61 protein-coding genes and 1 riboswitch (1 of these 62 running past the window's edge) are annotated in these 57,671 nt (G+C 42.7%); of the genes, 43 read left to right on the forward strand and 18 right to left on the reverse strand.

What is annotated here, in order from left to right; all coding sequences use genetic code 11:
- Positions 1-111: 111 nt before the first annotated feature.
- A complete protein-coding gene (locus tag ASU00_RS25370; protein ID WP_161809712.1) occupies positions 112-258 on the reverse strand; it encodes a hypothetical protein in 147 nt (48 codons plus the stop codon).
- 268 nt (positions 259-526) lie between these two features.
- Between ASU00_RS25370 and ASU00_RS08455 the strand changes: the two genes are divergently transcribed.
- Positions 527-793: a S8 family serine peptidase gene (locus ASU00_RS08455; RefSeq protein ID WP_057913030.1), complete on the forward strand. Its 267-nt coding sequence runs from the start codon at positions 527-529 to the stop codon at positions 791-793.
- A 598-nt stretch (positions 794-1,391) separates the two neighbouring features.
- Here ASU00_RS08455 and ASU00_RS08465 read toward each other — a convergent pair.
- Positions 1,392-1,886, reverse strand: a complete 495-nt coding sequence (locus ASU00_RS08465) for a L,D-transpeptidase family protein (protein WP_057913032.1) — start codon at positions 1,884-1,886, stop codon at positions 1,392-1,394.
- A 237-nt stretch (positions 1,887-2,123) separates the two neighbouring features.
- Between ASU00_RS08465 and ASU00_RS08470 the strand changes: the two genes are divergently transcribed.
- The 3 genes from ASU00_RS08470 to ASU00_RS08480 all read left to right on the forward strand — a co-directional run bounded on the left by ASU00_RS08470 (position 2,124) and on the right by ASU00_RS08480 (position 3,836).
- On the forward strand, positions 2,124-2,462 hold the full coding sequence (locus tag ASU00_RS08470) for a hypothetical protein (protein WP_057913033.1): 339 nt from the start codon (positions 2,124-2,126) through the stop codon (positions 2,460-2,462).
- A 117-nt stretch (positions 2,463-2,579) separates the two neighbouring features.
- Positions 2,580-3,305: a ZIP family metal transporter gene (locus ASU00_RS08475; RefSeq protein ID WP_057913277.1), complete on the forward strand. Its 726-nt coding sequence runs from the start codon at positions 2,580-2,582 to the stop codon at positions 3,303-3,305.
- Positions 3,306-3,479: 174 nt separating this feature from the next.
- Positions 3,480-3,836: a hypothetical protein gene (locus tag ASU00_RS08480; protein WP_057913034.1), complete on the forward strand. Its 357-nt coding sequence runs from the start codon at positions 3,480-3,482 to the stop codon at positions 3,834-3,836.
- A 48-nt stretch (positions 3,837-3,884) separates the two neighbouring features.
- Here the strand turns inward: ASU00_RS08480 and ASU00_RS08485 are convergent, their stop codons facing one another.
- A complete protein-coding gene (locus ASU00_RS08485) occupies positions 3,885-4,763 on the reverse strand; it encodes a 5'-methylthioadenosine/S-adenosylhomocysteine nucleosidase (RefSeq protein WP_057913035.1) in 879 nt (292 codons plus the stop codon).
- 165 nt (positions 4,764-4,928) lie between these two features.
- A riboswitch (purine riboswitch) is annotated at positions 4,929-5,033 on the reverse strand.
- A gap of 226 nt (positions 5,034-5,259) precedes the next feature.
- Here ASU00_RS08485 and ASU00_RS08490 point away from each other — a divergent pair.
- Positions 5,260-5,658 (forward strand): NUDIX hydrolase, encoded by a 399-nt coding sequence (locus ASU00_RS08490; protein ID WP_236712667.1) that lies wholly within the window; start codon positions 5,260-5,262, stop codon positions 5,656-5,658.
- Positions 5,659-5,818: 160 nt separating this feature from the next.
- Here the strand turns inward: ASU00_RS08490 and ASU00_RS08495 are convergent, their stop codons facing one another.
- The 3 genes from ASU00_RS08495 to ASU00_RS08505 all read right to left on the reverse strand — a co-directional run bounded on the left by ASU00_RS08495 (position 5,819) and on the right by ASU00_RS08505 (position 8,107).
- Complete coding sequence (locus tag ASU00_RS08495; RefSeq protein WP_057913036.1) at positions 5,819-6,046, reverse strand: hypothetical protein; 228 nt, start codon at positions 6,044-6,046, stop codon at positions 5,819-5,821.
- Between the two features lie 127 nt (positions 6,047-6,173).
- Positions 6,174-7,097 (reverse strand): NAD(P)-dependent alcohol dehydrogenase, encoded by a 924-nt coding sequence (locus ASU00_RS08500; RefSeq protein ID WP_057913037.1) that lies wholly within the window; start codon positions 7,095-7,097, stop codon positions 6,174-6,176.
- A gap of 101 nt (positions 7,098-7,198) precedes the next feature.
- On the reverse strand, positions 7,199-8,107 hold the full coding sequence (locus ASU00_RS08505; protein ID WP_057913038.1) for a LysR family transcriptional regulator: 909 nt from the start codon (positions 8,105-8,107) through the stop codon (positions 7,199-7,201).
- A 358-nt stretch (positions 8,108-8,465) separates the two neighbouring features.
- Between ASU00_RS08505 and ASU00_RS08510 the strand changes: the two genes are divergently transcribed.
- The 3 genes from ASU00_RS08510 to ASU00_RS08520 all read left to right on the forward strand — a co-directional run bounded on the left by ASU00_RS08510 (position 8,466) and on the right by ASU00_RS08520 (position 12,118).
- Positions 8,466-9,749: a GntP family permease gene (locus ASU00_RS08510; protein ID WP_057913039.1), complete on the forward strand. Its 1,284-nt coding sequence runs from the start codon at positions 8,466-8,468 to the stop codon at positions 9,747-9,749.
- A 30-nt stretch (positions 9,750-9,779) separates the two neighbouring features.
- Entirely contained in the window at positions 9,780-10,556 is a 777-nt protein-coding gene (locus ASU00_RS08515; RefSeq protein WP_057913040.1) for a 3-hydroxybutyrate dehydrogenase, read from the forward strand.
- 134 nt (positions 10,557-10,690) lie between these two features.
- Positions 10,691-12,118, forward strand: a complete 1,428-nt coding sequence (locus ASU00_RS08520) for a GntP family permease (protein ID WP_057913041.1) — start codon at positions 10,691-10,693, stop codon at positions 12,116-12,118.
- Positions 12,119-12,370: 252 nt separating this feature from the next.
- On the opposite strand, the gene ASU00_RS08525 is transcribed toward ASU00_RS08520, so the two are convergent.
- Positions 12,371-12,988, reverse strand: a complete 618-nt coding sequence (locus tag ASU00_RS08525; protein ID WP_057913042.1) for a hypothetical protein — start codon at positions 12,986-12,988, stop codon at positions 12,371-12,373.
- Positions 12,989-13,147: 159 nt separating this feature from the next.
- On the opposite strand from ASU00_RS08525, the gene ASU00_RS08530 reads away from it, so the two are divergent.
- The 4 genes from ASU00_RS08530 (at position 13,148) to ASU00_RS08545 (ending at position 15,387) form a co-directional block, all read left to right on the forward strand.
- Positions 13,148-13,366: a DUF1659 domain-containing protein gene (locus ASU00_RS08530; RefSeq protein WP_057913043.1), complete on the forward strand. Its 219-nt coding sequence runs from the start codon at positions 13,148-13,150 to the stop codon at positions 13,364-13,366.
- A gap of 36 nt (positions 13,367-13,402) precedes the next feature.
- Positions 13,403-13,621, forward strand: coding sequence for a DUF2922 domain-containing protein (locus ASU00_RS08535; protein ID WP_057913044.1), 219 nt, complete (start codon positions 13,403-13,405; stop codon positions 13,619-13,621).
- A gap of 46 nt (positions 13,622-13,667) precedes the next feature.
- Positions 13,668-13,832 (forward strand): YvrJ family protein, encoded by a 165-nt coding sequence (locus ASU00_RS08540; RefSeq protein ID WP_330219527.1) that lies wholly within the window; start codon positions 13,668-13,670, stop codon positions 13,830-13,832.
- 217 nt (positions 13,833-14,049) lie between these two features.
- Positions 14,050-15,387 (forward strand): DUF3238 domain-containing protein, encoded by a 1,338-nt coding sequence (locus ASU00_RS08545; protein ID WP_236712682.1) that lies wholly within the window; start codon positions 14,050-14,052, stop codon positions 15,385-15,387.
- Between the two features lie 43 nt (positions 15,388-15,430).
- On the opposite strand, the gene ASU00_RS08550 is transcribed toward ASU00_RS08545, so the two are convergent.
- Complete coding sequence (locus ASU00_RS08550; RefSeq protein WP_057913047.1) at positions 15,431-15,823, reverse strand: thiol-disulfide oxidoreductase DCC family protein; 393 nt, start codon at positions 15,821-15,823, stop codon at positions 15,431-15,433.
- A 351-nt stretch (positions 15,824-16,174) separates the two neighbouring features.
- On the opposite strand from ASU00_RS08550, the gene ASU00_RS08555 reads away from it, so the two are divergent.
- The 5 genes from ASU00_RS08555 to ASU00_RS08575 all read left to right on the forward strand — a co-directional run bounded on the left by ASU00_RS08555 (position 16,175) and on the right by ASU00_RS08575 (position 20,526).
- Positions 16,175-16,597, forward strand: coding sequence for a hypothetical protein (locus tag ASU00_RS08555; protein WP_057913048.1), 423 nt, complete (start codon positions 16,175-16,177; stop codon positions 16,595-16,597).
- A 58-nt stretch (positions 16,598-16,655) separates the two neighbouring features.
- Positions 16,656-17,603 carry a hypothetical protein gene (locus tag ASU00_RS08560; RefSeq protein ID WP_057913049.1) on the forward strand — a complete coding sequence of 316 codons (948 nt, stop codon included), beginning with the start codon at positions 16,656-16,658 and terminating at the stop codon, positions 17,601-17,603.
- Positions 17,600-18,889, forward strand: a complete 1,290-nt coding sequence (locus tag ASU00_RS08565; protein ID WP_057913050.1) for an ABC transporter permease family protein — start codon at positions 17,600-17,602, stop codon at positions 18,887-18,889. The genes ASU00_RS08560 and ASU00_RS08565 overlap by 4 nt, the downstream gene beginning before the upstream one ends.
- A gap of 4 nt (positions 18,890-18,893) precedes the next feature.
- Positions 18,894-19,562 (forward strand): ABC transporter ATP-binding protein, encoded by a 669-nt coding sequence (locus tag ASU00_RS08570; RefSeq protein ID WP_057913051.1) that lies wholly within the window; start codon positions 18,894-18,896, stop codon positions 19,560-19,562.
- A gap of 514 nt (positions 19,563-20,076) precedes the next feature.
- The gene (locus ASU00_RS08575) at positions 20,077-20,526 is read left to right on the forward strand and encodes a hypothetical protein (RefSeq protein ID WP_057913052.1); all 450 of its coding nucleotides are present in this window, start codon (positions 20,077-20,079) and stop codon (positions 20,524-20,526) included.
- A gap of 57 nt (positions 20,527-20,583) precedes the next feature.
- On the opposite strand, the gene ASU00_RS08580 is transcribed toward ASU00_RS08575, so the two are convergent.
- Entirely contained in the window at positions 20,584-21,096 is a 513-nt protein-coding gene (locus tag ASU00_RS08580; RefSeq protein ID WP_152983712.1) for a hypothetical protein, read from the reverse strand.
- Positions 21,097-21,315: 219 nt separating this feature from the next.
- Here ASU00_RS08580 and ASU00_RS26780 point away from each other — a divergent pair, with 219 nt between their 5' ends.
- Positions 21,316-21,504, forward strand: coding sequence for a YjcZ family sporulation protein (locus ASU00_RS26780; RefSeq protein WP_282435720.1), 189 nt, complete (start codon positions 21,316-21,318; stop codon positions 21,502-21,504).
- Between the two features lie 63 nt (positions 21,505-21,567).
- Here the strand turns inward: ASU00_RS26780 and mle are convergent, their stop codons facing one another.
- Both mle and ASU00_RS08595 read right to left on the reverse strand, forming a co-directional pair.
- A complete protein-coding gene (gene mle, locus ASU00_RS08590) occupies positions 21,568-22,410 on the reverse strand; it encodes an alpha/beta fold macrolide esterase (protein WP_057913055.1) in 843 nt (280 codons plus the stop codon).
- A 271-nt stretch (positions 22,411-22,681) separates the two neighbouring features.
- A complete protein-coding gene (locus ASU00_RS08595; protein WP_057913056.1) occupies positions 22,682-23,458 on the reverse strand; it encodes a 3-hydroxybutyrate dehydrogenase in 777 nt (258 codons plus the stop codon).
- A gap of 239 nt (positions 23,459-23,697) precedes the next feature.
- On the opposite strand from ASU00_RS08595, the gene ASU00_RS08600 reads away from it, so the two are divergent.
- The 8 genes from ASU00_RS08600 (at position 23,698) to ASU00_RS25375 (ending at position 33,292) form a co-directional block, all read left to right on the forward strand.
- Positions 23,698-24,642 (forward strand): 3-hydroxyacyl-CoA dehydrogenase family protein, encoded by a 945-nt coding sequence (locus ASU00_RS08600; protein WP_057913057.1) that lies wholly within the window; start codon positions 23,698-23,700, stop codon positions 24,640-24,642.
- Entirely contained in the window at positions 24,642-25,817 is a 1,176-nt protein-coding gene (locus tag ASU00_RS08605) for an acetyl-CoA C-acetyltransferase (protein ID WP_057913058.1), read from the forward strand. The genes ASU00_RS08600 and ASU00_RS08605 overlap by 1 nt, the downstream gene beginning before the upstream one ends.
- A gap of 64 nt (positions 25,818-25,881) precedes the next feature.
- Positions 25,882-27,552 carry a sigma-54 interaction domain-containing protein gene (locus ASU00_RS08610; protein WP_057913059.1) on the forward strand — a complete coding sequence of 557 codons (1,671 nt, stop codon included), beginning with the start codon at positions 25,882-25,884 and terminating at the stop codon, positions 27,550-27,552.
- 623 nt (positions 27,553-28,175) lie between these two features.
- Positions 28,176-29,561: a GntP family permease gene (locus tag ASU00_RS08615; RefSeq protein WP_057913060.1), complete on the forward strand. Its 1,386-nt coding sequence runs from the start codon at positions 28,176-28,178 to the stop codon at positions 29,559-29,561.
- Between the two features lie 32 nt (positions 29,562-29,593).
- Positions 29,594-30,289, forward strand: a complete 696-nt coding sequence (locus tag ASU00_RS08620) for a CoA transferase subunit A (protein WP_057913061.1) — start codon at positions 29,594-29,596, stop codon at positions 30,287-30,289.
- Between the two features lie 17 nt (positions 30,290-30,306).
- On the forward strand, positions 30,307-30,954 hold the full coding sequence (locus ASU00_RS08625; protein WP_057913062.1) for a 3-oxoacid CoA-transferase subunit B: 648 nt from the start codon (positions 30,307-30,309) through the stop codon (positions 30,952-30,954).
- Between the two features lie 178 nt (positions 30,955-31,132).
- Complete coding sequence (locus ASU00_RS08630; protein WP_057913278.1) at positions 31,133-32,335, forward strand: MFS transporter; 1,203 nt, start codon at positions 31,133-31,135, stop codon at positions 32,333-32,335.
- A 111-nt stretch (positions 32,336-32,446) separates the two neighbouring features.
- On the forward strand, positions 32,447-33,292 hold the full coding sequence (locus ASU00_RS25375) for a M15 family metallopeptidase (protein ID WP_236712683.1): 846 nt from the start codon (positions 32,447-32,449) through the stop codon (positions 33,290-33,292).
- A gap of 228 nt (positions 33,293-33,520) precedes the next feature.
- Here the strand turns inward: ASU00_RS25375 and ASU00_RS08640 are convergent, their stop codons facing one another.
- Positions 33,521-34,018, reverse strand: coding sequence for a GNAT family N-acetyltransferase (locus tag ASU00_RS08640; RefSeq protein ID WP_082630231.1), 498 nt, complete (start codon positions 34,016-34,018; stop codon positions 33,521-33,523).
- Positions 34,019-34,148: 130 nt separating this feature from the next.
- Here ASU00_RS08640 and ASU00_RS08645 point away from each other — a divergent pair, with 130 nt between their 5' ends.
- Positions 34,149-35,630: a sigma-54 interaction domain-containing protein gene (locus ASU00_RS08645; protein WP_236712669.1), complete on the forward strand. Its 1,482-nt coding sequence runs from the start codon at positions 34,149-34,151 to the stop codon at positions 35,628-35,630.
- A 36-nt stretch (positions 35,631-35,666) separates the two neighbouring features.
- Here the strand turns inward: ASU00_RS08645 and ASU00_RS08650 are convergent, their stop codons facing one another.
- A complete protein-coding gene (locus tag ASU00_RS08650) occupies positions 35,667-36,236 on the reverse strand; it encodes a GNAT family N-acetyltransferase (RefSeq protein ID WP_057913064.1) in 570 nt (189 codons plus the stop codon).
- Positions 36,237-36,507: 271 nt separating this feature from the next.
- On the opposite strand from ASU00_RS08650, the gene kamA reads away from it, so the two are divergent.
- The 8 genes from kamA to ASU00_RS08690 all read left to right on the forward strand — a co-directional run bounded on the left by kamA (position 36,508) and on the right by ASU00_RS08690 (position 44,062).
- On the forward strand, positions 36,508-37,944 hold the full coding sequence (gene kamA, locus ASU00_RS08655; protein WP_057913281.1) for a lysine 2,3-aminomutase: 1,437 nt from the start codon (positions 36,508-36,510) through the stop codon (positions 37,942-37,944).
- Between the two features lie 2 nt (positions 37,945-37,946).
- Positions 37,947-38,213: a YokU family protein gene (locus ASU00_RS08660; RefSeq protein ID WP_057913065.1), complete on the forward strand. Its 267-nt coding sequence runs from the start codon at positions 37,947-37,949 to the stop codon at positions 38,211-38,213.
- A gap of 65 nt (positions 38,214-38,278) precedes the next feature.
- A complete protein-coding gene (gene ablB / locus ASU00_RS08665; protein WP_082630214.1) occupies positions 38,279-39,157 on the forward strand; it encodes a putative beta-lysine N-acetyltransferase in 879 nt (292 codons plus the stop codon).
- Between the two features lie 31 nt (positions 39,158-39,188).
- A complete protein-coding gene (locus tag ASU00_RS08670; protein WP_057913066.1) occupies positions 39,189-40,556 on the forward strand; it encodes an aspartate aminotransferase family protein in 1,368 nt (455 codons plus the stop codon).
- A 10-nt stretch (positions 40,557-40,566) separates the two neighbouring features.
- Positions 40,567-41,265, forward strand: a complete 699-nt coding sequence (locus tag ASU00_RS08675; RefSeq protein ID WP_057913067.1) for a CoA transferase subunit A — start codon at positions 40,567-40,569, stop codon at positions 41,263-41,265.
- Positions 41,250-41,912: a 3-oxoacid CoA-transferase subunit B gene (locus ASU00_RS08680; protein WP_057913068.1), complete on the forward strand. Its 663-nt coding sequence runs from the start codon at positions 41,250-41,252 to the stop codon at positions 41,910-41,912. The genes ASU00_RS08675 and ASU00_RS08680 overlap by 16 nt, the downstream gene beginning before the upstream one ends.
- A 21-nt stretch (positions 41,913-41,933) precedes the next feature.
- Positions 41,934-43,244: a peptidase gene (locus tag ASU00_RS08685; RefSeq protein WP_057913069.1), complete on the forward strand. Its 1,311-nt coding sequence runs from the start codon at positions 41,934-41,936 to the stop codon at positions 43,242-43,244.
- Between the two features lie 218 nt (positions 43,245-43,462).
- Positions 43,463-44,062, forward strand: coding sequence for a DUF7010 family protein (locus ASU00_RS08690; RefSeq protein ID WP_057913070.1), 600 nt, complete (start codon positions 43,463-43,465; stop codon positions 44,060-44,062).
- A gap of 128 nt (positions 44,063-44,190) precedes the next feature.
- On the opposite strand, the gene ASU00_RS08695 is transcribed toward ASU00_RS08690, so the two are convergent.
- Positions 44,191-44,829, reverse strand: a complete 639-nt coding sequence (locus tag ASU00_RS08695; RefSeq protein ID WP_330219530.1) for a Type 1 glutamine amidotransferase-like domain-containing protein — start codon at positions 44,827-44,829, stop codon at positions 44,191-44,193.
- Between the two features lie 421 nt (positions 44,830-45,250).
- The gene (locus ASU00_RS08700; protein ID WP_057913072.1) at positions 45,251-45,877 is read right to left on the reverse strand and encodes a LysE family transporter; all 627 of its coding nucleotides are present in this window, start codon (positions 45,875-45,877) and stop codon (positions 45,251-45,253) included.
- A 418-nt stretch (positions 45,878-46,295) separates the two neighbouring features.
- Here ASU00_RS08700 and ASU00_RS08705 point away from each other — a divergent pair, with 418 nt between their 5' ends.
- From ASU00_RS08705 to ASU00_RS08715, 3 genes are all read left to right on the forward strand, one after another.
- Positions 46,296-47,522 carry an MFS transporter gene (locus ASU00_RS08705; protein WP_057913073.1) on the forward strand — a complete coding sequence of 409 codons (1,227 nt, stop codon included), beginning with the start codon at positions 46,296-46,298 and terminating at the stop codon, positions 47,520-47,522.
- Positions 47,523-47,667: 145 nt separating this feature from the next.
- Positions 47,668-48,300, forward strand: a complete 633-nt coding sequence (locus ASU00_RS08710) for a LysE family transporter (protein WP_057913074.1) — start codon at positions 47,668-47,670, stop codon at positions 48,298-48,300.
- A gap of 183 nt (positions 48,301-48,483) precedes the next feature.
- Positions 48,484-49,821 (forward strand): amino acid permease, encoded by a 1,338-nt coding sequence (locus ASU00_RS08715; RefSeq protein WP_236712689.1) that lies wholly within the window; start codon positions 48,484-48,486, stop codon positions 49,819-49,821.
- 53 nt (positions 49,822-49,874) lie between these two features.
- On the opposite strand, the gene ASU00_RS08720 is transcribed toward ASU00_RS08715, so the two are convergent.
- Positions 49,875-51,548 (reverse strand): ribonuclease J, encoded by a 1,674-nt coding sequence (locus ASU00_RS08720; RefSeq protein ID WP_057913076.1) that lies wholly within the window; start codon positions 51,546-51,548, stop codon positions 49,875-49,877.
- Positions 51,549-51,692: 144 nt separating this feature from the next.
- Positions 51,693-52,589 carry a TetR/AcrR family transcriptional regulator gene (locus tag ASU00_RS08725; protein WP_057913077.1) on the reverse strand — a complete coding sequence of 299 codons (897 nt, stop codon included), beginning with the start codon at positions 52,587-52,589 and terminating at the stop codon, positions 51,693-51,695.
- A gap of 200 nt (positions 52,590-52,789) precedes the next feature.
- On the opposite strand from ASU00_RS08725, the gene ASU00_RS08730 reads away from it, so the two are divergent.
- The 3 genes from ASU00_RS08730 to ASU00_RS26080 all read left to right on the forward strand — a co-directional run bounded on the left by ASU00_RS08730 (position 52,790) and on the right by ASU00_RS26080 (position 55,793).
- Positions 52,790-54,295: a DHA2 family efflux MFS transporter permease subunit gene (locus ASU00_RS08730; protein WP_413783513.1), complete on the forward strand. Its 1,506-nt coding sequence runs from the start codon at positions 52,790-52,792 to the stop codon at positions 54,293-54,295.
- Between the two features lie 403 nt (positions 54,296-54,698).
- The gene (locus tag ASU00_RS08735; protein WP_236712670.1) at positions 54,699-55,496 is read left to right on the forward strand and encodes a GNAT family N-acetyltransferase; all 798 of its coding nucleotides are present in this window, start codon (positions 54,699-54,701) and stop codon (positions 55,494-55,496) included.
- Positions 55,497-55,625: 129 nt separating this feature from the next.
- Positions 55,626-55,793 (forward strand): YesK family protein, encoded by a 168-nt coding sequence (locus ASU00_RS26080; RefSeq protein WP_236712671.1) that lies wholly within the window; start codon positions 55,626-55,628, stop codon positions 55,791-55,793.
- 47 nt (positions 55,794-55,840) lie between these two features.
- Here ASU00_RS26080 and ASU00_RS08745 read toward each other — a convergent pair whose 3' ends face one another.
- The gene (locus ASU00_RS08745; RefSeq protein ID WP_330219528.1) at positions 55,841-56,464 is read right to left on the reverse strand and encodes a TetR/AcrR family transcriptional regulator; all 624 of its coding nucleotides are present in this window, start codon (positions 56,462-56,464) and stop codon (positions 55,841-55,843) included.
- 185 nt (positions 56,465-56,649) lie between these two features.
- Between ASU00_RS08745 and ASU00_RS08750 the strand changes: the two genes are divergently transcribed.
- Positions 56,650-57,408: an SDR family oxidoreductase gene (locus ASU00_RS08750; RefSeq protein ID WP_057913079.1), complete on the forward strand. Its 759-nt coding sequence runs from the start codon at positions 56,650-56,652 to the stop codon at positions 57,406-57,408.
- Positions 57,409-57,549: 141 nt separating this feature from the next.
- Positions 57,550-57,671, forward strand: partial view of a GNAT family N-acetyltransferase gene (locus tag ASU00_RS08755; RefSeq protein WP_057913080.1) — the 5' end (the start) only. The gene runs 331 nt beyond the window's last position; only the first 122 of its 453 coding nucleotides appear in the window; the start codon lies at positions 57,550-57,552; its stop codon lies off the right edge, out of view.

The raw sequence follows: 57,671 nt of genomic DNA on the forward strand, positions 1-57,671 counted from the left end.
ATATCGAGAAAAGGCCGCAGCTTAAAAAACACTCTTTTTTTATTGTCTACTTGACAGGGTTATGTGCAAATAAAACACTCTTTTTCAAGTGTCCTAACTACAGGTACCAGTTTAATTAGCATCTTTTATTTTTTTTTCTAATTGTTCAATTCGTTCCTTTAATTCTGTATCTCTTTCTTTTGATTTATAATTAACGTATCGCAGAAGACTTAATAAACCGCCGAACATTCCTAAAATACTCCAAGTACCAGCATCCATGTTTAATTACTCCTTTAGTAAGGTTTTGAGGAATAAAAGTAGGTAGTATAGCTTTTAAGTAGAATCACCTATTTTATTTGATTGCCAAAGTTAATATAGAATATATGTTTATTCCTATAGTTCAATGTTCTCATGAGATCGCTTTTAAAAATAGGACTTACTTTTCAGGAAAATATGTGTATAATTGTAATGTTTACTAAATCCAGGTAGTAATAACTAGATTGGCATCCATATCAAATAATTAAAAAGCGGTTAAGTTGCTTGAAGATTGAATAGGGGCCATTTTTTTAAGATTCAACTGAGTGAAAATATTTTAGGAGCTTTACCCGAAAATGATTATTTATATTCAAGTGGTGCATCTTTCGCTACAGCTTATGTAACGGGAGTAGCGGCATTAGTATTAAGTGAATTTGAAGATATTAGTAGTAATGACTTGGCTGAAATACTTAAAATTAGTAAGAAACCATTAACGAATGCTAGCTCAGATATTTATGCTAAAAAAGCTCTTGAAAAAGCAAAAGTAAGGGGAAAATAATTTTATTAGGGAATGATATCATGTTTTTTTTACTTATCATGATGGGACTTTGCTATCTGCAATATAAGATTGTTAAAAAATCCACTATACTTGTAGGGGTGCAATTGCCTGTTATTTTTAGTATTACTTACATTGTTCTAAACTTCGATTCTTTTCATTTATACGTGCTGTTTTTTTGTATAATCCTCTGGTTATTATTCTTTTGGAAAATGATTAATATTAAAAGATAATGCTTTTATATTAACGCATGAATGGCAGTGGGGGTCCCTGCCATTTTTTGTTGATAAGATAACTTTAGGAACTAATCTAGCTGAAATGGTAATGCGAAATTGAAAGGCGCGATAGTCGTGGTGATTTTACAACTATACTAATATACACCCATATTAAAAAATGACCGCTTTGCATAAGGGGGTTCTTGTTCGATTATTAAGCGGCGGAGGGCAATTCGCCTCCAGTTTTGTTTGTTGTTCTTGGGTGCATACAATATTTTTCTATTGGATGAACCGGAACGAAAAATTTATTCTAGTTTGATTTTTAAGTAAATGAGAAAATAAGCCGATGGGGTCAACCTGTCGGCTTATTTAAGATGGGGAAAATCTTACGGATGAATCGTCACCAATGTCCCGATCGGAACGATTTTCGATAAGGCTTCTACATCTCGGTTGTACATGCGAATGCAGCCCTTGGATACCGCTTTGCCGATTGAGCTTGGATCATTCGTTCCATGAATTCCGTAGTGTTCTTTTGATAAACTCATCCACATCGTTCCGAATGGGCCTCCAGGGTTGGGGGCCTTATTGATGATGATGAACTGACCTACTGGTGTTCCGTACAATATCCGGCCTACCGCGATCGGGTATTGTTTTTGGAGGGCGCCATTGTTCAGTAGCTTTAGCGTGCGGTTGTTAATGGAAACATCAATCTGATATGGAATGGAATCAGGTGGGGGGAAGCCGGGTATTACGATTGCTTGGCCTGGGTATATGACGTTAGGGTTTATGGTCGGGTTAGCAAGGATGATCGAAGCTAGCGATGTTCGGTAGTCTTTGGAAATCTGACCTAGCGTTTCCCCTTTCTTAACTGTATGAATCATGTAATCACTCCATCGGTTATCGTCGTCGTTACATTGTATGTGAAGGGGAAGAAGTGTTTCGTGCCGGTTGTATATTCTTTGGAGGATGCCTTGTCCCTAGGATCACGGGGGCCAACTGTTACGTGTTTTTAATAAAACGTATTCGTTCAGTAAATAAGCAGAAAAGAAACCGACATGAAGGATTGGTACAATGAGCTTTTATGGAATCGGATTTGATAGTGAAAGAGGGGGATTTTGGTGGAGGAGCATGTGAAAAAGGCGTTAGTGGATTGGAATGAAGAGATCAGTGCCGTGCTGAATGAGATCGAAAAGGAATATGAGGGCGTGAAACGTGAGCTTCAGGTTTATTCCTACAAATTCAATATTACGAAGCAGGTTGTCCAATCGACCATTAATGATGAGATTATCCGCAACATCCGTGAGCTGTATCATAAACCGTTTGAGCAAAAGCTGAACGAGTTGAAACAATCAATAAAAGAGCTGGAGGAAAAAAGGAAGGTTTTCCAAATGTTCGTTGATAAGATTGCGAAGGTTAGTGAAAAAGAGGAAGGAAAACCGCAAGCTTCCGTCATCTAAGCCCTATACATAAAGTTGGCCACCTATATGCCCTCGCGACGCTGATTTACCTTGTTTCTGTTTACATAGGGCACCAACATGGGTATCATGCTAGAAAAAAGGAAAGTAGGGTATATGATGTGGAATGCGGTCTTTTGGGGAGGGGTTTCAGGCTCAGCTGTCCTGCTTGGTGCACTTGCGGCCATCTTGATTCCGATCAAGAAAAACATCATTGGTTATATTATGGCATTTGGAACGGGGGTATTGATCGGGGCGGCTGCTTATGAGCTGCTTGCTGATTCGGTGCATGATGGCGGACTCTGGGCAACGGCGATCGGATTTATTGCAGGAGCTGCCGTGTTTACGGTCTTGGACTTCCTTGTTTCCAAAAGAGGTGCCGATTCACGGAAACGGTCCAATAAAAGCTCGACAAAGGAAGCCGGCTTAGCGATTTTCATTGGGACGGTGATGGATGCCATTCCGGAGTCGATCATGATTGGCGCCAGCCTCTTAGGCGGTGGCTCGGTAAGCTGGCTGTTGGTGATTGCCATCTTCATCAGTAATATTCCCGAGGGGCTTTCAAGTACGACGGGCTTGCTCAATAGTAACTATTCCAAAAAGAAAATCATGCTGCTATGGTTTTCCGTACTCGTCATCTCGTCTTTATCGTCGATGGGCGGCTATCTCTTTCTCGACCATGCCCCGGAATATGTGATGGCAGCGATGGCAGCCTTTGCGGGCGGCGGGATCATTGCCATGATTGCGTCAACGATGATGCCCGAAGCCTATGAGGACGGAGGCCCGATCACCGGGATATTCACCGCTGCCGGCCTGCTCATCTCTTTGATTCTTGATTCAATGTAACCAAAAAAGTGTGAAGTCCCCTTGGACGGAAAGGGGGCTTTTTGATGATACATAGGAGAAATAAGGAATCTATCGTTAAAGAGTAATTCCGGGTGTTAAAATAGCCCATCAAAACATACATTTAAATAATGAGATGTAGCGGGATTTTAGACATGGGGGAGATGAGATGGAGTGATGAGCTTCGAGATGCAAATAGCGAATATGCTCGCTGATCAAATCAAGGGTTTTATTGAATTCGTCCAAAAACAACATGAAGATAAGAACAATATCTTTTGTGTACATATAGATAAGTTGTATCAGTTGAAGCTGCTTGTCGAGGAGTTTAAGTTTCAAGTATGGGCAGATGAACTTAAAAGGATCAATCGGTACACCTGGGATGAAAACTACACGCATTTATTGGTTGATAGATTCAGAAAAGGATATATCATCATCGAAGAATATGTAGGAAATAACTACGATGATTTATTCATTTTTACCGCCAGACTTCACACATTGAACAGCCTTAGCTTGACATTTTGCGATCAGGAATGAAGAAAAGAGGCGCAGATAGTTGTCTGCGCCTTTTTTGCATGTTCGAGGTTATTTGTTAACCGTAGTGATATATTGTTTGACCACTTCATAAACGTATCCTTGATTGGCAGTTGCTGTATTCGGGTTATATTTACCGCCATTCACTTTATTATTGGATAGCACCCGTATCCCTAGGAAGGGAACATCGTAAGCTTTGGCGATTTGTGCGGCGGCGGCGCCTTCCATCTCTTCTACAGATGTATCATAATTCTTATGGAACCACTTAATCCGATCGACTTCATTATTCCAAACGTCCGCTGAACCGATCGTACCATCGACAACCTTACCTTTTGTGTACGTATCCTTAACGGCATGTGCGGCTGCAAGTAATTCCTTATCTCCCTCGTAGAAGCGTGGCTTTTCAGCATTAGGGTCTTCTCCAGCACTTCCTTCAGAAGCCATTAAGTCCATCGGCTTCCATATAGTTGGGTCGATGCCTTCGTTTTCAGCTTTATCGGCTGTTTTTAATGAACCGAGGTTTGTCGTTCTTTTTCCTAACACGATATCAAAAACGTTTAATTCTGGATCATGTCCGCCGGAAGTTCCTTGATTGATGATGGCGATGGGATTATATTTTTCAATGGCAATTGCTGTCGCGGCAGCGGTATTTTCCATGCCTTTACCTGTTTTCGCAACGATTACCGGATAATCATCTAAAGTTCCGATGTAAAAAACGAAATCCCCTGATTTTTCTTCCTTTACATTTTTCAATCTTTCTGCGAAATGTTCAGCTTCGATTGGCATGGGACCTTGAACCATGATGGGCCTTTGCGCCTTTTTTTCTGCTGTTTCTTTTTTCGGTGCAGAACTGCAAGCTGCCATCATCGAAACTAACAGTAACGTAAGAATTCCTACTATCGTGTACTTTTTCAACAAGTTGTTTTTCATAGTAATCTCCCCTTTATATTGGATGCACTCGCAGGTTTGATCTGAAAGAAAAAAGCTCCAGAACGGCAGAATGATTCTGCCTTCTAGAGCTACGAAAGTCAAAGCATCGATAATAAAGCAACAATGAAGATATTGCTAGATCATTAGCTGCTCGAATAAGACGAGCAGAAGAATACTTTAACTCGTAGTCCAGTTCTTTCAGGCGGGAACCAGGTAGAAACGCTCAGACCATATTTCCGAGCATATACGAGTAATGATTGTTGGGTTTTTGCTTTTTTAATATAACAAACGAACAGTAAAGAATCAATGAAAAAGTGAACATTTATAATAAAAACATTATTTAATATTCGTATTTAACTTATTTTTTTCTTAAAAACCACTAATTTCTTCATTTTCGGTAGCTTTTTATGTGTGTGTGAATCTCTTTAAATAATGAACGAAAAGCAATATGGAGAAACTCAAATCAGGATTTTCTTTTTTAAATGAGGAGGAATATATGGTGAGGAATAGAGGGTCAATCATCTTAAAGGTAAAAGATAAAGTAGCCTTGATTAGAAGATGTAGAGAAGGGACTGCTTATTATGTCTTCCCAGGCGGAGGGATTGAAAAAGCTGAAACGCCTGAACAAGCTGCAAAAAGGGAAGCCTTTGAAGAATTAGGAGTTAAGGTGGAGGTTAAAGATTGCCTGGCAATTGTTCATTTTAATGGGATTCAGTACTTTTTCTTAGGAGATATCATTGAAGGGGTACTCGGTACGGGAAATGGAGAAGAGTACAAAGACAGCTTAAGAGGAACATATCAGCCTATGAAAGCCTATGTGGGTAAAAATAGAAGACCTCTCCTCGTTAGATGTTCGGCCAAAAGAAGTAGCCGAAAAAGTGCTATCGTTGTCTAAAACACAACCAATTAAAAGAAATAGGTGCTAAAAAGAGCCGCACCTATTTTGTGACCAACCATAAAAACAGAGCTAAAGCGATCATTGAAGAGAAGCTTCCTAGCACGGCTTTCCACTTTGATGAAGCGTTTACCCATATAAAGACGCTATTCACTATCTATCATATGGCGCTTCCCGTTTTCAACCATGTGATTGCAAAAATCGGTTCGAGCCATAATAGTGCGAAGCTGAGTGCAAGTAAGCCGTATGTAGCGGCAAAACGCTTGCTCGCGAAATCAGTTCTAAAGTCATTTCTTTCTTCTTCCGTCATCTTTTTATAGCTCCGCCACATCATCAAGGCTGGAATCCCAATAAACAAAACCAATTGTACAATGGCAACTATTTTCATGACTTCCTCCCGAATTTCTCATTACCTTCCATATACGTGTGTTTCTGGTTAACGTTTCACGATTTATGAATTGAGTGGAAGTACGGAGGAAGGGGGTTAGGATACAAGTAGTGTGCAAAATGCTATGTCAGTCTTCGTCATGATCAACTGTTATCACGACATTTCCCTTTTTATGTCCTTTTTCCACATATCGATGAGCTTCGGGAATTTGCTCGAGTGGGTAGCATTTATCGATGACCGGTTTTAGCTTTCCTGTTTCGATGAGCTCCTTGAGGTAAAGTAAATCTTCGGTAAGGATTTTGGCTATTCCTTGGCCCTCCACTGACACGTATCTTCCATTTGAAGCTAGAGCTTTTTTGCAGCTGGCTTTGGAGCTTTTTCCAACTGCATCAAAAATGATATCGTATCGCTCTGGGCTTTTCGTGAAGTCTTCTTCGGTATAATCGATGAGTTTGTCGGCTCCGAGCGATTTCACCAGTTCAAAATTAGCGGCACTGCATACGCCGGTAACCTCTGTTCCAAAGCATTTGGCAAGCTGTACCGCTGAAGTCCCTACAGCTCCGGAAGCCCCGTAGATGAGGACTTTTTGTCCAGCCTCGATTTTGGCTTTTCGGAAAAAGTGAAGCGCTGTTGTTCCTCCAAATGAAACGGCGGCCGCCTCCCTGTAGGATAGGTTCACCGGTTTCATGACAACCTCCCCGTCTTCAGGCAAGCAAATGTACTCGGCATAAGCGCCGAAATTCATGCCTGTCATCGCAAAAACGTCGTCGCCGTTTTTGAATTTTTTCACCATTGATCCCGTTTCCGCAACGATTCCGGCTAATTCCACGCCAAGTATGGATTTACGCGGTTTTCTAATTCCGAGGAAGATTCGCATCGGGAGCCAAAGCAAAAAGGGGCTATTGAAGCTGCGGACCCTTACGTCCCCGGAGGCTACTGTTGTCGCATGTATCTTTATGAGGATTTCGTTGTCCTTAGGAGTGGGTTTTTCCACCTCCTTGAGCTCCAGTACATCTGGTGAACCGTATTTTGTGCATACCATTGCTTTCATAGCGAGTCTCCTTAGTATTCGAATCAATCCTTTAATCTTATGATGGAGGCTGGTATACATGCTGAAAAGCAGTGAATTTCGTCGATGAAATTCACTGCTTTTCATTTATGAGGAAGGTCACATTGTACGATTTGCTTTCCTTCCTCCAACAGCTTCAATAGCTCTTTCAAGGCGTACGATTGGTAGGCGTCTTTTTTGGTGATGACTCCCAGTTTCCAGTAAAGCTCCGAGTTTTTTAGCGGGATGATTTTTACGTTTTCGTTCGTTTGCTTATGATAAATCGATCTGGGCAGGAGGGTGATGCCGAGCTTGGATGAGACGAGCTCGATGATTAAATCCCATTGTGAGCTTTGGTATGAGATGTCCGGGGTGAATCCGTCCTTTTCACACGCCTGAATAATGTAGTCATGCAAGGTAAAACCCTCTGCAAAAAGGATGAATTTCTCATCCTTCAATTCAGCTAGAGAGACAAAGGCTTGCTGGGCGAGCCTGTGTTCATCATGAAGGAACAAAACGAATTCATCTTCAATGAAGGGGGAGATATTGAAGGTAGCATCACTCGCTGGCAATACGACGATGCCGAGATCGATTTGGCCGTCTTCGACAAGCTTGCCGATCAGCTTGGCTCCAAGCTCCACCAACTGAAGGGTAACCTTCGGATAACGTTCTTGAAAGCTGCGGGCAATTTCCGGAAAAAATAAGGTGCCGATAAGCGGCGGGATGCCGATTTTGACTTCGCCTGTTGTAACCTCCCTCAGGTCATCGAGGAGTACGTTCAATTCCGATAAGGCCGCAAAGGCTTTTAGGCTTTGCTGATAGACAATTTGACCGGCATCGGTAAGGCGTAAATGTCTAGTTGATCGGTCGAATAGTTCGACACGCAGTTCTTCCTCGAGTTTTTTGACGGCTTTACTCAAGGATGGCTGTGTTAAATAAGAATTTGCTGCGGCATTGGTAAAGCTTTTATGAAGGACTACCTCCGTGAAGGATTTTAAGTCTCGAAATTCCATCTCTTTATCGCTCCTACTTATTCGCGATTTGCATGAATTCTATTCTTTTTATTCATTTTACTTATAAATATAGTGGATGTAAACTATATGAGAATTAAAAAAGCAAGTATATATTACCCTATATCAAAAAAACATTCTCTTTGCTAGTAGAATACGTAAGAAGTTCATAGATATACTCTTAACTTATTGCTTGTCTTGTTCAGCTTACTAGGGACACAGTCAAGGAATCATTTTAAAAATATGTTGGCATAATAAAAAGAGGATGTTCTGATATAACATTTTCAGGGGTGAAACATCAAGGGGGAACTAGGATGGAAAGCAAAACGATTGATATCACCAAGAAAAGAGGTGATTTCGAGTGTTAAGTATTGTTATTGGCTTAGTATTGTTGATGGCTTTAGCTTATCTGGGATGGTCCATAATTTGGGTAGCTCCATTAGTGGCTGGAGTTGTAGCATTAATGAGCGGACTAAATGTATTTGATACGTATACAGGAACGTATATGACCGGTTTGGTCGGATTCGTTCAGAAATGGTTCCCTATCTTCTTGCTCGGAGCGATTTTCGGGAAGTTGATGGATGAAACGGGCGCAGCGAAATCAGTTGCTAAAAAGGTAACACAGTTAATTGGTAAAAAGAGAGCAATTCTTGGGGTACTTATCGCTTCAGCTTTATTAACATATGGTGGCGTTAGTTTGTTCGTTGTCGTGTTTGCAGTTTATCCTATCGCACTTGCTTTATTCAAAGAAGCAAATGTTACGAGAAGATTATTGGTACCTACTTTCGCTCTTGGGGCCTTTACTTTTACAATGACGGCAATACCAGGTACTCCACAAATTCAAAACCTGATACCGATGGAGTATTTTCACACGACTCCTTCTTCTGGAATGATTATCGGGATCGTCACTTCACTAATTATGGCTGTTGGCGGGTATTTTTGGTTAGCTTATAGACAAAAATCCCTGTCTGCCAAAGGTGAGGGGTTCATAGAAACGGATGAATCCGTTAAGGATTCGGATGAAGATGAGAAAATTCCAAATTGGATTTTATCGTTGGTTCCGCTTATTATTGTTGTCGTATTACTTAACGTCGTAAAATTGGAACCGATTTATGCTTTAATATTAGGTGTTCTGAGCATAATGGTCATTAATATCAAGGATTATAAAAGGTTCGTTTTCTCTGTTAACGAGGGAGCAAAAGGTTCAGTGATGGCAATCCTGAATACTAGTGCTGCTGTTGGATTCGGAGCTGTCATTCAGGCGACACCTGCTTTTGATAACGTAACTTCTTGGCTGCTTAACATTTCAAGCAATCCATTAGTTGCAGAATCGCTTGCCGTCCAGATCATGGCAATCATTACTGGTTCCGCTTCAGGCGGTATGGGGATTGCGCTCAATGCTCTTGGCGACACGTTCTACAGCTTGTCCCAATCTACGGGAATTAGCCCGGATGTATTCCATAGAATGGCCGCAGTTGCCTCAGGTGCATCCATTTTCCCTAATAATGGAGCGCTGTTAACACTTTTAGCGGTTACAGGGTTAACACATAAAGAAACATATAAGGATGTATTCATGGTAGCATTCATCATCCCGACAATTGCGATGATCGTCGGTATTATCATGGGTGCCATCGGAATCGTCTAATAAAAAAATGTTCAGTAGGAGGAATTTATCATGGTTGAAAATAAAGTCGTCATCATTACAGGTTCTGCTCGCGGTATTGGATTTGAAATAGGTAAACATTTCGCTCAAAGCGGTGCCAAGGTCGTTCTTTCCGACATCAACGAAGAAATGGTAAAAGAAGCGGCTGAGTCCCTTAAAGCAGAAGGCTTTGAATCAATCGGTATCAAAGCTGATGTAACGAACGAAGAAGATATCGTAAACATGGTGAAAGAAGCTAAAGAAACATTTGGTTCGGTAGATATCGTCATTAACAATGCTGGGTTACAGCATGTATCACCAATCGAGGACTTCCCGACTGCTAAATACGAATTGATGATCAAAATCATGTTGACAGCACCGTTCATGTTAACTAAAGCCGTATTCCCGATCATGAAGGAACAAGGTTTCGGCCGCATCATCAACGTATCTTCCATTAACGGAGTCATCGGCTTCGCAGGTAAAGCGGCGTACAACAGTGCGAAACACGGAGTCATCGGTTTAACGAAAGTTGCTGCTTTGGAAGGTGCAGAGCACGGGATTACGGTCAATGCTTTATGCCCTGGCTATGTTGATACTCCACTTGTTCGCGGACAAATGGCAGACTTGGCGAAAACACGTAATGTTCCGATTGAGGATGTATTGGCAGAAGTCCTTCTTCCATTAGTCCCTCAAAAACGTCTATTGGATGTTAGTGAAATCGCTGATTATGCCTTGTTCTTGGCAAGCGATAAAGCGAAAAGCGTAACAGGTCAAGCTGTTGTCATCGATGGCGGCTATACAGCTCAATAATAACTAACGTATAACAAACTGAAGGTGAACCTTTCTGTCAAACTGAAATTGACAAAGAGGTTCACTTTTGGCGTATATTTGACTAATTTGGCGTAATTTTTCAAAGTTGGATTAAATGTGTTAGGGGGATTTACATGGACTTACTGATAATTCTACTGTCGCTTGGTCTGCTAATGTTCGCAGCCTATCGCGGTTATTCCGTTATTTTATTTGCACCAATCTTTGCACTTTTACCGGTTTTTTTGATTGATCCGAGTAACGTCTTACCCTTCTATTCAGGGGTATTCATGGAAAAGATGGTCCTATTCATCAAAAACTATTTTCCCGTCTTTTTATTAGGTGCCATTTTTGGGAAAATCATTGAAATGTCGGGAATCGCCGAATCAATTGCCAAGACGATCGTTCGCTTGATCGGTGCCAAACAAGCGATGCTGACGATTGTTCTTTTAGGTGCAATTTTAACTTATAGTGGAGTGAGCTTGTTTGTTGCGGTATTCGCCATTTATCCTTTTGCCGTCCAATTGTTCAAGCAAGCCGATATTCCAAAAAGGCTGATGCCGGCCACCATCGCCCTTGGTGCATTCACGTTCACGATGGACGCTCTGCCGGGCACGCCGCAAATTCAAAATGTCATCCCTACGTCCTTCTTTGGTACGGACATTTATGCCGCCCCGATCCTTGGCATCATCGGAGCCATCTTTGTCCTATCGGTCGGCCTGGCTTATTTGGAGAGCCGTAAGAGACGCGCCAAAAAAGCGGGAGAAGGCTATTACGGCACGCCGGAGGAAAAACAGGCCGCCGCTGAATCGGAACAAGGCGAGCCAGTTCCAGATTTACAAACCAATCAATCTGTTTTACGGCAGATATTAGCATTCGTTCCCCTTGCATTAGTGGCCCTCATGAACAATTATCTGTCCAAGGCGATACCGAAGTGGTACCCGAATGGATTTGATTTTTCGGCAATCGGACTTGAGGCCTACTCCGTTGATGTAGCGGCCACTTCCGCCATCTGGGCGGTTGTCATCGCCTTGGTAGTCGGCATCATCACCGCCCTTGCCTATGATTGGAAACGAGTGACGAAAAACATGAAAGAAGGCCTGAACACCAGTATCGGCGGATCCTTACTTGCCGTCATGAACACAGGATCCGAATACGGCTTTGGCGGAGTCATCGCTGCCCTCCCAGGATTCGCAAAAATCAGTGATGGCATATCCGGCGTCTTTTCCAATCCGCTTGTCAATGGCGCTGTCGCCACCAGTGCACTCGCAGGCATAACGGGATCCGCATCAGGCGGAATGGGAATTGCCTTAAGCGCAATGGCCGACAAATACAATCAAGCCATCGCCGCGGCCAATATCTCACCCGAAGTCATGCACCGAGTCGTCGCCATGGCATCAGGCGGCATGGACACCCTTCCGCATAACGGAGCAGTCATTACCTTACTTGCCGTCACCGGATTAACACACCGACAATCGTACGGCAGCATCTTCATGATCACCATCATCAAATCACTGGCAGTCTTCGTCGTCATCGCTCTCTACACGTGGTTCGGCATCGTCTAAAGACGAAACCGAGTAAAGCACGAGATGATGAGAAAACGTCCGAATTAGAGTAAAGCACGAACTCACGAATAAAAGTGCCAAACTCACGAATAAAACGGCCAAATTCACGAATAAAACGGCCAAACTCACGAATAAACGAGCCGAATTCGCGAGTAAACCCCAAAAAAAGAGCCCATACGATAAGATATGGGTTCTTTTTTTATGAATTTTGATTAATCTGTATAGTTAAATTTCTGGACAAGGTTTTTTTGTTTAATCCATTTCGCTTAGTTTATCCATGTGGCTGGCGATCATGGCGATGATGGTGCTTGCTTCTTCCCTGCTGAATATGAAGTTGGTTTCATCCTTCAATAGGTCATCATTTGCTGTTCGGATCCGATTGATCCGCTTTAGTACGCCATCACCGGTTTCCTGGACGATTCCGAATTGATAGGTGACTTCCACTTCATTTTCCTTGCTATAAGCGGTTACTTCCGGTGTTTCCCATTCAACATCAATTTCGTAAGTCACGGTATCTTCATTTTCTTCAAATCCATCAGCATCGTCTTCATAATCGGTTTCTTCCATGTAGTCATGAAAGCCTTCGTGGACAGCATCAACGATTTCTTCAATATCCGCTAAAATCACTCTGCTGATCTGCCCTAATTCAGGCTCGAAGGACTCGAGATAAAATTCTTGATTATGCGGATCGAAAAACACCGAGGCGAAATGATCCCTTTCGTTGTCATCCAGCTCTGTATAAAATTCGATGCGTGGATGCTTCGCTCCGCGCTCCACGATCATGCTGCCATTGCTGTCATATTCGTCGCATATCGAAGTAAGATGATCCTGCAATTCCCCGCTTATTCGGTCGAACCATTCTAGTGTCATAACTGATCCACTTCCTTTCACGATTATTATTTCCATTTAAAAGCGAACATATTGTTCCAGTTAAAGCCAAATGCCGAATTCTTTCATAAGGCAACGTTCAAGATGATGCTACTTTCCGCTCCAAAATGTTTATATAGAGTGTGAAAGGAGGTGAAAAACATGGCTGACCAAATTCCAGTATCCAGTACGCTTCGGGTGGATTTTGAAACGGGGATAAATGAAAAAGGATCCATCGCCTTCAAACGCAGAACCTTCACGAACATCAGGATCGAGGCAAATGCTGATCAGTTGTTTTCAACAGCTGCTGCCATTGCCAGTGTGCAGAATTATCCAATGGGCGAAGTGACCAGGGTCGATACGTATTCGTTGATTGGCTAAGTGGTGTATAAACGGTCCGGAGGGAGGTGATGTCAAGTGGCTAAAGTGTTGGAAATGATATTCGAGACTGCGGAAGGCAAATCAGCGACGATTGCCGTTGAAAATCCGAAGCATCCTGTTCATGTAAATACGATTAAACTGGCAATGGAACAATTGATTGCCGGAAATGTCTTCGTTTCGGCTTCGGGAGGATTCGTCGGCGTGAAGGGCGCACGACTTGTTGAGCGGAATGTCGAGGAGTTGGAGCTCGGCTAACGTATAGCGTCGTGCATCCTTTTAGAGTTCACCCCTAGAAGGTGAGGTGAAGAAAGTGGATCAAATCCTGCCGTTTGTCAGTGATATTGGGTTTCCGATCATCGTAACCCTTTATTTGCTTCATCGAATTGAAACGAAACTGGATACCTTGAACGAAACGCTTGTAGAGCTGCCAGATCGCCTGCGAGAGGGGATTCCAAAATCAGGATAAAGAAAGTGGAAAGCATCATGAGTGGTAGCATTCATGATGCTTTTTCGGCGAAAAAATGAATAGACATATAAAATCGCCGTTAAATGGATACAAGACTTTCCTCATTTTTTTAGGTTAATGAACGTGGCAGCACATTGCAAAGTGTGCTCGGAGTGCAAAGTGGGTAAAGAAACAAGAAGAGATACACCTATAAAAGGAAGAGGTGTTGAAGTTGTTGATGTCTCATTATGCATTTCCACGCTTAAAACTAGGCGCAGTTACCATCAAGCCCCGGCATACATTGCTAGCTCTCGGGATAGCTGGCATCGCTTGTCTCGTTTCACATAAGAGACTGCACCGGGCCGTAATCAAGACGACGTCCTTGATGTGCAAGATTGAGCGGAAAGAGGCTGCCATAATGCTTGTCTGGCGAGATGATGCACACTTCTACCGGGTATTTAGAGACCTACAGCTGATATATAGCGGAGCGGAGCCTTATGTAGCAGAAGAAGGACTGACAGCTGGAACGCTTTATACGTATACAATCGAGAGCATGGATGAAGGGAAACGCGTCTTGAACCGAATGAAAATACAGACATCGACGACTACAGACAATAAGAAAGAGGATAATATCCTTCTGGATCTGGTCTTCACCACGATTGTAGCAAAGGGCCAAATCAGCCTGGAATGGGAGCCGATAAAAGGAATAGAGGAATATATGATTTACCGGAACGGCGTGAAGGTCGGGAGGGTGAAAGGATGTTCCTTCCATGATCGGAGTATTGGTGAGAACCAAGAATACACATATACGATCAAAGCGAGGCGTCCCCTTCCGCGTTCCGAACAAGAAACATATGCCGTAAAATCCCTTTTGGCGAGTATTGTTGGAGCTTTTAAAAAAGGATCTTCACTAGAACAGGCAGCGATTGAGGAAATAACGAACACCAAGAGGGTAGGACAGGTGAAACAGCTATTGCAGTCGGTTGAGGAAAGCCAAATCGATCGTAAAAAGCAAAGGAATTGGCAGCTTCGCTATACCACCTTTTTACCGGAGGAGTGGCTGAAGAACCCGAACCTTGCTTCCAAGGTTCCTTATTTTAAAGGAGACAATCGGAGTTTCGATCCTGAATCACCCCGCTACAGAACCAGGGTTGATGTGACGATCCAGGAAAAGGAGAAGGCTGCGGAAATCGAATTTTCCAAAGCGGTCGGAAAAAGTGAGGCGTACGATAAGGATCGCGTCTTTCTTGAAGAAGGTGTGGCATCAGACGAAGACATTATAGTGAAACATGTTTTATCCAATAAAGAGAAAACGACGATTCAACTGACACACTCTGTTGGCAATCCAATCATCCTTTCTCCTGCCGTCGATTATAAAGTGATCGGAACCTTTTACCGTAATGGCGAAATCAATATCGCCGGCTATCATGACCAAGCACCCCATCATGAAATATATCTAAAGGAGACGGATGACCAAGAGTGGGAGACGCTGCATCTGGCGAAAAGTAAAGGTCTTGAAATGATGGCCCGCCCAACGGCCAATCATTTATGGAGGTACTCCACTTTTACCCAATGAAAAGGACAACGAGCAACTGATGGCTCATTGTCCTTTTTCTTTCCTATAAAAAACGCTTCCGAACATTTGGTGATGGCAGCATACAACTCTCTGCCTTCTTTCCGAACCATTTATACCGGTTTCTGGCAATGAAGTCATAAACGATATTCCGGATGAAGCTTGGAACGATGATGAAACCGTAACACAATTTCCATGCACCTTGCAGCCCCCGGCAAATCCTCAAGGCGGCAGACGATTTATAATAGGCCTGATCCTTCTCGATCAGCACGATGCTATCCATGTCTGCAGGAACATCATACTTTTTCAGCAACTCCTGCCCCGCCTCGCTTTGGAGCGAAGCGTAATGAAAAAGCCCCTTCGGATCCCGCTTAATGATGAACTGCACGCTCGAATCACAAAAGTTACATTCCCCATCAAATAAAATGACCGAATTCATGAACATTCCTCCTATAGAGAGACGTTTATCAAACTCATGCTTCTATCATACACTACCCGTTCTGGTAAGGCGAAAACGTAAGGAGGTTGATGAATACATATTAACTTATCATAGCTGAAGTACAGCAAGTTCATCCATTTTAATCGGACTTAAAAACAAATTCTATACGTAACAGAAAAAAATACGGAAACTAGCTACTCTGTTTAAACTATTCATAAAAATATACAAATTTTAAATGAATAAGTAATATTACCCTGTTTTAGGAGGTATATGGTTGATTTTAATCAAAAGTCTGGTAGTATAGTACTTTGATTCATGATTTAAAGAAAATATTGGAAAGAGGTAAAGGGAATGGAAATTAAAATCAAAAGAAAAAGTAAATTATTTAAAATCACCGCGACTTGTGCTTTCGCTGCAGCTGTATTATGTACAGTTCCGAATTCATCGTTTGCCGCAGAGGGTGGTTGGACTGAAGGGAAAGGCAGTTGGATTTCAACGAATTCCCAACAAGTTTCAACGTATGCAGCAGCGTCTAAGCCGCAAAGTCACAAAGCTACAATTGAGACGCAAACTAAAAGTACATACGTAGCTAAGCGTGTTGTCGCACGTACGTCCTGGAAAGGCGTTCATCATTATTCAAGAGCAAGATTTGAGGGAATGTTTGGGGTTCAAGGAGATAGTTATAGAGTATACGGCACAGGTTCAACTGTAGCTTATAGTAAGTATATTGATCCAGTCGGAGCAGTTGCGAAGACTTACTGGGGCAAAAAATAGATAAAGATTAGGAGATGGTCTTTTGACCATTTCCTATCTTTATCCTATGTTATAAATTATGAAAAAATATCATTTTTTCACTCCCGAGTATATGATTTATCTTCTTCTTTTACATTTGTGCTGTATGGCTATTGGTTACTTCTTATCTTATATCGATAAAGTCAATATGGTTAACAATGGTTATGTTAATAGCAATTCCATATCGTTTACAACGCAAAAGCCGCTATTTCCTATTGTAGTAGATCAAGATAATTATTTGTTATATCAATCACATCCTGAATCTCCTAATCTTAAACATGTTGTATTGAGTGGAAACGTTCTTCTCCCTCCTATACATTACTCTGAGAAATATGATGTATTCTCTACTAACAAGAAGGTAGCGATTATTGGAGAAGATGTGTCAAAGACAAATGTGCCAAATGATTATCAGGTTATTGGAATCTTTGCTTATTCAAATTCCTACAAACTAAACCATGATATTTGGCTAATATCCAATGTAAATCATATGAATACGAAAAACGGCGGATTTTTTACGTTCAGCAGTCCCGAAAAGGATGTTGATAAAATTTTAAAAAAGAATGTAACGATAAGTTCCATTCAAGAAATAAATCTTGATGATTACGGTACATATTCTGTAAGTTCAAATAAAACGGTCATCTTTTCGTTAAAAATAGGGCTGATCTTTCTAACTGTTATTTTTATTTTTGTTGGTTCCAATTGGGTGATAAAAGATCAATCTATTTTCAGGGTCCTGTATTTATCAGGTAAAGATATTTTTTCTGTGTTTTTTACTGTTTTACAATATAAATTAGCGCCATACATTTTTTTAACAGCAGTATTTGTTACTTTAGATTATTTATTTAACAAATATTTTCATGTCTTTTGGTCTGATTTGTGGTTAATTTCTATAAGGTACCTCTTAATTGGCTGTATTCTCTACTTAATTGGTTTTAGCTTGATTATTATCATTTACTCTACACAAAGAAAAGGTGGAAACAGGTTTTGACTCTGTTTTGGATATTATTTAAACAAAATCGATTTTTAAATGTATTAATACTGCTGATCGCTATCTTGTTTTTTTTCTTAGTTTTAATTTTAGTCGTAAATATGAATCAGGCTAGCATTGAAACACGGACTGTTTCAAACTTTGAAGGCAAGAATGTCTATCAGCTATCTGATGATTTAGTTAATGATAAAGAAATTAGCTTTTTTTCTAGTGGCGAGGGTTATGACACCTTAAGTAAGTTCAACAATAAACTATCAACTTCTTCAAAGTTTATTACCTACACAGCTAACTGGCAGCCAATCGAATTGGCGGATTTTAAGGGAGATCGTTCCTTTGATCCTAATTATCAGTATGGAGATGAACCGAACCCCACTATCAAGCTAAATGGCCATGTTTATACGAGAGTTCTCTCATTACAGATTAATGATTCTGTATTCGATATGAACGCCCTGCAAGTAACGAAAGGAAGAAAGTTCACCAAGAAAGAGTACATATATAATAGCAATACGAATGAAATTCCTGTCATACTAGGGAATGATTATTCCCGTATGTATAAGCTCGGTGATAATCTGAATATTTTAGTTTATGGAAAAGAATTTAAAGGTCAAATCATAGGTTTCTTTGGACCATCACAAAAAATAATGACCGCAAACGAGCCAGAAGTAATGTTAGACAAATATATTATATTGCCAGCGTTAACTTTCAAAACAAAGGTTTCGAATTATTTACCGAAAGATCCTGATGCGCAAGTGTTCTTTAGTGCTACATTATATGCTACAGCCAATAGTCTATTAATTACAGAAGCTTCACCTCTAGAAATCAGAAAAGATATGGAGCATATCTCCAAATACTCAGGTTTCGAAGATTTTCAAATCATTGGTGCAAATGGTATCGCTATCGACACTTTATTCAGTATGACAAAAGCAAATCTTACACTTATTTATCTGGCAATTGCGATCACTTTTTTAATAGCTCTTTGTGCATATACGTTTATTCTTTATTCGAAAGTGAAGAGGAATATAGATACTTATTCTGTTTTACTTATTAGCGGTGCCAATATGGATTATATAAAAAAATCCATAATAGCAGAATTTTTGTTGATTAGTACGGTTGGCATCATCGTTCCAGTAATCCCATTTGCATTATTGCTAGGTGGATCATTCTCATTTTTGATTAATTATCTTTTTGTTAGCGTAATCTTTTTAATCATCATGTTGATAATCATCCAAATACTCGTTAAAAAAGTATATGCTAAAGTTGATATCGTTCAACAGTTAAAGAGGTGAGTCAATGTCTAAAATCATGTTAAGTAACCTATCTAAATCGTATAAAAACAAAGCTATATTCCATAATGTTAATGTATCAGTAGAATCAGGGGAAATGATAGCTATTAAGGGGAAAAGTGGAGTAGGAAAAAGCACGCTTCTTAATATTATTGCAGGGCTGGAGACAGTTACCTCTGGAACTTATCGATTGGATGACATGGATATGGAAAAAAAGAATCTATATCAACTAGCTCGAGTAAGAGGAGATCGTATTGGTTATATTTCGCAATTCAGTCCGATGATCTCTAAGTTAACGGTTTACGAAAATATTTGTATTCCATTCATCTTCGATAAGAAAAACCCAAAATTAGAAGAAGCAAAAATGAAAAAAATTGTGGAGTTAAGTAAATGGTTTGAGGTCTATCATTTATTAAATGAAAAAATCAAAAAATTATCTGGGGGAGAAGTTCAAAGAGTAGGAATTATTCGTTCAATAATAAGCAATCCTACGTTAATCGTTGCTGATGAACCAACGGGTTCGCTGGATGACGAAACAACATCAATCATATTAAAATTCTTCCAAGAGACGAAATCTAATGGAACGACCATTATATTGGCAACACATAGTCAATTGGTAGCTGCTCATAGTGATGTTGTTTATAATATGACAAAAGAAGGACTTCATATAGTATAGATGAATTTATATAAAGTAGGTTTCCTGGGCTTCATCCAGGGAACCTTTTTGAGATGCTGTGAGATTGGGGTTTTCAAGACGGATTAGTGGACCTAGCTCACAGGGCTAAACTCTCTTATAGAATAATCAGGTGCGTTAGCTGAAGGTCGAAGCTGTTCTTGCTCACTAGCACCCTAGATGTTAGCAAATGGCTCGGCTCAGCGGTACAACCTTGTAAGGCCCGCGGATACAACCGACCTTTAATTATCATTACAAATCAAATCGTTTGGCAGCGATCTGATGTTTTATTGTTTGTATGATAATAATAACATGAAAAGAACAAATGTTCTAGTATTTAAATGTAAAAAATTACACTTTTTTGAATAAATAGAGAGGTGGTTCCGTTTTGAGATAAAGTGTTTTCAAGCTGTACAAGAATGAAGTGTTATAATTATCTGACAATAAAGGTAATCATCATCGGATTAAAGTGTTATCCACGAAACTAGCAGCGGAATTTTTAAAAAGGAGGCGGACTATGACACAGTACATGTATATAGCGTCACCAATGAGATTGCCAAATGGTTCATTCGGGTCGAAACCCTTGTCTTCGGAACAACCTAATGTCTTCATAAACGAATTGGATTTCATCGGTTTATATTTTGATAATAATTACGATAGCAGATTGAAACGAAAGATTTCATATAGTCCGCACTTCTCATTCGATTACCAAGTAGCCGCCTATTCAAATCACATCCCCTTAGGACTTGAATATAAGGGAACAGCGGAAGAAGTCAAATGCTTAACAATACTTTATGCTTATTTAAATGAAGCCCTTAATGCTAGTGGTGTAGTAGAGTACTTTACTTGTTTGAGTGGCAAAGAGCATTCTGCACTTTCCAACAAACGAAACATGTGCTGGGTGGATATTAAAGACCCTTATGATCTAGTCTTAGAAGATCTTGAGTTTTGGGTCATAACCTTGTAAAGTTAAAAACTTGATAATGGCGCTACTTTACTTCCTAATGTCAAGCTGCATGAAGTTTTACGTTAAGTGAGGTTTAGTGATTTCATCCAGTGCAAAAAAGAGTATGGCACAAATAATCGCCGGTATAAACAAGCCTGGCATAATAAAGTATGTAATCAGTCCAAAACCAATATGAATGAATCCAGATAACCAGATGCGAATCGCGAAAAATCTTATTGAGATAAGTTCAGCCAAAAGTGAGGCTGGTAAGCCGTATATGAAATTTCCCATCACGCTATAAAAAAGCACAACAATCATAGAGGATAGGGTATCACCGGTTAACGTAGATGAAGGTTCATCAAAAGCCGAGAGTAGCAATAGTCCGATTGTAAAGCTCAATGAGGAGTATAATGCCACTTTAATTTTTCTGAATTTGTCTTTGAACAGAAGCTTCCTTATCGCAGGAAAGTAAAGCGCTATCGTTAAAACGGCAAGTAAGGCCTTGATCATTATCGGTGTAGTGGAAACAAGTACGATTAGCAACAACATCAGCATGGAGAAAACAAGCATATAAGAATTTCCTTTTATCATACATACCTCGAGCCTTTTTAGCTTCATTCTACAATATGACGACGTTGATTGGAATGAGATACATGTTAATCATTTGCTTCCAGCATAGAATGTAAACCGGATTATGAGTGTGGTTCATAAAAAGTTTCTAATGATTATTGTGTCATTATCCTAATTACAACATAAAGTGAAGTAACCCATTTAATTATTCCCTCTAAAACAAATAAGGAGATGTTTCTTTTGTCAAATTGTGGTCATGAATCAAATTGTGGTTGTGATAATGGTGTTGGTGGATTTGGTGGCGGTTTCGCTTTTATAGTCGTTTTGTTTATTCTTTTAATCATTGTTGGAGCGGCTTGTTTCGGCGGTGACGGAGGTGGTCATGGCGGAGGTCATGGCGGCAATCAAGGATATGGCGGTTACTGCTAAACATTATAAAAAAGCCGACCTTTAAAATGGTCGGCTTCTTTTATGCTTCATTTTATAGCTTATTTATCGTGAAGTGAGCTTTATGACTGAATCAATAATTTCAGCCCAGTCTTCACGATGAATTTCATGCCCTGATCCATTAAGAGTCACTAATTCAGCATGAGGGATCGCTTTCGCAAGAGCAAGTCCATGCTCGTATGGCAGAGCTGGATCTTCTGTGCCATGAATGATGAGGACAGGTACGGAGATCTCACCCATTCTGTCATAATATTCGTCCCCGCCAGCAAGCATGGCATGATTGAATCTGCTACGTAGCTGTATGGCGCGGTTCGCCTCTCTTTTTGCCAGTTTATACATTCTTTCCTGCTCATAAGGTTTGGTACCGGCTAACGTTTTCCATCCATCCGCAAGAAATGCGATGACCGCATCCCGATTTGACCAATCTATGGAAGCGCTCTTTGCATGATGATCCAATATGCTTTGGTCCATTGGAGGCAGTTTTTCCATGACAGTCCCGAACACACTGGATGCAATTAGCGTAAGCGTAGTTACGCGTTCCGGATATCTTAAGGCAAGAATCTGGCCGATCATACCACCTAGGGACATGCCAACGATAGAAGCATGCTGTATGGAATAAGCGTCCAGGACACCCACGGCATCGTCAGCCAAATCCGTTATTGTATAGTTGGAGGTACCGGGTTCATAAACGGTGGACCGTCCGAGATCCCGATGATCGTAGCGAATGACAAACCTCCCCGAATCAGCGAGACGGAGACAGAAGTCCTCATCCCACCAGTCTAATGACGACATCGCTCCCATGATCAATAAAACAGCAGGGTCCTTACGGTTTCCAAAACTTTCTGTACATATATCCACTTTATTTATTTTCAGCATCTGTTCACCCATGTTTTTAACCTCCGTATTAAATATTATCTAATGGTCGTTACCATGGCGCAGATCAATAAATACGTTCCGGAGCATGATTGGCCTGCGCTTTTCATTATCGCAGCCTAACCCACTTAATAATCATAACGAGGCCTCCTTTTACATTTGGAAAATGGGAAGTATCCCTATAATACTGTAACATGTGCGGATTTTTTGCACCACCAAAATTTACCACATTTACACAAAAACAGAAAAACCCGAATAAAGAGCAGCTTCATTCGGGTTTTTCCTATTATTGAGCTGTATATCCGCCATCCAGCACAACTGCCTGGCCTGTGATGCCCCGTGCTTTGTCGCTTGCGAGGAAAATGGCGTAGTCGGCAATTTCACTTACATCGAGCAAGCGGTTTTGTGGAACGAGTGGATAGATGACTTCTTCCAAAACATTTTCCAGTGGTACTTGTCTTGTTTTCGCCAAATCCTCCAGTTGACCGCGGACGAGAGGAGTGTCGACGTATCCTGGACAAAGGGCATTGACGGTAATGCCAAAAGAGGCGCTTTCCAAGGCAGCGACCTTTGTTAATCCGATGACACCGTGTTTGGCACTATTGTAGGCCGCTTTGTTGGCAAATCCAATTAGACCGTTAATGGAAGAGATGTTGATGATCCTGCCGAAGCCTTGTTCTTTCATGATGGGCAGAACGTTTTTGATCGCGACGAATGGTGCGGTCAGCATGATTTTGATCATCAGCTCGAATTTTTTGGTTGGAAACTCTTCTATAGGAGCAACATGCTGAAGGCCGGCGTTGTTAATGAAAATATCAATTCGTCCATATTTGTCCTTAGCTTGTTGGATCAGCTGGATAATGTCGTCTTCACTTGTTACGTCCGCTTTTAAGCCGATAACGTCCAAGCCTTTGTTCCTTAAATTTAACGCCGCTGATTCAACTGTGTTTGCATCAAGATCGGACAAAACGACCTTTGCGCCATTTTCAGCAAAAATCTTTCCAATTTCAAAGCCAATTCCTCTAGCAGAGCCAGTAATGATCGCCACTTTATCTTTAACCATCTTACATTCCTCCAATAAAAATGTAATGGTCCAGATCTGTCATTTTATATCGGGAAAAGGGAAAATTTCTCAAAGTAAGTAATAAAAAGGGAAGGTGAAAAAATATGGTTTAGGTTAATGAGTAAGAGTCTATCATGATTTTCAAGATAACAAAAGAGTTTTTATTTCCTCTTATCGTTGGCATGGATATTGCATGAATAAAAGGTGAATGCAGGCAATTAAACGGAAGGGGGATTTATATGATTAAGAAAATAGCGATTATCGGTTCGGGTGTAATGGGGAGCGGGATCGCCCAGTCTTTTGCAGTTAGCGGGTATTTCGTCACCATTAACGATATTAAGGAAGAGCTGCTATACCATGCCCAAAAACGAATTTCCGAGAATCTAGCACTGCTCATCGAGGAAGGGGCTTTGACTGAGCAGGAAATGCTAGGCGCTTTAGCTCATATTACATATAGCGTAGATTTGGAAGCGGCCGTTAGCGATGCCGATTTTATCATTGAGGCGATTCCCGAAGTCATTGAGTTGAAGGTGCATCTATATGAGCAACTTGAGAAAATCATCAAACCGGATGTTATTGTTGCTTCCAATACATCGACCTTTCCGATTTCACAATTGATGGAGAAGGCCTCGTTTGCGGACCGGATGGTCATTACGCATTTCTTCAATCCTGGTCATTTGGTTCCATTGGTTGAAGTCGTGAAGCATGACGAAACAAAGCCGGAAGTTGTTCAGACAACACTCGATTTGATGCGTAAAATCGGCAAGTCTCCAATTCTCTTGAAAAAAGAAATAGCAGGCTTCATTGCCAATCGCCTTCAGACTGCCTTGATGCGAGAAGCCTTTTATCTACTGAAAGCGGGCGTTGCCGATGCAAAGGATATCGATACAGCGATAACGGCTGGACCAGGCTTTCGCTGGGCATTTACCGGACCGATCGAGATTGCTGATTTTGGCGGACTGGATACATGGCAGCGTGTTTTTGATAATGTCGCACCAGAGTTGGATCAAAGTAAGGAAGCACCTGTATTGATTCGTGATTTGGTGGCTGAGGGAAAACTTGGCACAAAGTCGGGGGAAGGCATTTTTACGTATGAGGAATCAACGGCTTCTCAAAAACTCGATGAGCGGGACCGTCATTTCATTAAACTGGGAAAATTAAAAAGGGTGAAGGAGGAAGTATGATGAGAGAAGTAGTGATTGTAGGGGCGGCGAGGACACCGGTTGGTACGTTTGGAGGCAGTCTTGCCAATGTTTCCGCGGTTGATTTGGGAGTTGTGGCAGCGAAGGAAGCGATCAAGCGGGCAAATATCTCGGCTGATTTGATCGATGAGGTGTTGGTCGGAAATATTCTATCTGCCGGATTAGGGCAAAACGTGGCACGTCAGGTTGCGATTCATACAGGGATTCCGGAAACGACGCCAGCCATGGCCATCAATAAACTTTGCGGATCCGGACTCCGTACGGTCATAATGGGGGCGCAATTCATTGCTCTCGGTGATGCTGAAGTGATTCTTGCCGGGGGAATTGAAAGCATGAGCAATGCTCCGTATTTACTTCCCAATTATCGTTTTGGACAGAAAATGGGGAATGCCGAAGCGGTGGATTCCATGACGAATGACGCCTTAACGGATGTCTTCAATCAATATCATATGGGCGTGACGGCTGAGAATATTGCCGAGCAGTGGGAAATCAGCCGCGAAAAGCAGGATGAATTTGCACTAAATAGCCAAAGAAAGGCTGAAAAGGCGCAGCTTGAAGGACGGTTTGCAGATGAAATCGTACCGGTTGAATATAAACGCCGTGGAAAGACGATCTTGGTCGATCAGGATGAACATCCACGTCATGGGCTGACGATAGACCAGCTATCGAAGCTGCGTCCTGCTTTTAAGGAAAATGGCACGGTTACGGCAGGAAATGCATCGGGAATAAATGATGGGGGAGCGATGCTGGTCCTGATGTCCAAAGAAAAAGCGGATGAGCTGGGACTGGAAGCATTAGCGACGATTAAGTCCTATGCAAACGCCGCGCTCGATCCGAAAATCATGGGGTACGGTCCAGTGCCTGCGACCAGAAAAGCTTTGGAAAAAGCGGGAATGACAATTGATGATATTGATCTAATGGAAGTGAATGAAGCGTTTGCGGCGCAGTCGCTTGCAGTAACGAATGACCTTGAGCTGCAGCCGGAGAAAGTGAATGTCAATGGCGGGGCGATTGCACTCGGTCATCCGGTAGGTGCTTCTGGTGCCCGGATCTTAGTGACGTTATTGTATGAAATGAAGCGTAGAGATGCAAAAACCGGCCTTGCCACATTATGTATTGGCGGCGGACAGGGAACAGCGCTGATTGTGGAACGGTAAGAGCTTGGCTCCATTTTCCTATGATATAATGGAGGAAACTTCAGACGGGTTAAGGAGAATCGGAATGGCCAGCGATAAGGAAACGATACAATTGGAATTAGTGAAAGCGATATTGGAAGAATTGCCTTTTGGTGTTTTAGTAACGAAAAACGAAAAAGAAATCGTTCTAAGAAATCGCATACTATCAGAGGTCTTTGCTGAGGATCAAGTTGATCGGCAAATCAATTCGATACTAGACAAAAACCTCATGCCAGCTGTAAATACCCCTATACGTTTGAATGATACAAATGGGATTATCAGAAAAGCGATCGTTCAAATGGCTGATGAGGAGTACCAGATTTATCTCCTATTGTTTACAAATAATAAAAGTGATTTTCTTAATGTCGATAATCATGAAGAAATTTTGTTTAAGGATATTATCGAAATTGCCTATGATGGCTTGGTGATGGTCGATACACAAGGATATGTCCAAATGCTGAGCCACGCATATGCCGATTTCCTTGGGGTCGATCAGGAAAGCTCTATAGGGAAGCATGTAACGGAGGTCATTGAAAATACCCGTATGCATGTAGTTGCCAAAACGGGTAAGCAAGAGGTCGCTGAATTACAAAAAATCAATGATAATTATATCATTGCGACCCGCTCCCCGATCCGCAAACAAGGTAAGTTAATAGGAGCGGTCGGAAAGATTCTTTTTAAAAATGTCGGGCAATTCACCGCGCTTTCCAAGCGGATAAACTCACTTGAAGTAGAGCTGAAGAAGTATAAAGGCGATTTTCGCGAAAGAAATAAAGCCTCTTACACGTTTGATCACTTGATGGGTAGAAGTCCTGCTTTCATGGAGGTGAAGGGTCAAGCCAAAATTGCCGCCAAAAGCGATTCAAATGTATTGATTTTGGGTGAAAGCGGAACGGGTAAGGAGCTGTTTGCCCATTCGATTCATAACGATAGCAGACGCGCGATGGGCGTATTTGTGAAAGTGAACTGTGCCGCCATCCCGGCAGAGCTGCTGGAGTCGGAGCTTTTTGGCTATGAAGAAGGTTCTTTCACCGGTGCGAAAAAAGGCGGAAAAGCTGGGAAGTTCGAAGCGGCTGAAGGCGGAACGATTTTCCTCGATGAAATCGGTGAGCTGCCGCTGCATATGCAGGTGAAGCTGCTTCGCGTGCTGCAAGAAAAAGAAATCGAGCGGATCGGTTCGACGGGAAGCATTCCGATTGATGTACGGGTAATCGCTGCTACGAACCGCAATCTGGAGGAAATGGTCTCAAAAGGGGAATTTCGGCTTGATATGTATTACCGGTTAAAGGTCATGCAATTCCAGGTTCCTTCCTTAAAGGAGCGATCAGAGGACATCGAAATACTGATACATCATTTTGTCGAAAAGTACCAAAACCTCATGAAAAAGCGCGTAATCGGAATCAGTGACCAAGCATTACGTCTGCTTCGCCTTTACAAATGGCCGGGCAATATCCGTGAGCTGGAAAATATCATCGAACGGGCAATGAATATCGTTGAAGCAGGGGAAATGATCCGTTCCAAGCATCTCCCGAAAGAAATAACGGGTCATAAGGAAGCAGTCACAATCCGCACTTTAGCTGAAGTGATGGATGAGACCGAACGGGCAGCCATCGTTTCATGCCTGGAAATGACTTCAGGCAATAAATCAGAAACGGCCAAAAGACTCGGCGTGAGCCGAACCACGCTATATGAAAAAATGAATAAATATCGGTTATGAATGTAGAAACCACTTTCAGACTGTAGGCAAATTCGTATGCCTGCAGTCTTTTTATTGATGGGAAAATAGTTACCTTTCCGCTGATTGCCTGCAGTGTAAAGGAACGGTCTAATTCCATCTTAGTTCTCACGCAAAATGGATTCGAACGGAAAAAGCGCTAGCAACTATGCGCTGGTGTCAGGAATTCCGTACATAAATAAACAGAGAGTTATAATGTTGTAAGAAAAGGCTTACACTTTTTGTGGAGTGTATACGCATGTGTACTGAAACCTTGACAGTTTTAAGAGATTTTATAGTTTGACAGGGAAATGAAATGTTGGAAAAGGCTTAAAAGATGAGATTTTCGATCGTAGGTAAGTTGGCACACTACTTGCATATTTACTTTAAGAATGGCCTATCTGTCATGTTATACATGTTTCTACGTAATAATAATGGTATTCAACAAATTTTGTTGAAAGCGTTATCAAAGAGGGGATGCGTAGTGCGATCATTCAGCTTGACTTGGGGAAGGCAGGTTTGGGTGGTAAAAGTAGTAAAGATATGGAGCTTAGGAGATTGATAGTTCTGCTTAAAGGCTTGCGAAAAAATATTTTTGGGGCTATGAGAGAAAAGGGGGAAATGAATTGGTGATTCAAATTTTAGCCATAGTTGTGGCGCTAGGACTTTTAATCTTTTTAGCCTACCGGGGCTATCCGGTCATTATCATTGCACCAATCGTTACGTTATTGGCGGTCATTTTATCTGGTGGACATTTGCTGCCGAGTTATACAGAGACATACATGACGTTTGCGGCTAACTATGTGAAAGCATTTTTTCCGATATTCTTATTAGGAGCCGTATTTGGAAAAGTCATGGAAATGAGCGGTGCTGCAGCATCCATCGCCAAGACCATCGTCAAATCACTAGGCTCAAAGCAAGCCATTCTTGCTGTCGTACTGGCCTGTTCGGCGCTGACATATGGCGGGGTATCACTGTTTGTTGTGGCATTTGCCGTTTATCCATTTGCAGCAGCCATCTTTAAAGAAGCAGACATTCCAAAACGATTATTGCCAGGAACGATAGCATTGGGCGCATTCACATATACGATGGATGCACTTCCTGGAACACCTCAAATCCAAAATATCATTCCAACGAACTATTTCGGAACAGATACGTATGCCTCGCCAATCATCGGGATTATTGGCGCGATCATGGTATTCACTGGAGGGATGCTCTGGTTAGAGCGTCGTCGTAAACAAGCGGTGGCAGCTGGTGAAGGCTACGGGGAAGGACATATTAATGAACCGGAAAGTGCCGAACAACAAAACCTGCCTAATTTTTGGCTGGCCATCGTACCGCTCATCCTGGTCGTCGTCTTCAATTTCGCTTTCAGCCGCAGTGCCATTTCGGTTAAGCACTGGTATGATGCATCGATGTTGAAGGAAACATTCAACATTGCCGATGTAAGCACCGTCACTTCATCCTGGTCTTTGATTGTCGCACTGACAATCGGTATCATTGCAGCGATGCTTCTGAATGTTGGACGAATCAAGGTCAAATTGGCGAGTGGATTGACCGCTGCTGCTATGGGATCTTTGCTTGCCATATTCAATACCGCATCTGAAGTTGGGTTCGGGAATGTTGTGAAAACGCTTCCTGGATTCTCGGTCATTCAAAACTGGGTGTTCAATGCAAGCGGCAATCCACTCGTGTCGGAAGCTATTGCCGTCAATGTGCTGGCAGGAATTACAGGATCTGCATCTGGCGGACTTTCGATTGCATTAGAGGTTATGGGAAGTCACTATTTGCAGCTCGCCCAAAATGTCGGTATTACCCCGGAAATGCTGCATCGAATTGCATCGATGGCCTCAGGCGGTATGGATACGCTGCCGCATAACGGTGCCGTCATTACCTTACTTGCCATTACGGGACTGACTCATCGTCAATCGTATAAGGATATCTTTGCGATCACGATCTTGAAAACAGTGACGGTGTTCATCCTTGCTTTTGCAACTTCATTATTTATTTAATAGAATAGTATTAAGAATGGAGATGATGGGAAATGAGTAAATTATTAACATCTTTTGATAACGCAATTGAAAGAATCGAGGATGGAGCAACCATTATCGTTGGGGGGTTCGGATTAAGCGGAATTCCCGAAAAACTAATCATTGCTTTACGTAACAAAGGTGTAAAGGATTTAACGATCGTCAGCAACAATTGTGGTGTCGATGATTGGGGTCTGGGCCTTTTGCTGGAAAATAAACAAATCAAAAAAATGATCGCTTCTTATGTAGGGGAAAACAAGTTATTCGAACAGCAATTTTTAAGTGGAGAGCTGGAGGTCGAGCTAGTTCCCCAAGGAACGCTTGCTGAACGGCTAAGAGCGGGCGGAGCGGGAATTCCTGCCTTTTATACAGCAACAGGAGTAGGAACGGAAGTCGCAAAAGGTAAAGAACATAAAGAGTTTGACGGCCGCACATACATTATGGAAAAAGGGATCGTCGGAGATTTTGCCTTTGTAAAAGCTTGGAAAGCTGATCATTTCGGCAATCTTGTTTATCGGAAAACGGCAAGGAATTTTAACCCTGTCGTTGCCACCGCAGGGAAAGTCACGTTGGTCGAAGTGGAGGAGCTTGTAGGAATTGGGGAGCTCGATCCAGATGATATTCATACTTCAGGGGTTTATGTACAAAAAGTGCTTGTAGGAAATGACTATGAAAAACGAATTGAAAAACTTACAACTGCTAACGCATAAAAAGGGGGAGTATTCGAATGAAAAGACAGCAAATTTTAGAACGGGCCGTTAAAGAAATCCAAGATGGTATGTGTGTCAATTTAGGGATCGGAATGCCGACCTTGATTGCCAACATGATTCCAAATGACTTTAATGTTATGCTGCAATCGGAAAATGGCTTACTCGGAATCGGGCCATATCCACAAAAGGATGAAGTCGATCCGGATTTGATCAATGCCGGAAAAGAAACGGTAACCGCAAAAGCAGGTGCATCTTTTTTTGATAGCGCTGAATCGTTTGCGATGATTCGCGGCGGCCATATCGATCTAGCGATTTTAGGCGGGATGGAAGTTTCCGAGAATGGGGACTTGGCGAACTGGATGATTCCAGGGAAGATGGTAAAAGGGATGGGCGGAGCGATGGACCTCGTCCAAGGCGCAAAACGCATCGTTGTCATTATGGACCATGTGAACAAGCATGGTGAATCCAAAGTGAAAAAGAATTGTTCACTGCCATTGACGGGAGAAAAGGTCGTCCATTGCCTGATTACCGAATTGGCTGTTTTCCAGTTTACAGAAGCCGGAATGGAATTGCTTGAATTGCAAAATGGCGTAACGCTGGATGAAGTGAAAAGCAAAACGGAAGCTGAATTTACAATAAGCCCTTCCATTGAAATTAGGGCATAAGGTAAGAGATTAATAGGAATAGACTACTTTTATTTCGTGCACGAAATAAAAGTAGTCTATTTTTTTTGTCTTTAACAATCATATTTAAGGTATCATTACAGTAACGTAGAAAAGCTCGCCCTGGAGGTTTAAAAAAGTGGAGAAACGTTTGGGTAAGGAAAAGTACAACAAAATCTATATGATGCAGCTGGCAACGATTTTTTTAGGATTCATTATTTTTGGTTTTTCGGAAAACATTAAAGGTCCGGCAATTCCGCGGATACAAGTCGATTTCATGTTGAACGAATCGCAACTTGGCACGTTGTTATCGCTCAATGCATTAGGGTATTTGATAGCGTGTTCATTCACGGCATTTCTAACCCGGATCTGGGGAATCAAAATCGTAAGTATCTCTGCCTTTGGAGCCATGATTTTATCGGGTGTTCTCATCTTTTTCTCCCGCGGTTATCCGTTGTTTTCCTCGTCTTACTTTCTGATGTACATCGGTAACGGGATGCTTGAGATTGCCCTCGCTATTCTTGGGGCGCGCATTTTCGTGAAAAATACGGGAACGATGATGAATTTGACTCATGGCTTCTATGGGCTAAGTTCCACCGTGGCCCCCTTGATTGCAATTGGCGTCATGTCGGTTAATATATCTGGTCATACGCTCGACTGGCGCGGCATGTATCTTGTTATGCTCTCCCTGTCGGTTGTTCCGATTATATTTGCTTTAGGCAGTTCTTTTCCCGGTGATGATCTTCCGGATAGTGACCGGGTTCCGTTGAAAATGCTGGTGCGGGATCGGGCCATCTGGTTCATGGTCCTGATTCTTTCGTTTGGTGTCGTATCGGAATTGGCGGTAGGCGGTTGGTTAGTGAATTATTTGGAGAAGGTGTACGAATGGGATACCGTCACTGCTTCCGGTATGCTTTCTGCCTTTTTCCTCTGCTTTACGCTTGCACGTCTGTTATTGGGACCTGTAACAGACAAAATCGGTTTCAACCTGTCGCTTATCATTTTCTCGGGGAGTTCGGCCATATGCACCTTTGCCGCCATTCTTGGAGGAGAAAAGCTAGCTTTTTTGTTCGCTGCGGCAGGAATTGGGATAGCGATGATTTACCCGACGGTTATGGCGTTTATTGCAAAAAGATACCCTAACGGCAGTGATACGGCCATTACGTTTACCGTTACGCTAATGGGAGTAGGCAGCGTTGTCGGCAACTATCTCATCGGAGGAATCATTGAAGCGGTCAAAAATCTGTACGGACCCGATACGTCCATAGGCTTGCTTCGCGGACTTCAAGCCGGGTATGGATTCATCGGATTGTGTGCTGCCATATGTGCGATTTGCAGTTGTGTTTTATACCGTTTTCTTAAAAAGCGAAAAGAACTCATTTAACGTGTTGATAGCGAAGTAACCGTATGAAATTTGTCCCTGCCATGCTACTTTTCCGTTAAAAAGGCTTATATAAAGTCTGATGGAAACGTGAATGGAGGGATTATATTGAAAGTGGCATTAAAAACATTACTGGATCGATCAGTGAAGAAGATGGGCAAGGCGATGAATCCTGTAGTGAGGGCATCAGCATTGGAGATGATCGAACGCGCATACAGTGAAGGGATCAATGTACAGATAAGTGCAGGTCACCGCTCTTTGGAAGAACAAGCCGCGCTTTATGGTCAAGGACGAGTTTACAGCTACAATGGAAAAAACTATAGTAATCTAGCTAAGCCAGTTGTAACGAATGCTAAACCAGGCCAGTCTTATCATAATTTTGGCCTCGCCATCGATTTCTTCATTGTGAGTGATGATGGCAGGAACGCGATATGGACCGTCAATTCAAGGTGGAAGCGTGTCGCTGCAATAGGAAAGGATTTAGGATTTAAATGGGGTGGGGATTGGAGTGGATTCAAGGATTATCCCCATCTGGAAATGCCACATCTTACTCCTAAGACCAATAAAGAAAATAGCCAAATAATCTCGATTCAAAAAACAGTAAACAGCCGATATAAAACCAATCTAGCGGTGGATGGGATGTATGGTCCTAAAACTAGATCGGCCCTTATAAAAGGCTTACAAACCGAGCTAAATAAGCAATTCGACACAAAGCTCGCCGTCGATGGAAAATGGGGCCCAAAAACCAAGGCAGCGATCGTCACCATAAAAAAAGGTGCTAGCTGCAAGATCACATGGATCCTGCAAGCTGCACTCTATATGGAAGGATTTAACCCCGGCCCCCTTGACTCACGATTCGGGAATAAAACCGAAACGGCATTACTTAACTACCAAAAAGCAAGCAAAATTACTGCAAATAAACAAGCCAGTAAAGAAACTTGGAACCAATTGTTCGCTTAATAGAGTATGAGCGCAAAACCAGCTAATCTGAATAGCAAAACTACTCGAAACCCACCTCTCAGCGAAATAATTCAACCTGTGTGGAAATAATTCAACCAACCCGGGAATAAACCATCCAATTCAAGCAATAATTCGACTTTCCCGGGAAATAATTCACTTAAATCTAACAAAGTTCGACTTCCCCGGAATATTCCTTTCTACACAACAATCCGCAATCGATTTAAGGGTTCATTCTAGCTCTAGGCACCAATCATTGCATTGCATGAAGCTCCCTGGCGGATATTCAAATTCGCTTTCGGAGATGAGGGTGAAGCCGAGCTTGCGGCATATCGCATTGGACGCTGCGTTATGGACGGATGGAAATGCGTGAATGGAGCGGTATTTGCGTTCGTCCTTGATTTTGGCTATGACAGCCTTCATGGCATCTGACGCCAGACCTTTCCCCTGAAAAGAGGGGAGGACGCTCCAGCCGATTTCATACACATTTTCATCGTTCCAGACGGTTTGCCAGTAGCCTACCGAGCCAACAGCATCTGCCTCTGGCAGGATGATGCTGAACATGCATCCTTCATCGCCAATCTGTAGATATCTTTGATGGCGTTTCAGGATTTGTTCTTTACTTTCTGGACCACCAAGATGCTCCATCATTTTCGGTTCATTGAGTTGAAAAAGTAGATCAAGGTCCTTCTCTCCCCAAGGCTTAATTTCTAATTTGGTTTCATGCATTCTTTTTGGAATCCCAATCACCCCTTTTATATTAATTTCCCTATAGAAAGGGAAACTCCTTTTTCAAGCTTTGTTGATTCTGTGAAACTATTTACCAATAAATGATATAATTTACAAGTGATTCTATCAAATGACAGAGAACGGAGATGAAGAAATGAAATCTTCAGTCAATCAGTTTTCCACTCAATTTGAATGGATATTGAATGTGATCAATGTGGGTGTCCATATCGTGAATAAAGATGGAGATACGGTTTTTTATAATGAAATGATGGCCCATATCGATGGGCTGGCTCGTGAACAGGTGCTTGGGGAGAATATCTTTCAGCTCTACCCATCCTTGACCGATGAATCGAGTACGCTGCAGGCGGCATTGGATAAAGGCATCGAAACGAATGAGTCGATTCAAACATATGTCAATGTAAAAGAGAAAAAAATAACCTCAATCAATAGCACGTATCCTTTATATGAGGATGGGAAGATCATCGGCGCAGTGGAGATCGCCAAGGACATTACCAAGGTCATGAACATGTATGACCAAATTGTTGATTTGCGTTCACAGCTTGCCGAGACCTATAAGAAAAATAAGTTCTTGGAAGGGACGGCAACTTATCATTTCAGTGATTTGATCGGAAGCAGTCCCGCATTTAAAGAAGCGCTATCATTGGCAAAGAAAGCGGCCCGTACTCATTCTCCGGTCATGATATATGGACCGACGGGAACAGGGAAGGAATTGGTCGCGCAAAGTATACATAATGTAAGTGCCCATCGCCATCAACCATTCATTGCCCAAAACTGTGCGGCGGTTCCAAAGGAATTAATGGAGGGACTGCTGTTTGGCACGACGAAAGGGGCCTTTACCGGAGCGGTGGATCGGCTTGGGATTTTTGAACAAGCCAATGGCGGTACGCTATTTCTTGATGAATTGAATAGCCTTGATGCTGGATTGCAGGCGAAATTGCTGCGGGTGCTGCAGGAGGGCGAGGTGCGCCGCGTCGGAGGAGCGAAGGAGCAAAAAATTAATGTGAAAATCATTGCGGCGATGAACATTTCTCCGGATGAGGCATTAGAGAGGGGAATCATTCGCTCCGATTTATTTTTTCGCCTGAATGTCGTGACGATTCAAATGCCGTCTCTGCTGGAACGTAAAACGGATATAGCGGAAATCGCCGATCACTTTGTTCAGAAGTTCAATAAATCATTTTTTTCGGACGTCCGCGGCATCAGTCAAAAGGCGATGGATCGGCTTCTTCAATATTCTTGGCCAGGCAACATTCGTGAACTGGGTCATGCCATCGAATTGGCATTTAACGTCATGGATGCCGGGGAGGATATGATTGATGAACATCACCTTCCGGCCTATCTTTTTCCTTCAGGCAAATACACTCCCACCAATGGGCACAGCCTGGCAGCAACATTAACGGACAAGATTGATTTACCTGCCGTCCTTGAAGAAATGGAAAAGGAAATGATCATCAATATGTTCCAGAAGTATAACGGAAATATCAGCAAAACGGCTGAGGCGCTCAATATTACGAGACAAGGATTACAATATAAATTAAGCAAGTACAGAATTGAAAAGGTGTATACGGCGGAAACGAGAGATTCAACATGACCTGTATGGATTAAAAGGAACAAGGAACTCCTGATTTCAGGAGTTCCTTTTTTGGGGCAATTTGTTCCATTCTTCGGCCAGGAGTCCATAAATAACATGATCGACATAATGGTCATATAACCACTCTGCTTTCCTTACTTCCCCTTCTTTTCTAAACCCTAATCGTTCAGGAAGCGCTCTGCTATTTTTATTTTCAACAGCCACTCTAACTTCTATCCTATTAAATGCAAGATCTGTAAAACCGTATTCAATTAACCTTTTAAAAGCTTTTGTCATGATCCCTTTCCCTTGAAATTCTTCACCTAGCCAATACCCGACAACCCCAATTTTATTCAACTTATTTATGCTATTGAATCCGATTGTACCTGCAATTTTCCCTTTATAAATAATCGCAAACGACGTTGGATATCCGCCATTTTCAACTAATTCTATCAGTCTTGATTTAATATTTTCAGCAGTATCTTGTACACTTTCTACATAATCGAGCCAACCGAGCCATTCTTTTAAATATGCTTTTGAACGAATCGTTAGCTTATAAAATTCTTCCGCATCATCTTTAGTGAGCAACCTTAAAGAAACTTCTTCATCAATCATATGTATCAACAAACCTTACTCCCCCTTGAAGCTATTATTTAGAAAATACAGATAATACGAGTTTATCATAGGAGCCTGCCGTAGAGGATGCTTATGTCCTCGAATGCAAGAAATCTGGCTGCAAAATATTGGGCATTACGAAAAATGTTTTGCGGTCTAGACGCACACTTTCCCTATTGGTTCAATGTTTTCCTTGTCACGGCTGTTGGCATCATTCTTGCGAGTATATATTAATATGTTCTTAGAATAAGGGGAGGCGATCTTTAACATGAATATGGTCGGAATGGAAATAAAACATAAGGAATACCTGGGCGGTCGCAGGCACTATAATGAAATCGAGCTTTGGAAGGACGTCAAGGAGGAGCAGTGGAATGATTGGATTTGGCAATTGACCAATACGATCAAGACCTTGGATGATTTGAAAAAGGTCGTCAACCTGACACCGGATGAAGAGGAAGGAGTCAGGATTTCGACGCAAACGATTCCTCTGAATATAACACCTTATTATGCTTCTTTGATGAATCCTGATGATCCGCGCTGTCCGATTCGATTACAGTCCGTCCCGCTTTCGGCAGAAATGAATAAGACTCGGTATGATTTGGAGGATCCGCTGCATGAGGATGAGGATTCACCAGTTCCAGGGTTGACGCATCGTTATCCGGACAGGGTGCTATTCCTCGTTACGAATCAGTGCTCGATGTACTGCCGCTATTGCACGCGCCGTCGTTTTTCAGGTCAGGTCGGCATGGGCGTTCCAAAGAAGCAATTGGATGGGGCGATCGACTATATTAGAAATACACCGGAAGTGAGGGACGTGCTGATTTCCGGAGGAGACGGTTTGCTGATCAATGATAAAATCCTCGAATACGTATTGAGCAACTTACGGGCCATCCCGCATGTGGAGATCATTCGGATCGGCACGCGGGCTCCAGTCGTTTTTCCGCAACGGATCACCGAAAATTTATGCAATATTCTGAAGAAATACCATCCGATTTGGTTAAACACCCATTTCAATCATTCTCTGGAACTGACCGATGAAGCGAAGAAGGCCTGCGATATGCTGTCGATGGCTGGCGTCCCGCTTGGTAATCAGGCGGTCATCCTCGCAGGCATCAACGATAGTGTTCATATCATGAAAAAACTGATGCATGATTGTGTCATGGCAAGGGTTAGACCGTATTACATTTATCAATGTGATTTATCTGAAGGGATTGGCCATTTCCGGGCGCCGGTATCAAAAGGGCTGGAAATCATTGAAGCGTTGCGTGGCCATACATCGGGATATGCGGTGCCATCCTTTGTCGTAGATGCTCCTGGCGGCGGAGGGAAGATCGCTTTGACGCCGAATTACCTTCTATCTCAAAGCCCGGATAAGGTCGTGTTGCGGAACTTTGAAGGTGTCATCACGAGCTATCCGGAACCGAAGAATTATGTTTCCGGCAGTGCGGACGCATACTTTGATGAAGTATATGGTACCGACGAACGAAAACCAGCTGTGGGGATCTCTGCGCTCATGACAGACGAAAAATTCAATTTGGTACCCGAAGGCCTGCGCCGTCTTGATAAGAGAAAGGCGTATGAGAATGCGGCAGAGCATGCCTCATTGAAGGACCGACGCGATAAACGGGATGAAATGAAGGGAAAATTGCGGAAAGCCCAAGAAAAAAAGAATGAGATGGCCAAAAGTGCTTCGGTGAAAGTGGAAGGCAAGGAGGGATGAAGATGGATTGCTTATGGTGCAATGCCCCAAACGTTGAGGAAAGTGAAAAGAAGGATTGTTACTGGATCATGCCTGATGGAAAACGGTCGATAAAGATCCTCCAAATTCCAGCCATAAACTGTCCCGAATGTGGAATTTATGTGTCCGATTATATGAATCAGAAGGTGGATGAGGCATTGTCCATTCACGATCTGAGTGAATATCCTGAAAAATTTACCTATGATCAGCTTTTGCTGGCGCCTGTCAAGCAGCTATTCAATTGGAAATAAAATGGACGGGAGAAGTGGGTGAAGGGCATCCCTTCTCCCGGAACATGTAAGTAAGGAGGGTCAGAATGACTGTTCAAAAGCTGCCTTTCTTCACCAAAATGGAGACTGGAGATTGTTATGTAATGGAGCTCTATCATGATCATGTCAACCAGCGGCTGCGTCTAGATGATTATCGCGGACAGTTCCAAGCAGCGGTAAGCCGTGCACTTACCATCGCGAAGGAGCAAAGCTTCACGAAAGTGATCCTTAAAGCGAAACAGGAGGATGTATCTGCGGCTTTAGCTCATGGGTTCATGCTGGAAGGGATACTGAGCAAGTATTTTAAAGGGAATGACGCTTATTGTATGGCCTTCTATTTAACGGATGAAAGACGAACGAGCGACTTTTGGGTCAAAGAGGATAAAATCATCGAAGCTGCATGCAGGGTTCCTCGGGTGAAGGAAAAACAGCAAATTCCTGAGGGGTATGTGCTTCGATTTGCTACAGGGAAGGATGCACGCGAGCTGGCAAAACTTTATCGTACCGTTTTTGAAACCTACCCTACACCGATGAACGATGAGTACTATATCGATAAAGTGATTGAGGGAGGGACGATTTTCACCATCATCCAATATGAAGGTTCGATCGTGAGTGCAGCATCCGCAGAAGTGAATGAGACGTATCACAATGCTGAATTGACAGACTGTGCAACGCTTGCGCATCACCGGAAGCATGGCTTCATGAAGGTTCTCCTAACGGAATTGGAAGAAGAACTGATCAGGAAAAGCATTTTCTGCTCTTATTCATTGGCACGATCTTTATCCATGGGCATGAACGCCGTTTTTCACCAGCTGGGCTATGAATATGGCGGCAGGTTGACGAAGAATTGCAACATTTGGGATAAGTATGAAGACATGAATATATGGAACAAGGATTTATCTTCTTCAAATATAGCTTGCAAATAGATGTGTAAGCGAACGTGAAAGGAGAGCTGATATGAAACGGAATCATTTGATTAAGCCCATTCTGGACCAGCACTATCCCACCATTTCTCATGGGAATGGCGTATACCTTTATGATACGGATGGCAATCAGTATCTAGACGGCTCGTCTGGTGCGGTTACTGCGAGTATTGGCCATGGTGTTTCGGAGGTTGTAGAGGCGATGACGGAGCAGGGCGGCAAGGTTTCTTTTGCCTATCGCTCCCATTTTACGAGTGATGCCGCAGAGGCACTGGCAAAAAAACTAAGCGAATTGGCACCAGGGGATTTGAATTGGTCGTTTTTTGTGAATAGTGGCTCGGAGGCGACCGAAACGGCGATGAAAATCGCGATCCAACATTGGCAGGAAAAAGGATTTGAACGAAAAAACCGAATCATCTCCAGGTGGACGAGCTATCACGGAATTACGATGGGAGCCCTCTCGATGTCGGGTCATGTACAAAGAAGGAAACGGTTTGTTCCACTGTTGGAGGATTTTCCAAGCATATCCGCTCCGTACTGTTATCGCTGTCCGTATAATGCTGAAGCTTCCAGCTGCAAGCTGCAGTGTGCCAATGAGTTGGAGACAGCCATTCAAAGAATCGGCTCCGAGAATATCGCGGCCTTCATCGCCGAACCGATCATCGGGGCCTCTGCTGGTGCTGTAACCCCTCCTTTAGGATATTATCCAAGAATTAAGGAAATTTGCGAACGATACGACATTCTCTTCATCGCCGATGAGGTCATGACGGGAATGGGCAGGACAGGAAAAATGTTCGCGATGGAACATTGGGAGGTCATCCCGGATATCATCGCATTGGGTAAAGGAATGAGTGCCGGATATACCCCAATGGCAGCCACGATCATTAGCGACCGTGTCATGGAGCCGATTTTAACAGGCTCGAAGTCGATCATGGCCGGACACACATATAGTGCAAATCCACTATCTTCCGCCATTTCATTGGAAGTGCTTACCTACTTGGAGCGAAAGAATCTCGTTTTGGCAGCGAAGGAAAAAGGCGCGTATCTGCTGCAAAAATTGCAGATGCTCACTCGGAAATTCGAAATCATTGGGGATGTAAGAGGAAAGGGACTGCTCCTTGGACTTGAGTTCGTTTCGAACCGGATTTCAAAAACGCCATTCGACTTGCAAGCCGGCGTGACTGCAAGGCTGGTCGATAAGGCTTTTGCGAAGGGGTTGTTAATCTATCCTGCTGCAGGTGCGATTGAAGGAATTGCTGGCGATGCGGTTATTGTCTCACCGCCATTAATCATTACGAATGAAGAAATCGATTGCCTCGTCGAAATCCTCGAAGCCTCACTTGAAGAGTTGCAGCAGGAATTGCACGAAGAAGACTTGATCGAAAACATGCAGGCTATTTAGGAGGAAAGCTATGAAGCAGGGCATTTCGAAAAAAAACAAACTGGCGACAATGGAAGAAGCATTGGAGCATATAACCGATGGCTGCACGCTCATGTACGGAGGCTTTGGAGGAGTGGGCTCTCCGCCAACGCTCATTCAGGGCATCCTTGACAAGGGAGTCAAGGAAATGACCTTGATTGGCAATGATACTGGATTTCCTGATATCGGCATTGGCCGGCTTGTGACGGCAAAAAGAGCAAAGAAGGTCATCGCCTCGCATATCGGCTCCAATCCAAATGCCGGCAGTCTCATGACGGAAGGAAAGCTGCAGGTCGAATTTTCACCGCAAGGGACCTTGGCCGAACGGATTCGTGCCGGCGGTGTTGGGTTAGGCGGGATTTTTGTCGATGTTGGGATGAACACGATTGCCGAAGAAGGCAAGGAAAAGCTGATGATCTGCGGTAAGGAATATTTGGTGGAAACCGCCTTAACCTCGGAAGTTAGCATCGTCTATGCCAAAAAAGCAGATACGCAGGGGAATTTAGTGTATGACAAGACGGCACGTAACTTCAATCCGCTCGTGGCGATGGCTGGGTCCTTCACGATTGCGGAAGTCGAAGAAATCGTCCCGGCAGGAGAGCTGGACCCGGAGTGCATCGTCACGCCTGGCATTTTTGTAGATATGGTGATTCTGACAGAAGGGGTGAATTGGAAATGGGCATGGCAGTAGATGTACGCAATCGTATCGCCAAACGCGCAGCCAAGGAAATTGGTGATGGGTTGATCGTCAATTTAGGCATCGGCATCCCGACATTGGTCGCCGATCATATCCAAGACACTTTTCATGTATTGTTTCATGCGGAAAACGGAGTCCTCGGTACAGGTCCGATGCCTGATCCCGGTCAGGAGGATGCTGCTCTTTGTAACGCTGGAGGGTTCCCGATCACGACCGTGAGTGGACCTTCTTACTTTGACAGTGCAACCGCCTTTGGAATGATCCGGAAAGGGTATATCGACATTACGATACTCGGTGCCTTGGAGGTTAGTGAAACGGGAGATTTGGCCAACTGGATCGTTCCTGGCAAAAGGGTCCCGGGCATGGGCGGGGCGATGGAGCTTGCCCAAAAAGCGAAAAAGGTGATCGTCCTGATGAATCACGTGAATAAGCATGGCGAATCGAAAATCTTGAAAACTTGCACACTTCCATTAACCGCGAGACAAAGCGTCGATCTAATCATCACGGAGATGGCTGTCATGGAAGTTACGAACGAAGGATTGGTGCTGAAGGAGGTCATGGCTCCTTATACCGTAGCTGATGTGATTGCCAATACCGAGGCAACGCTAAAAATCCATGCTGCCGTCAGCATCATTGAATAAGATCAAACAGGAGGGAAAACCGTGACGGAAATAATAAAACGGATTAACCAATGGATTAAAGAACATCGTGAAGAAGGAACAAATTTATTGCAAAGAATGGTACAAGCCCCGAGTACGCAAGGCAATGAAGCTGGTGCACAGGCCATCGTCGCCGAAAAACTGAAGGAAATGGGCTTGCAGGTCGATATTTGGGAACCTGATGGCACTGAACTGAAAAAGCATGACTATTTTTATTCTCCACGCAGTGAATTTTCCAACAGTCCTAATGTGGTCGGAATCATGAAAGGAACGGGAGGCGGCCGGTCCATTATCTTGAACGGTCACATCGATGTCGTTCCGGACGGTGATCGCAATCAATGGGATGACGATCCATATAGTGGGGCAATCAAGGATGGGAAAATGTTTGGACGCGGCGTAACCGATATGAAAGGGGGCAATGTATCCCTCATCCTTGCCATGCAGGCATTGAAGGAAAGCGGCCTTCAATTGAAAGGAGATGTCATCTTTCAAAGTGTCATCGAAGAAGAAAGCGGCGGTGCCGGCACGCTAGCGGCCGTCCTGAGAGGATATAGTGCCGATGCTGCCCTCATCCCTGAACCGACAAATATGAAGATTTTTCCGAAACAGCAAGGCTCGATGTGGTTCCGGATCTCTGTGAAAGGACGCTCAGCTCACGGCGGAACAAGATATGAAGGCGTCAGTGCCATTGAAAAAAGCATGATTGTCATCAATAATATCCGCACTCTTGAAGAAAAACGAAATGCACGAATCACGGATCCGCTTTATCAATATACACCCATTCCAATTCCCATCAATCTAGGTGTCATCGAAGGCGGTAACTGGCCTTCGTCCGTTCCCGACCTTGTCAAGATCGAAGGGAGGATGGGCGTTGCACCGGAGGAAACGATGGAGCAGGCAAAGCAAGAAATGGTTGACTGGCTATTGCAGCTGAAAGAAAGAGACGACTGGTTCAAACAACATCCACCCGTCTTGGAATGGTTCGGGGCACGCTGGGTTCCCGGAGCCATCGATGCAGAGCATGAACTGATGAATGCGCTCATCCACCAATACAGACAAGTGGCTGGACAGGACCCTGTCATTGAAGCCTCCCCATGGGGAACGGATGGTGGCTTGCTAACACACGTCGGTCAAACACCCGCCATCGTTTTCGGACCAGGAATAACCGAAGTTGCCCACTATCCAAATGAATACATCCTGCTCGACAACGTCTTCGCCACAGCAGAAATCATTGCCCTAACCCTCATTCAATGGTGCGGCTTGGAAGTCGGGCAAGAAAAAACCAATCAGGAACAGATGGCAAATAGACAATAATGGTAGCCTGCCGCAGTGGCAGGCTACTTCACTTTAATCGCCGAAATTTCGTTTATCATCAGCGAAAATCGGATTATATCTCCGGAAACAGAAATATATCAACGAAGCCCTCATTGATATCTCATTTTCACTTTTTAGGAATACCGATGATGAATAATTGGCGAATATGCACAGTATGATGGAATGTGGATGATATTACTGAAGAGGAAAGGAAACGGATGATGCAAACGAAAGAAGCTTATCGCGGTACTGGAATGGGAATTATTTTCATGGCATTCTTCGGGACGATGTGGGCAGGTGTCGGTGTAATGGGACTACAAGGATGGGGGTTTCCATACGTGGAACTCATCGCCATGTTAGTTGGACTCATATTGGTTATTGGAGGCCTTTCATTCATATTTGCGGCACAAAAAATGCCCAATCAGGCTTCGGCGCATTTGAAACGCATCCACTTCTGGTTTAACATCGTCTTCATCGCTGAAGCTTTGCTGATTTGGGCGGCCATTGCCATCTGTAACGCCACCGATCAAGCCGAGCTTATCCCCGGCATCATCGCCATTATCGTCGGCATTCATTTTTTACCTCTGGCAGCACTTTTTAAAATCAAGCTATATTATGTAACGGGAGTGATGATCTGCTTAGTGGCACTTCTCACATTGCTGCTAGATCCAAACACCGTCTTGCTTGGAAATCACCAAATCACGTCAAAATTATCTCTGCTCGGCTTTGGCTGCGCACTGATCCTGTGGACCACTGGAATTACATTATGGCTTCGTGTAAAGAATGGCAAGGGATTGGATGTAAACCGTTCTCTTTAAGGTTCGTCCAATCCTGCTTCTTCGGAGTTCCAACAAGACAAAGAATTTTCATGCAAATGGCATCTTCTTTGCGGCTTGCCTGTATATAAGCTAGTTCATATGATTGTATTCAGTTATAAGTAACTTCTTCATCCAGAAAAAGAATGTAGCTTTTCCTTGTCCATATTATGAAAAGCGTATATAGCATTAATCCCTTTAAATGGTTCGCCGTTCTTTGTGAAAAGGGCACTTCCATTTGGAATCGCATATACTTTTCGTTCTGTAGAAAGCGGAAGTAATTCTCCATCTATCTTATCTTCGTAATGAACTTCAACGCTAAACGGAACTAATGCCAAGCCATCGACCACCATCGTATCTGGATAGTCTTTGTCTTTCGTCATTTTGCAATCGGTACAGAAGGCTAACGAACCGGCACTATATCCAATGATTAAACGTTCAAAGTTTTTCAGGGGCGGGATAAGTCCTTTGTTTTTCAATGCAGTGATCAATTTTTCGGGCCTGCCGCCAATAAAATAAAGAGCATCATGTTCGTTTATAGCTTGGTTCATTTCCGCTTCAGAAAGATTTTCGTTCAATAAGTTAACACTTACATGCTCCATGATGGAAAAAGCTTGCTTGATGGTTGCCAGCCAACTTTCATATCTGGAATTGTCGGTAGCGAATGGGATTATTAAAATCTTAGCATAGGGCTTCATCATGTTTGAAAGTTCCACGTACACGTCATCTAATTCACCATTCGCGTGATTGCCGATGTGTATCGCCTCCAGTTGTTAAAACACATTTAATTCCTCATCCAAGTTAAAAGCCTGATGACTTGAAATGGTTCATTCCAGACCAGAAAGAAGCCAAAAAGAAAAAATGCCGCTGCAATTAATTCGCGAGTAAAAGCGGAAAACTCACGAATAAAACGCCGAAACTCACGAATAAAGCACCGAAACTCACGAATAAAACGCCGAAATTCGCGAATAAAGCACCGAAACTCACGAATAAACGCCGAAATTAACGAGTAAAAGCGCCAAACTCGCGAGTAAAGAGCCCGAAATCGCGAGTAAAGCACCGAAACTCACGAATAAGCACCGAAACTCAAGAGTAAAAGCGCCAAACTGACGAATAAAATCACAAAACCATTTTATATCGTAGCAAAAGCCCTCTGCTAGGGGGCTTTTTTGTCGTCGGGAGAGGATTCGTTTATGTAAAGAGCGCTTTTGCGGCCTGTATGGCAAAGTAGACGCCGATTCCTATGAGCGATATGCCGGATATGACGGATATGCTAACAAGAATGGGTTTGGATAGGAATCGTCTGAAGCTGCTGGAGATGATGGCCATGGTGGTATCCCAGACTAAGAGGCCGAGAAGGATGCCTGAACTGTATAGAAGGATGTGGTGAAAATCGTATTTAGTTGTGGTGTTTGCAAGAATCGATCCGTAAATACCGAGCCAAAACAAAATGGATAAAGGATTCGAAAGTGCCATGATGAATCCTGATGCAAAAGAAGAAAAGTGGGATTCCTGCGCATTCCGTGCGTTCACTTCTATCTTACCTGCACTAAGGATGCTTTCGAAGCCGGTGTAGGTCAGGACGAAAAAGCCAAAAAGCCATAAAAATGTCTGTATGAAGGAGTTTTCCAAAAAGTTGATCACTCCGTAGTAGACAAGGACTAAATAGACGGCATCCGCTAACATGGCACCCCAGCCGAAAATCCAGGCGTGCCAAAATCCTTTCTTGATTCCCTTGTCCAATTGACCGGCATTGATGGGGCCGATAGGAGCCGCTAGGGATAGACCCAGTAATACGTAGCTAAAAAAAACACCCAATATCTCATCACCTCATCATAAAAGCATCTGTTTAATTGAATGTATTCAGACAAAAGGACTTGTACCACCTTTTTAGCCCTTTTTTTGAGGTGAAATAGTAATCATAGGCCGGTTTGAAGCTTAAAGACGTACTAATGTAAATTTCTCAAATGGAAAGACGCCGATTTTAATGGCATGCGTTATTCAAAGCGGACTTGGAGGATCATTATGTCTGAATTATCGATTCCGTATAAATACGAAGCAATTCAAAAAAAAGAACGGTTTTTCGTTTTAAGGCCAAAGGGGTATTTTTGGCTGTAGCGGTACTGAATAAATCTCTCTGCGCTTTAACATAATAAATGAAGACGATAATGCAAAGTTCCATATTGGTTACCTTTTATGCAACAAGTTGCTTTTATAATGGTTGAGGAGTGTAAGTATGGAGGGTCATGAGAAAAATAATGTCAGCGTATGGTGCTTGATCAGCATGGCATCAATCCCATTAGTTATGACACTTGGAAATTCAATGCTTATCCCCGTATTGCCCATTTTTGAGGAGAAGGTGGGGATTTCTTCTTTTCAGTCAAGCATGGTCATTACAAGTTATTCCGTAGCCTCGATTTTTTTAATCCCTATAGCAGGATACCTATCCGATCGATTTGGACGAAAAATGGTCATCCTGCCCAGCTTGGTCCTGGCCTTGATTGGCGGATTGATAGCGGGATATGCTTCGTGGAAGATCCATGATCCTTATACTTGGATCATCATTGGTAGGGTCTTGCAGGGGATTGGGGCTGCAGGTGCCTCGCCAATCATCCTGCCTTTAGTGGGGGATCTATACAAGGATGATGATGAAAAAACGAGTGCATGCTTGGGTATCATCGAAACTTCGAATACTTTTGGAAAAGTGCTGAGCCCCATCTTGGGTTCCCTTTTTGCCGCATTTATATGGTTTTTACCGTTCTTCTCGATTTCCTTCTTCAGTTTAATATCAATTGTTTTAGTTTTTTTCTTTATTAAGGTGCCAAAGGAAAAGGAAGAACCAAAGAAACTAAAGGAATTTTGGCATGATACGAAACAAATCTTCAAGAAGGAGGGAAAATGGCTGTATACCGTTTTTCTGATTGGGGTGTTTGTGATGTTGGTTTTGTTCGGCGTCCTTTTCTTTTTGTCGGACAACCTGGAGAAAATACATGATTTACATGGAGTCAAGAAAGGCTTTGTAATAGCGATTCCACTGTTTTTTCTTTGTGTATCCGCCTATATTGCCGGGAAGAAGATCAAAGGTGAATTGCCGATCATGAAAAAAATCATCATGATCAGTTTAACGGTCCTGTCGATCAGCTTGGTCTTTGTCGGATTTACAAAGGAAAGGGTCTTCCTGCTCCTGCTCGTGACGAGCCTGGTTGGTGTCGCAATTGGTGCGTTGTTACCGACGCTCGATGCAATCATCACCCAAAATATTGAAAAGGAACAGAGAGGAACCATAACCTCTTTTTATATGTCCTCAAGGTTCATCGGTGTTGCAGCAGGTCCTCCAGTCATGTCGCTAGTCATGAAAGATTACCTTAATATGAGCTATATCATTTCTGGAGTCATGGGCATTTGCATCGTATTGATCGTGATGAAATTCATTAGTTCGGATAAAAAAGAAGCTGCTTCCTAATATAAAAAATCCTTTGAAAAAGCCGGGCTTTTCCCACGGCTTTTTTTGTTTGTAACTCGCGATATTTTTTTTGCATGTGGTTATAGGCTGGAGGTTGTCACATAAAATGTACAAGTCTTGAACTACCTCGAAGGAGTGATGTTTATTGAGTGTACATTTACTGCTGAGTTACTTTTTCTTGGGACTTACACTTGCAGCACCAATCGGTCCGGTGAACTCTGCTCGTATCGATAAAGGAATCAAGAATGGGTTTTGGCACGCCTGGATCGTTGGGGCAGGGTCGATGATCGCAGATGCTTTGTTCATGATTTTGGTGTATGTAGGTATGGTGCGGTTTTTGGAAATTCCGATCGTTCAGATATTTCTTTGGCTTTTTGGAGGATTTGTGCTTATTTATTCTGGAGTCGAAAGTGTATTACGAGTTCATACGATATCTGTAAATCAATACAGGAATAAAGATTCTTTAATTTCCTGTTTTTTAACGGGGTTCATCATGTCCGTGACCAGCCCATTGTCCATTTTATTTTGGTTGGGGATATATGGATCTGTTTTAGCAAAAACGGCTTCAAGTTATGGGACATCCCAACTTCTCATCTATAGCGGGATGATTTTTCTAGGTCTTACTTGCTGGGATTTTTTTGTTGCGGCATTAACGAATGGATTTCGCAGGTTCTTAAATGAAAAAAGCGTAATGGCCATTTCGATCATCTCTGGATTATCATTGGTCGGCTTTGGGGTTTATTTTGCTTATCAAGGCATTTCTGCCATCCTATCTTAAAGGAGAATGCTTCAGTTTATACATAGGGTATTTGAAAACTTCTTCCTTGCATAATTCATTGTGGCATTATCAACACTATGAATGATGGAAGGGGGTAATGTCATGACAACAAAAGCCAATTGCAGCTCGGCGAAAGGGAAGGCTGGTCAAGATTCCAATGCATCGGGTGAACAACAGGGCGATATGAAATGGTGGCAGCTATCATTGGTCGGTGTAGGCTGTACGATCGGGACAGGGTATTTCCTCGGATCGACTATAGGAATTAAAACGACGGGGCCATCCATTGTATTTTCATTTCTATTGGCTGCAGTGGGTACCTATATCGTTTATAATCTGCTTGCCAAGATGACGGCTGCCGATCCTCAAGAAGGTTCTTTTTGTTATTATGCCAATAAAGCATTTGGACGATGGGCGGGCTTTAGCTGTGGCTGGAATTATTGGTCCTCCAATATATTGATCATGGGAAGCCAGCTTACTGCGCTTTCGCTATTATCTCAATTTTGGTTTCCGAAAGTACCGCTGTGGCTTTTTGCATCTGGTTTCGCTATTGTTTCCATCGTAGTGGTACTGTTGGGAACAAAAGGGTTTGACAGGGTGGAAAACATCCTTGCGGTAATTAAGACAGCAGCAATCGTAATGTTTATCATTATAGCAATATGTGCTATTGTGGGCTGGTTTGGTCTTGACGGAGAAAAACCGCCATCCTTCCCGAATACGTACAATGAATTATTTCCAAAAGGGCTAAAAGGGTTTTGGACATCACTTATCTATGCTTTTTATGCGTTTGGCGGCATTGAGGTGATTGGACTTATGGCGATGCAACTTAAAAAGAAAGAAGATGCGCCAAAGGCAGGAACGATCATGCTCTTGGTTCTTACCATCATATATGTGGTTTCATTGGGGTTAGCCGTAACCATGATTTCGTTAGGGGCATTCAGTGTAAAAGAAAGTCCATTCGTTTCGGCATTGGAAAGTTATCACCTGACATTTTTCCCGCACGTTTTTAATGGTGCGATCATCATTGCCGGTTTTTCGACGATGACCGCTTCCCTATTTGGTGTAACCAATCTATTGGTAACGCTCTCCAATGACGGGAACGCACCTTCATTATTCATGCAAAAGATCAAAAAATTCAAGGACCTTCCACTGCCTTCGCTGGGTCTTGGAGCCTTGGGACTCTTAGGATCAATCATCACTGCCTTGCTCCTGCCAGGCAAGATTTATGAATACATTACGACATCTGCTGGAATATTGCTTTTGTATAACTGGGCATTCATCATTCTTTCTTCATTCAAAATCTTGGAAAATAAGATGTGGAGTAAGATTACGGCCGTTTTCGGGCTTCTTTTAATTTTAGCGGCGGTCAGTGGCACTCTGCTTGAAAAAGAAATACGTCCCGGGTTCTTCATAAGCCTATTATTCGTAGTGATCATAGGACTTGCAGCCATTTTCATGAAGCTTAAAGTTTGGAACAAAAACAAGGCGATGGCAGCAAAAGCGAGTAAATCAGAACTTGATTAAAAAAAGGAATTCGGCTTATACAAAGTCGAGTTCCTTTTTGTGCTTTGAAGGTGCTAAATTTCAATGATGATCGGAAGGATCATTGGTTTTTTCTTAGTTTGAGTAAAGAGATAATGCCCCAATTCCTTTTTTATGGTTTGTTTAATGATGTTCCAACGGTATATTTTTTCACTTTGTAAGTCATTGACCGTTTTCGTGACAAGATGATTCACAGTTTTTAGGAGGTCCTCGGAATTTTGAACATATACAAATCCACGGGAAATGGTATCGGGTCCAGATACTATTTTTCGTTCCGTCTTGCTTAGTGTTATGGCGATTACGAGCATGCCATCTTCGGATAGCTGCTTACGGTCCCGCAGTACGATTTCGCCAACATCACCAACGCCAATACCGTCAACAAAGGTATTGCCGGCAGCCACTTTTCTCGTTTGCCGGGCAACGGAATTTTCGATATCCACCACATCGCCATTACTGATAATGAAAGTATTGCCCTTCTCTACCCCGACGGACTCAGCCAGTGATCGATGCTGGTGCAACATCCGATATTCACCGTGAATGGGAATGAAATACTTTGGCTTCATCAGGGTGAGCATGAGCTTCAACTCTTCCTGATAGGCATGTCCAGATACATGCATGCCTGTTACAGTCCCAGAACCGTAAATGACTTTGGCACCAAGTTGAAATAAGTTGTCGATGATTCGTGAAACATCCCGTTCATTTCCGGGTATTGGAGTGGAGGCAAGAATCACTGTATCATCAGCTAATATACTCATATCCCGGTAATTCGAACTGGAAAGGCGGGAAAGGGCAGCAAACGGCTCTCCTTGACTTCCTGTACATAAAACAGCGACCTTTTCTGGAGCATAATTATCGACTTCATGTGGTTGGATAAGCATCCCATCAGGTACTTCGAGGTAGCCGCGTTCAATGGCCACGGTTACGACGTTCACCATGCTACGTCCAACTAGGGCAAGTTTTCGGTTTGTCTTCAGTGCGGCGTTCACAACTTGTTGAACACGATTGACATTTGAAGCAAAGGTCGAAAGAATGACTTTCTGTTTTGCTTGCATAAAAGCATCTTCAATATGGCTGCCAACGAGATGTTCCGAGGGACTGGAGCCGGGACGCTCTGCGTTCGTGCTTTCTGATAATAAAACCAAAACACCTTCACTCCCGATTTTGGCCATTTTATGAATATCGGGATACTGATCATTCATGGGAGTCAAGTCAAACTTGAAGTCCCCTGTATGAACGACCGTGCCTTCCGGCGTATGCATGGTGACCCCCAGGCAATCAGGGATGCTATGATTCGTTTTGAAAAAGTCGAGAGCCATCTCCCCGAATTCCAATCTTGAATCCGAGTCGATCTGGATTAATTCCGTTTCACCCAAAAGGTTATGTTCTTTTAATTTCAATTCAATCAAACCTAGTGTTAAACGTGTGGCATAAATGGGTACATTCAATTTTTTTAAGAAATAGGGGATGCCGCCAATATGGTCTTCATGCCCATGAGTAACAATCAGGGCCCGGATCTTCTCCTTATTCTCCTGGAGAAAAGAAATATCAGGAATGATTAAATCGACTCCTAATAAACTTTCATCAGGAAACTTTGCACCACAGTCAATAATGACGATATCGTTAGAATATTGAATTACATACATGTTTTTACCGATTTCATTCACTCCGCCCAGAGCCAATATGGACAAAGCATTCTCGTTCACACTCAAGTGGATAGACCTCCCTTTATTATGATAAAGATAGTGTTTCCTTAGGTCGTTTTTATAAAACCAACTCTTTTTTTAAATCAGGCTAATTCAAAAAGCCATAAAAAAACACCTGCCGCATTCGGTAGGTGTGTGTGTCTTCAATCTTCATCGACTCAAGCAAGAGTTGATGCTTTCTTCAAAAGACTCAATATATACTTGGATTTGTGAAGCATATCCAGTCTTCAAAGTGGCAAGCAGACTTTCTATCAGGAATTCACGCGGATTGTCGGACTGCATCAGCTCATCTTGGATAAAGTCGATCAGTTCAACCGCCCTTGTTCGATTTTCCCCGCATGGAAAAGCTGTGTTTATCGCTTTTTTTAATTCCAAGGTCGCGTTTAATAAATCATCATGACACGGATAAAGGTGGTTTTTGAACTCCGGAAACCACGTATCCATTAGCTCGGGATCAAGAATCTGTTCCTTACCTTTTGCAACTTCATCGATTGTATGGATCATACGATTCATGCAATAGCGAATGATTTGTATTTCCGGCTTTGCGACCGTAGTCTCACGATGATTGAAATAATTCATATGGGTGATCATTGAGTGGAAAATAATGACGCTGTCCAACAGATAGGGCTTTTTACTTTCCCCGAATATATCGAGAAATCGGCCATGCATCCAGCGTATGCTCAACAACAGGGTTTGATTGATGAATTGTTTCAACTCTTCATCGTTGGAAACGCGGACTTCCTCAATCAGGACAAGCAATTTACTTTGTTTATTGCCCATCATTTGCAGTTCGATCTGCTGAATGAAGATTTCAATATCGGCTGAATCCTGGTTAATCAACAGTTTGTCCCGTTCATGGCGAATCCTTTTATAGAAGGAACGGAAAATGGCTATAAATAATTCGCCCTTCGAAGGGAAATAATTATAAAATGTACCTTTGGAAATGCCGCTGCCGACCAAAATGTCCTGGATCGACGTGGCTTGGTATCCCTTTTCGATAAATAGCTTATGAGCCGTATCGATGACATCCTGCCTTCGGTTCTTCATCATATCACCTAATTTTCATTATACTGCTTGTATAAATGTAATCGTACTCTATTTTCCATCACAGTACAAACCCCTATTTAAACCAATAAAATTTTATTGCAAAAAATGGACTAGGGGTATATTATTGATTTTATGAGATTTCGTTATACCAATCGTACAATTAAATGAACCAATAGTTTGAATGGAGGAATAGATAAAAAGTGAGTACAGCACAAACAACTGAAAAAAAAGGCTCTTATGGCATTTTGATTATATTGATGGTCGGTGCATTTATAGCGATACTTAATTCGACCCTTTTAAATATTGCACTGCCATCCATCACAAAAGATTTAGGAATAGAAACGTCAACAGTCCAATGGCTGACAACAGGCTACATGCTTGTGAACGGGATAATGATTCCGACAACGGCCTTCTTAATAAGAAAATATTCGGTGCGTAACCTCTTCCTGACAGCCATGCTGCTTTTCTCAATCGGGACGATCATTGCAGGTGTAGCGGAAGTTTTCCCGCTATTATTAGGTGCACGGATGGTGCAGGCTGCAGGTTCGGCAATCATGATGCCGCTATTGATGAACGTGCTATTAACTTCCTTCCCTGTCGAAAAACGGGGATCGGCAATGGGATTATTCGGTTTAGTCATGATGTTCGCCCCTGCAATCGGGCCGACGCTGTCAGGCTGGATCATTGAACATTATGATTGGAGAATGCTATTCCATTTCATTACGCCGCTTGCGTTACTCGTGCTTATTTTCGGCTTCTTTAAACTTAAAGACCACAAGGAAAAAGTCGATATTTCAATTGATAAAGTATCGGTCATCCTTTCAAGCTTAGGCTTCGGCGGTTTGCTTTACGGATTCAGTTCGGCAGGCAGCAAAGGCTGGGATAGCCCGTGGGTATACGGGACACTGATTGTCGGTGCCATTTCCCTAATCCTTTTCATTACACGCCAGCTTAAAATGGAAACACCGATGCTTGAATTCAGGATCTTCAAGCACCCGATGTTCGCTTTATCCGCAACGATCTCAATCGTGCTGAATATGGCAATGTTCTCGGGGATGATCTTAATTCCGATGTACACACAAACAGTACGTGGCATTTCACCATTCGATTCTGGATTACTGATGCTGCCGGGTGCATTATTAATGGCCCTCATGTCACCGGTTACCGGTAAGCTTTTCGATAAATTCGGTGCCCGCATCCTTGCTTCAATCGGTTTGCTTATCACCGTGGCAACTACGTATTTGCTAAGTAAATTATCAATGGAAACAACGTATACAGAAATTGTACTTCTGTTTTCCGTTCGTTCCTTCGGGATGTCAATGTGCATGATGCCGATCATGACAAATGGTTTGAACTCGCTGCCAGCCCGCATGAACCCGCACGGTACAGCGATGAATAACACATTGAACCAAATATCCGGTGCGATCGGTACAGCATTGCTCGTTACGGTCATGTCTAACCGTGCAGCTTCTACTGCCGAAGAATTAATGACGAAAGCGATGAGCAAATTAACAACCCAGCCCACCGCTGAAATGATGGGCCAAATGAAAGCCCAAATCGGGATGCAAGCAATGCTGGATGGAATTAACTTCTCATTCTTCGTATCAACCTTCATTGCTGCTGTGGCACTGATACTCGCATTTTTCATTAAGCGCGCATGGCCAGCTGAAGAAAAACCAGCTGTAAAAGAAAATCAAACCGCATAAAACATGACAAGGCCCCTATGTGAATAGGGGCCTGCTTTATTGATTAGGATTTCGGTCTAGGTACGCAAAAATGGTATGGGACAGCCAATAATTCAACCTGAGCAAGTAATAATTCATCCTGCAATCAAAAAATTCGACCTCAGCAAGCAATAATTCGACCTAACCCCCAAATAATTCGACCTACAATCAAATAATTCAACCTGAGCAGGTAATAATTCAACCTACCATCAAAAAAATACATAAAATCCGATAACAACCCAATATGTCTAAGGACAATCGAGCTAGTCTGATCGGAATCCATCCTGCCCTGGTGCAGGGAAATAGTGGGCGGTGGTCGAATTATAGGTGTATGTCGAAGAAAAAGCCGGAATATTTTATATAAAGACGAAGGAGGGAGCGGCGTTTGCTAGTATTAGACGAAGGTGAGTTTGAAAAGTTGGTGCCTAGCTTATATAAGAGTGTGGATCCCATTCCAACATTTGCTTTTGCAGTCTTGGAGCAGTTCATGCCGGGTTTTGTTTTTGTGGATGAATCCCACTCACCAAAAACGATAGGATTAGGAACAAATTCTGGTTTATATTTTGTTGGCGGTGACCATGAGAACGATGAATTCAATAAGCAGTTTTTGAGGTTTTGCAGAAGCAAGCTGAAAGAGGGAAAGCGGTTCACTCTATTTTCAGGGAATGGCAAATGGGACGAGCTTATCTCGGGATGCTTCAAAGAAGAACTGAAGCAGGGGAGCCGATATTCCTTTAGCTTTCAGCCTGAAGGATATGATGTCGAAGCAATCCATCTGCAAGAATCATACACTTTAAGTAGATTGGATGAAGCAGCGATAAGGAACAGCAGTGAGTTTAACACAGATTACTATGAGCGGTTTTGGGGGTCTGCCGTGGATTTTCTTAATAAGGGGTTCGGCTATTCCGTGGTTCATGATGAAACGGTAGTGGCAAGTGAGTGTACGTCCATTTTTAGTGGAAAAGTTTATGCCGAAATCGATATTTATACCAATGCTGATTATAGAGGAATGGGTTTAGCCCAAAAAGCGGCCCAAGCCTTTATTGAGCAGTGCTTAAAGCATAAAATGATTCCTCGCTGGGATTGCAATGTCGAAAATCTGGCATCAATGAAGCTGGCAGGTCGGTTGGGCTTCAGTGAGCCCAGCATCTACTCCATTTTCGTAAAAAATCGACAACCATAAAAAATGTGTTAAGAAAGCGAGGATTGGATTTCATGTTGATTTTAGTTCCATTTCTGACGGCTCTCATACCCGGAATGATTATACCTTACTTGGTGGCTTAGTAAAAAAGGGTTTTCGCCTTTAATAAAGATGCTGCCAGGAATCACAGCAATCATGGCAGCCTTTATTCTCTTTTATATCGGATTTGTCCATATTAGGGGATTTGAAGGGGCAGCTTACGGTTTTCTTTCCTTTTTTGTCATGCTTTTTGCTTTTCTATCGTTCCTAATCGGAAAGAAGGCTAGTGTCAGCCGCTAATGTGAAATAACTGAACAAGGAGCAAGAGGGTTGCCCGTGCAGTCCTCTTATTTCAGCTCGCCCTCTTTAAACGTTTTACTTATTTTATAAACAGCATCGATAGGTCGGTTTGTGATGATTTCAAGTAATTGTTGCGCCATATAATCTGCACTATATTCAAAATCAGTGTTGACCCATTCGATAATCATGCCCAAAATGGCATAGGCTTGGTAGCTGGAGGCAAGTTCTTTATTAATTTTACGGTTCGGCCGATAATTCTCCAGGTCCTCTAATGGCAGGTTTTTAAGTTCTTCACAAATTCTATCATGTAAAGTCGGCAAAGCATTCGACTTTAGTACGAGTGTATAAATATCGGCAAAGTTAGCAACATGCTCAAATATTTTGATGACTGAAGCCGATAGTTCTTTGATGGTGAACACATCAACATGTTTATAAGGCTCCCGGTAAGAAATGATCAAATCGGCGATGACATCCTCCATCACTTCTTCAAGAAGCTCCTCTTTGTACTGATAATGTTTATAAAAGGTACCGCGATTCAGGTCTGCGAGCGCTACGATGTCGGTAATAGATATGTCCCTGAAATCCTTACTCTGCATCAACGATATGAGCGAATTTTTTAAAGTCTTTTTCGATTTCCTGATTCTTCTATCGATTGCCGGATCTCTATTCATTTCCATCGCCCCTTGGTCAGTTAATGATCAAAATGCATCCTTACTGTTCATTGTTCAACATCGAGGGCTGCATTTGCTGATTGTATAACGGTATTGAAACTAATTATACTATAAGTGAAGGTAGTTAATGAACATCTGTACAGTAAGTTTCACTTTTGCAAAAACCATTAATTGGAGGAGATTCGATGAAATTACAGGACAAGGTTGCAGTCGTAACAGGTGCAGCATCAGGCATGGGTAAACAAATTGCGATTCTTTATGCTGGAGAAGGTGCCAAAGTCGTCGTCTCGGATGTAAATCTTGATGGCGCGAATGATACGGTCGAGGAAATAAAAGCGGCAGGCGGGGCGGCCTTTGCGATTAAAACGAACGTGGCATTGGAAGAAGATATTCAGCATTTGATCGATACGGCGGTCGGAACGTACGGTACGGTGGATATCTTGGTGAATAACGCAGGAATCATGGATAGCATGGAACCGGCAGGAGATATTGAAGATGCTAAATGGGAGCGGATTTTTGCCATCAATACGACAAGCGTCATGCGCTCGACTAGAAAGGTGCTGCCGATCTTTTTGGACAAACAAAAAGGCATCATCATCAATATCGCATCTGCCGGAGGTTTATATGGTGCACGGGCAGGCGGTGCTTACACAGCCTCGAAGCATGCAGTGGTGGGTTTCACGAAAAACACTGGCTTCATGTACGCTGACAAGAACATACGCTGTAATGCCATAGCGCCAGGTGGCGTTGAAACCAATATTGGCTCAAGCATGACGAATATCAATGGATTCGGTGCATCTCGACAGCAATTGGGAATGGCCATCAATCCTCGTAATGGAAAACCGGAGGAAATCGCGAAAATCGCTTTGTTCCTGGCTTCGGAGGATTCAAGCTTCGTCAATGGCACCGTCATCACGGCGGATGCGGGCTGGAGTGCCTACTAAGCGAGAAAAACGTTTAAAAGACTTCTGCAAAGAAATGATTGCAGAGGTCTTTTTTTGATGCGAGACATTTATTGCTCAAAAAGAGGAATGGCGAACAATTAGCAGAAGTTATATTATCGAGCTAGTTAAAGGAGCGATCATATGGTCACATTCAGGAATGCAGCAGCAACGGACTTAGGTGAAATCGTGCAAATGCTTGCGGAAGATGTATTGGGTCGGGAACGGGAGCGTTATGAAAATCCGCTTCCGGAAAGCTATATTCA

Origin of the sequence: Peribacillus muralis (genome assembly GCF_001439925.1) — a bacterium.
Lineage (GTDB): Bacteria > Bacillota > Bacilli > Bacillales > DSM-1321 > Peribacillus > Peribacillus muralis.

What these genes read in the sequence shown, in the direction of transcription:
- ASU00_RS25370 (WP_161809712.1), bottom strand. Translation starts at nt 258, where the DNA reads ATGGATGCTGGTACTTGGAGTATTTTAGGAATGTTCGGCGGTTTATTA.
- ASU00_RS08465 (WP_057913032.1), bottom strand. Translation starts at nt 1,886, where the DNA reads ATGATTCATACAGTTAAGAAAGGGGAAACGCTAGGTCAGATTTCCAAA.
- ASU00_RS08475 (WP_057913277.1), top strand. Translation starts at nt 2,580, where the DNA reads ATGTGGAATGCGGTCTTTTGGGGAGGGGTTTCAGGCTCAGCTGTCCTG.
- ASU00_RS08480 (WP_057913034.1), top strand. Translation starts at nt 3,480, where the DNA reads ATGAGCTTCGAGATGCAAATAGCGAATATGCTCGCTGATCAAATCAAG.
- ASU00_RS08485 (WP_057913035.1), bottom strand. Translation starts at nt 4,763, where the DNA reads ATGAAAAACAACTTGTTGAAAAAGTACACGATAGTAGGAATTCTTACG.
- ASU00_RS08490 (WP_236712667.1), top strand. Translation starts at nt 5,260, where the DNA reads ATGGTGAGGAATAGAGGGTCAATCATCTTAAAGGTAAAAGATAAAGTA.
- ASU00_RS08495 (WP_057913036.1), bottom strand. Translation starts at nt 6,046, where the DNA reads ATGAAAATAGTTGCCATTGTACAATTGGTTTTGTTTATTGGGATTCCA.
- ASU00_RS08500 (WP_057913037.1), bottom strand. Translation starts at nt 7,097, where the DNA reads ATGAAAGCAATGGTATGCACAAAATACGGTTCACCAGATGTACTGGAG.
- ASU00_RS08505 (WP_057913038.1), bottom strand. Translation starts at nt 8,107, where the DNA reads ATGGAATTTCGAGACTTAAAATCCTTCACGGAGGTAGTCCTTCATAAA.
- ASU00_RS08515 (WP_057913040.1), top strand. Translation starts at nt 9,780, where the DNA reads ATGGTTGAAAATAAAGTCGTCATCATTACAGGTTCTGCTCGCGGTATT.
- ASU00_RS08520 (WP_057913041.1), top strand. Translation starts at nt 10,691, where the DNA reads ATGGACTTACTGATAATTCTACTGTCGCTTGGTCTGCTAATGTTCGCA.
- ASU00_RS08525 (WP_057913042.1), bottom strand. Translation starts at nt 12,988, where the DNA reads ATGACACTAGAATGGTTCGACCGAATAAGCGGGGAATTGCAGGATCAT.
- ASU00_RS08530 (WP_057913043.1), top strand. Translation starts at nt 13,148, where the DNA reads ATGGCTGACCAAATTCCAGTATCCAGTACGCTTCGGGTGGATTTTGAA.
- ASU00_RS08545 (WP_236712682.1), top strand. Translation starts at nt 14,050, where the DNA reads ATGTCTCATTATGCATTTCCACGCTTAAAACTAGGCGCAGTTACCATC.
- ASU00_RS08550 (WP_057913047.1), bottom strand. Translation starts at nt 15,823, where the DNA reads ATGAATTCGGTCATTTTATTTGATGGGGAATGTAACTTTTGTGATTCG.
- ASU00_RS08555 (WP_057913048.1), top strand. Translation starts at nt 16,175, where the DNA reads ATGGAAATTAAAATCAAAAGAAAAAGTAAATTATTTAAAATCACCGCG.
- ASU00_RS08560 (WP_057913049.1), top strand. Translation starts at nt 16,656, where the DNA reads ATGAAAAAATATCATTTTTTCACTCCCGAGTATATGATTTATCTTCTT.
- ASU00_RS08570 (WP_057913051.1), top strand. Translation starts at nt 18,894, where the DNA reads ATGTCTAAAATCATGTTAAGTAACCTATCTAAATCGTATAAAAACAAA.
- ASU00_RS08575 (WP_057913052.1), top strand. Translation starts at nt 20,077, where the DNA reads ATGACACAGTACATGTATATAGCGTCACCAATGAGATTGCCAAATGGT.
- ASU00_RS08580 (WP_152983712.1), bottom strand. Translation starts at nt 21,096, where the DNA reads ATGATAAAAGGAAATTCTTATATGCTTGTTTTCTCCATGCTGATGTTG.
- mle (WP_057913055.1), bottom strand. Translation starts at nt 22,410, where the DNA reads ATGGGTGAACAGATGCTGAAAATAAATAAAGTGGATATATGTACAGAA.
- ASU00_RS08595 (WP_057913056.1), bottom strand. Translation starts at nt 23,458, where the DNA reads ATGGTTAAAGATAAAGTGGCGATCATTACTGGCTCTGCTAGAGGAATT.
- ASU00_RS08600 (WP_057913057.1), top strand. Translation starts at nt 23,698, where the DNA reads ATGATTAAGAAAATAGCGATTATCGGTTCGGGTGTAATGGGGAGCGGG.
- ASU00_RS08605 (WP_057913058.1), top strand. Translation starts at nt 24,642, where the DNA reads ATGAGAGAAGTAGTGATTGTAGGGGCGGCGAGGACACCGGTTGGTACG.
- ASU00_RS08610 (WP_057913059.1), top strand. Translation starts at nt 25,882, where the DNA reads ATGGCCAGCGATAAGGAAACGATACAATTGGAATTAGTGAAAGCGATA.
- ASU00_RS08620 (WP_057913061.1), top strand. Translation starts at nt 29,594, where the DNA reads ATGAGTAAATTATTAACATCTTTTGATAACGCAATTGAAAGAATCGAG.
- ASU00_RS08625 (WP_057913062.1), top strand. Translation starts at nt 30,307, where the DNA reads ATGAAAAGACAGCAAATTTTAGAACGGGCCGTTAAAGAAATCCAAGAT.
- ASU00_RS08630 (WP_057913278.1), top strand. Translation starts at nt 31,133, where the DNA reads ATGATGCAGCTGGCAACGATTTTTTTAGGATTCATTATTTTTGGTTTT.
- ASU00_RS08640 (WP_082630231.1), bottom strand. Translation starts at nt 34,018, where the DNA reads ATGCATGAAACCAAATTAGAAATTAAGCCTTGGGGAGAGAAGGACCTT.
- ASU00_RS08645 (WP_236712669.1), top strand. Translation starts at nt 34,149, where the DNA reads ATGACAGAGAACGGAGATGAAGAAATGAAATCTTCAGTCAATCAGTTT.
- kamA (WP_057913281.1), top strand. Translation starts at nt 36,508, where the DNA reads ATGGAAATAAAACATAAGGAATACCTGGGCGGTCGCAGGCACTATAAT.
- ASU00_RS08660 (WP_057913065.1), top strand. Translation starts at nt 37,947, where the DNA reads ATGGATTGCTTATGGTGCAATGCCCCAAACGTTGAGGAAAGTGAAAAG.
- ablB (WP_082630214.1), top strand. Translation starts at nt 38,279, where the DNA reads ATGACTGTTCAAAAGCTGCCTTTCTTCACCAAAATGGAGACTGGAGAT.
- ASU00_RS08670 (WP_057913066.1), top strand. Translation starts at nt 39,189, where the DNA reads ATGAAACGGAATCATTTGATTAAGCCCATTCTGGACCAGCACTATCCC.
- ASU00_RS08675 (WP_057913067.1), top strand. Translation starts at nt 40,567, where the DNA reads ATGAAGCAGGGCATTTCGAAAAAAAACAAACTGGCGACAATGGAAGAA.
- ASU00_RS08680 (WP_057913068.1), top strand. Translation starts at nt 41,250, where the DNA reads ATGGGCATGGCAGTAGATGTACGCAATCGTATCGCCAAACGCGCAGCC.
- ASU00_RS08690 (WP_057913070.1), top strand. Translation starts at nt 43,463, where the DNA reads ATGATGCAAACGAAAGAAGCTTATCGCGGTACTGGAATGGGAATTATT.
- ASU00_RS08705 (WP_057913073.1), top strand. Translation starts at nt 46,296, where the DNA reads ATGGAGGGTCATGAGAAAAATAATGTCAGCGTATGGTGCTTGATCAGC.
- ASU00_RS08715 (WP_236712689.1), top strand. Translation starts at nt 48,484, where the DNA reads ATGAAATGGTGGCAGCTATCATTGGTCGGTGTAGGCTGTACGATCGGG.
- ASU00_RS08725 (WP_057913077.1), bottom strand. Translation starts at nt 52,589, where the DNA reads ATGAAGAACCGAAGGCAGGATGTCATCGATACGGCTCATAAGCTATTT.
- ASU00_RS26080 (WP_236712671.1), top strand. Translation starts at nt 55,626, where the DNA reads ATGCTGCCAGGAATCACAGCAATCATGGCAGCCTTTATTCTCTTTTAT.
- ASU00_RS08745 (WP_330219528.1), bottom strand. Translation starts at nt 56,464, where the DNA reads ATGAATAGAGATCCGGCAATCGATAGAAGAATCAGGAAATCGAAAAAG.
- ASU00_RS08750 (WP_057913079.1), top strand. Translation starts at nt 56,650, where the DNA reads ATGAAATTACAGGACAAGGTTGCAGTCGTAACAGGTGCAGCATCAGGC.